Here is a 57671-nt window from a genome sequence, read left to right as displayed (position 1 = left end):
AGATCGTCATCACCAGCGACTTTGAGCGGGGCGGGTCGGTGGCCAGGAAGTGCGCAATCCATTCGTTGCTGTTCAGGATATTCATCGTGCAGTGCAATCCATAAGTCTCGTCAGGCAGGAGTTTACTTTGCTCTGCGTTCGGCGCAGCATTATTTTTCTTATAGCCGGCCAAACAGGCCATCTTGCACCTGTATTGGATACATAAAAATGATTTGAGTCAAAAAAACTGTAGCCAACTGAAAATTTGTATCGTAATATGCGGTCATACCTTGATGAAGGAGACAAGTCATGTACGCACAGATGGTGGAAACCGGCCTGAAGAAGGTCCAGACCAGCGACGACATGAGCGCGGAAGAACGCGAGTTTCAGGCTCGCATTGACGCCGGCGTGAAGATCGAAGCCAAAGACTGGATGCCGGATGCCTATCGCAAGACCCTGATCCGCCAGATTTCCCAGCACGCGCACTCGGAAATCGTTGGACAGTTGCCAGAGGGTAACTGGGTGACCCGGGCCCCGACCCTGAAACGCAAATCGATCCTGCTGGCCAAGATCCAGGATGAAGCCGGCCACGGCTTGTACCTGTACAGCGCCGCTGAAACGCTGGGCGTCTCGCGCGACGAATTGCTGGCCGCGCTGCACAGCGGCAAAGCCAAGTATTCCAGCATCTTCAATTACCCTACGCTCAGTTGGGCGGACATGGGCGCCATCGGCTGGCTGGTCGACGGTTCCGCCATCATCAACCAGATTCCGCTGTGCCGCTGCTCGTACGGCCCGTATTCGCGCGCCATGATCCGCGTCTGCAAGGAAGAGTCGTTCCACGCACGCCAGGGCTACGACATCATGATGGCCCTCAGCAAGGGCACGCCGGAACAGAAAGCCATGGCGCAGGATGCGCTGAACCGCTGGTGGTGGCCTTCCTTGATGATGTTCGGCCCGTCCGATGCGGCCTCCGTCAACAGCGCGCAATCGGCGCAATGGCGCATCAAGCTGTTCTCCAACGATGAACTGCGCCAGCGCATGGTCGACCAGACCGTGCCGCAAGCCGAATACCTGGGCCTGACCATCCCCGACCCGGACCTGAAATGGAACGAAGAGAAGGGCGGCTACGACTTCGGCGAAATCGACTGGGAAGAATTCCACCAGGTCTTGAAAGGCAACGGCCCGTGCAATAAAGAGCGCCTGCGCACCCGCGTCAAAGCCTGGGACGATGGCGAATGGTTCCGCGACGCGCTGGTGGCGTATGCCGACAAACAACAAGCAAAGCAGGCAGCTGCCTGAGGAGAACAAGATGAGCAAAGAATGGCCACTGTGGGAAGTATTCATTCGCAGCCAGCACGGCCTGGCGCATAAGCACGTCGGCAGCCTGCACGCGCCGGACGCCGGCATGGCGATCAACAATGCGCGCGACGTCTACACGCGCCGCAATGAAGGCGTCAGCATCTGGGTGGTGCGCGCCGCCGATATCGTCGCATCGAGCCCGGGCGACAAGGATGCGCTGTTCGAACCGTCGAACAGCAAGGTCTACCGCCACCCGACCTTCTTCCCGATGCCGGAAGAAGTCAAGAACCTGTGAGCCCGGCCATGGATGCAAAGGTAAACTATCTGCTGCGCCAGGGCGACAATGCGCTGGTGCTGAGCCAGCGCCTGTCGGAACTGTGCGGCAAGGGCCCGGCGCTGGAAGAAGACATGGCGCTGACCAACGTGGCGCTGGACTTGCTGGGCCAGACCCGCATGTGGTTCACGTATGCGGGCGAACTGGAAGGCCAGGGCCGCGATGAAGACCGCATCGCCTACCACCGCGACGCGCACGACTTCAAGAATTGCCTGCTGGTGGAACAACCCAACGGCAACTATGCCGACACCATGGTGCGCCAGTTCTTCTTCGATACGTGGCATTATTTCCTGATCGGCGCGCTGGCCGCGTGCCAGGACACCCGTATCGCGGAAATCGCGGAAAAATCGCTGAAGGAAGTCACGTATCACCTGCGCCGCAGCGGCGACCTGGTGGTGCGCCTGGGCGATGGCACCGATGTCAGCCACCGGAAAACCCAGGCCGCCGTCGATGATCTGTGGATGTACACGGGCGAATTCTTCGCATACGACGACGTCGACCAGGCCATGGTGGCGGCAGGCATCGCGCCGCCGGCAGACCAGTTGCGCGCCCAGTGGCTGGCCCACGTGGCGGACATCCTGGCCGAAGCCACGTTGACGATGCCGTCGCCGGACGCATGGATGCAAAAAGGCGGCAAGCAAGGCCGCCACTCGGAACACCTGGGTTACCTGCTGGCGGAGATGCAATTCCTGCAGCGCGCCTATCCCGAATCGCAGTGGTAATGGAGGCCGCCGCCATGCTCAGTACTTCCCGGCTCAGTGCAGCGCAAGTCTGGTCCTGGTTGAACGAAGTGCCGGACCCGGAAATCCCCGTGATTTCCGTGGTCGACCTGGGCATCGTGCGCGGCGTGCAGGTGACCGGCGACAGTGCCTGCACCGTCACCATCACGCCCACGTATTCCGGCTGCCCCGCCATGCAGGTGATTGCCGATGCCGTCACCGAAGCGCTGACCGCGCGCGGCGTGCAGCACGTGCAATTGCACACGCAACTGTCGCCCGCATGGACCACGGACTGGATGAGCGAATCCGGCAAGGCCAAGCTGAAAGGCTATGGCATTGCGCCGCCCGCCCAGCAAGTGATCGACATCAGCGGCCTGCGGCATGGCGGCAAGGGCGGCCTGGCCGCCGGCGTCAAGCGCCATGCCATCGCAGCGCCGACAGTCGTGTGTCCCCATTGCGGCTCCAGCCATACGGAACTTACCAGCCAGTTCGGTTCCACGCCATGCAAGGCGCTGTACAAGTGCCTCGATTGCCGCGAACCTTTTGACTACTTCAAGTGTCACTAAAAAAATATGAGCAAATTCTATCCGCTGTCCGTCGCCGCGGTGAATCATGAAACGCGCGACTGCATCGCCGTCACCTTTGCCGTGCCGCCCGAGTTGCAGCAAAGTTTCCAGTACCAGCAAGGCCAGCACCTGACCCTGCGCACCCATATCAATGGCGAAGATGTGCGCCGTTCGTATTCGATCTGTTCCGCCGTGCAAGATAACCGCCTGCGCGTGGCCATCAAGCGCACCCCGGGCGGCCTGTTCTCGACCTGGGCCAACGAGGCGCTGAAGCCGGGCAGCACGCTGGAAGTCATGCCGCCGATGGGCCACTTCAACGTGCCGCTCGATGCCGCCAACCGCAAGCAATACATGGCATTCGCCGCCGGCAGCGGCATCACGCCGATGCTGTCGATCATCAAGACCACGCTGCTGGCGGAACCGAACAGCCGTTTCACGCTGTTTTACGGCAACCGCGCGTCGTCGTCCGTGATCTTCAAGGGCGAACTGGGCGACCTGAAGGATATTTACACGGACCGCCTGAACATCGTCTACGTGATGAGTCGCGAACAGCAGGATATCGAACTGTTCAACGGCCGCATCACGAAGGAAAAGGCGAAGGAATTCCTGCGCCTGTGGGTCAATGCCGACGACTATGACACGGCGTTCATCTGCGGCCCGGAAGACATGATGCACGGCGTATCGGAAGCGCTGCAGGAAGCCGGCATGCCGAAATCGAACATCAAGATCGAACTGTTCGCGGCCAGCATTCCGAAGCACCAGCACAAGCCGCGCGCCGCCGCCGAACTGGGCTCCGGGCTGACGGAAGTCACCGTGGTCCTGGACGGCAACCACACGACGTTCTCGATGGACAAGGACAAGGAATCCATCCTCGACGCGGGCCTGCGCGCCGGCATCGACATGCGCTATTCGTGCAAGGGCGGTGTCTGCTCCACCTGCCGCTGCAAGGTCCTCGATGGCAAAGTGGACATGGACGTCAATTACGCATTGGAAGATTACGAGATCGCACGGGGCTTCGTGCTGAGCTGCCAGAGCTTCCCCGTGACGGACAAGGTGGTGGTCGATTTCGACCAGGCAGAGTAAGAAAACACTGAGACGAGACAGAGGAGACACCATGACCTACGAAAACATCCTGTTTGACATCAGCAACGGCATCGCCAAACTGACCCTGAACCGTCCCGATAAACTCAACAGCTTCACGCAAGCGATGCACCTGGAGGTGCGCGATGCGCTGGGCCGCGTGAAGGCCGACAAGTCCGCGCGCGTGCTGGTGCTGACGGGCGCGGGCCGCGGTTTCTGCGCCGGCCAGGATTTGTCCGACCGCGCCGTGGAGCCGGGCGCCAAGGGCGTGGACCTGGGCGAATCCGTGGAAAAATTCTATGCGCCGCTGGTCATGGAATTGCGCAACCTGCCGATGCCCGTGATTTGCGCGGTGAACGGCGTGGCCGCCGGCGCCGGCGCCAACCTGGCCCTGGCGTGCGACATCGTCATTGCCGGCAAATCCGCCAGCTTCATCGAAGCGTTCTGCAAACTGGGCCTGATCCCGGACACCGGCGGCACCTGGCACTTGCCGCGCCTGATTGGCCTGGCGCGCGCCACCGGCCTGGCCATGCTGGGCGAAAAGCTGACGGCGGAACGCGCGGAAGAATGGGGCCTGATCTGGAAATCCGTGCCGGACGAAGTGCTGATGACGGAAGCCATGGCGATGGCCACGCATTTCTCCACCGCGCCCACCAAGGGCCTGGCGTTCACCAAGAAAGCGCTGCAAGCCAGCTACGGCAACACCTTGCAGGACCAGCTGCAAATGGAAGCGGGCATGATGCGTGAACTGGGCTATACCCATGATTACCGCGAAGGCGTATCGGCCTTCATGGAAAAACGCACGCCTGAATTCAAGGGGGAATGATCATGGCGACCCTTTCCGCTGGAAGTGTCGTTGCCGTCATCGGCAGCGGCGCCATGGGTTCCGGCATCGCGCAAGTGGCGGCAAGCGCGGGCCATATCGTCAAGCTGTATGACACCCGCCCCGAAGCCGTGGCCAAGGCCATCGCCGACATCGGCGCCGTGTACCGCAAACTGGCCGACAAGCAGAAAATGACGGCGGCCGACGCCGATGCGGCCACCGCGCGCCTGAAAGCGGCGCAGGGATTGAACGACGTGGCCGACGCCGCGCTGGTGGTGGAAGCCATCGTGGAAAACCTCGACGTCAAGCGTTCGCTGTTTGCCGACCTGGAAGGCGTGGTCGCCGATGATTGTATCCTCGCCACCAATACGTCGTCGATTTCCGTGACCGCCATTGCCGCCAAGCTGCGCCGCCCGCAGCGCCTGGTCGGCATGCACTTCTTTAACCCGGTGCCGTTGATGGCGCTGGTGGAAGTCATCAGCGGCCTGGCGACCGATAGCGCCGTGGCGCAAACCGTGTACGACACGGCGGCCCGCTGGGGCAAGAGTCCCGTGCACGCGAAATCCACGCCGGGTTTCATCGTCAACCGCGTGGCCCGTCCCTACTATGCGGAAGGCTTGCGCCTGCTGAACGAGCAGGCCGCCGATCCCGCCACCATCGACGCGGTGTTGCGCGAAGCGGGCGGTTTCCGCATGGGACCGTTCGAGCTGATGGACCTGATCGGCCACGACGTCAATTACTCCGTCACGCAATCGGTGTTCAACGCGTATTACAACGATCCCCGCTTCACGCCGTCCGTGATCCAGCAGGAACTGGTCAATGCCGGTTTCCTGGGCCGCAAGTCCGGCCGGGGTTTCTATGCTTATGGCGAAGGCGCGGTCGCGCCGGCCGTTGCCACCGAAGCGCCGCAGCCGAATCCTGAATATGCCAACTACAGCATGGGACAGGATGCGATGGGCGCGGTGACGTCGACCGCGCTGATGGATGCGCTGCTGGAGCGCTTCCGCGCGCATGGCGTGGAAGTCGGCCTGAAAAAACACCTGGAAGGCAATGCGCACGGCCACGCCCAGGACATCGCGCCCGCCATCCATTGCAACGGCGCCGCCGTCTACCTGACCGACGGCCGCACGGCGACGCAGCGCGCGCGCGACAGCAAGCATCCCGACACCGTGGTGTTCGACCTGGCGCTCGACTATGGCAAGGCGCCCCGCATTGCGCTGGCGTGCTCGGACCAGTGCCGGCCGGCCGCGTTCAACTCCGTGGTGGGCCTGTTCCAGGCCGCCGGTTTCGCCGTGACGAAGCTGGACGACGTGCCCGGCCTGGCCGTGATGCGCACCGTCGCCATGCTGGCCAATGAAGCGGCGGACGCCGTCAACCAGGGCGTGTGCAGCGCGGAAGGCGCCGACACCGCCATGCAGAAGGGTGTCAATTATCCGAAAGGGCCGCTGGCGTGGGCCGATAGCATCGGCATCGGCCACGTGGTGACGGTGCTGCACAACCTGGCCGCGGCCTATGGCGAAGACCGCTACCGCGTGTCGCCGCTGCTGCGCCGCAAACTGGCGGCGGGAGGCAAGTTCCATGCATGACGCCTTATCCCCGGAACGGGCGCAAGCCCTGGCCCAGGCCGCCGGCGCGGCCATGTTCGAGCGCGACAACGCCAGCCAGGCCATGGGCATGGTGCTGGCGGAAATCCGCCCCGGCTATGCGCGCATGACGATGCCGGTGCGCGACGACATGCTCAATGGCCACCAGACGTGCCATGGCGGCTATATCTTCGCGCTGGCCGACAGCGCCTTCGCTTTCTCGTGCAACAGCCATAACCACGTCACCGTGGGCGCGGGCTGCACCATTGAATACCTGGCCCCGGGCCGCCCCGGCGACGTGCTGACGGCCGAAGCGCAGGAACAGGCGCTGGCGGGCAAGAGCGGCATTTATGACGTGCGGGTACAGAACCAGGACGGCAAGTTGATTGCGCTGTTCCGGGGCAAGTCGCATCGCATCAGCGGCGAGGTTGTTGCGCAACCCGTGCCGCAATCAATTCAATAACGGAGACAGCATCATGGTTCAACGTACCCCCGCCCCGAACGACCTGGAGCCGATTGAACGGGCCAGCCGCGATGAATTGCAGGCGCTGCAACTGGAACGCATGAAATGGTCGCTGACGCATGCCTATGAAAACGTGCCGCATTATCGCGCCGCGTTCGACGCGGCCGGCGTCCACCCCAACGATCTGAAAACGCTGGCCGACCTGGCGAAATTCCCGTTCACGGACAAGAAGACCCTGCGCGACAACTATCCGTTCGGCCTGTTCGCCGTGCCGCGTGAAAAAGTCGCCCGCATCCACGCGTCGAGCGGTACCACGGGGAAGGCCACGGTGGTCGGCTATACGCTGAAAGATATCGATACGTGGGCCAATGTGGTGGCCCGCTCGATCCGCGCGGCCGGCGGCCGCGCCGGCGACATGGTGCACATTTCGTACGGCTATGGCCTGTTCACGGGCGGCTTGGGAGCGCACTACGGGGCGGAACGGGCAGGTTGCACGGTGGTGCCGATGTCCGGCGGCCAGACGGAAAAGCAGGTGCAGCTGATCTGCGATTTCAAGCCGGACATCATCATGGTGACGCCGTCGTACATGCTGAACATCATCGAGGAATTCCAGCGCCAGGGTATGGATGCGGCGGAATCGTCGCTGAAAGTCGGCATCTTCGGCGCGGAACCGTGGACCGACGCGATGCGCGTGGAAATCCAGCAGCGCGCCGGCATCGACGCGGTCGACATTTACGGCCTGTCCGAAGTCATGGGTCCCGGCGTGGCCAGCGAGTGCATCGAATCAAAAGACGGCCCGGTGATCTGGGAAGACCATTTCTACCCGGAGATCATCGATCCGGAAACCGGCGAAGTGCTGCCGGACGGTTCCGAGGGCGAACTGGTCTTCACGTCGCTGACGAAGGAAGCGATGCCGGTGATCCGCTACCGCACGCGCGATTTGACGCGCCTGCTGCCTCCCACGTTCCGCTCGATGCGCCGCATCGGCAAGATCACGGGCCGTTCGGACGACATGCTGATCATCCGCGGTGTCAATGTGTTCCCGACCCAGATCGAAGAACTGATTTGCAAGATGCCGCAACTGGCGCCGCAATACCAGTTGATCGTCACCCGCGACGGCCACCTCGACAAGCTGGAAGTGTTGACCGAAGTGCGCCCCGGCGCTTCGCTGTCGTCCAGCGACGTGGCGGCGCTGGCGCGCGAACTGGAGCAGCGCATCAAGACCAACGTCGGCGTCTCGACCCGCGTGACATTGAAAGAACCCAACGGCATCGAACGCACGCTGACCGGCAAGGCCAAACGCGTGATCGACCAGCGCCCGAAAATCGTTTAAAGGAAAAAATATGAATGAAGCCTTCATTTGCGACGCCGTGCGCACCCCGTTTGGCCGCTACGGCGGCGCCCTGGCGTCCGTGCGCGCCGACGACCTGGCCGCCGTGCCGCTTGCCGCGCTGATGGCGCGCAACCCGGGCGTGGACTGGACCCAGGTCGATGATATTTATTACGGCTGCGCCAACGGCGCGGGCGAAGACAACCGTAACGTGGGCCGCATGGCGGCGCTGCTGGCCGGCTTGCCGGTCGAAGTACCGGCCAATACCATCAACCGCCTGTGCGGTTCCAGCCTGGATGCCGTGGGTATCGCCGCGCGCGCCATCAAATCCGGCGAAGCGCAACTGGTGATTGCCGGCGGCGTGGAAAGCATGACGCGCGCGCCGTTCGTCATGGGCAAGGCCGACAGCGCGTATTCCCGCAGCGCGAAAATCGAGGACACCACCATTGGCTGGCGCTTCGTCAATCCGCTGATGAAAGCCAAATACGGCATCGATTCGATGCCGGAAACCGCGGAAAACGTGGCGCAGGAATTCCATATCAGCCGCGCCGACCAGGACGCGTTTGCCGTGCGCAGCCAGCAGCGCTGGGCCGCGGCCCATGCAGCCGGCCACTTCAAGGCGGAAATCGTGCCGGTCACGATCCCGCAAAAGAAAGGCGATCCGAAGGTGGTGGATACCGACGAGCATCCGCGTCCCGACACCACCGTCGAGATGCTGGCAAGGCTGAAAGGCGTGGTCAAGCCCGATGGCACCGTCACGGCGGGGAATGCGTCCGGCGTCAATGACGGCGCGTGCGCGATCCTGCTGGCGTCCGGCGCCGCTGTCGACAAATACGGCCTGAAACCGCGCGCCAAGGTGCTGGGCATGGCCACGGCCGGCCTGGCGCCGCGCATCATGGGCTTTGGCCCGTCGCCCGCGTCGAAGAAAGTGCTGGCGCAACTGGGCCTGACCATCGAACAAATGGATGTCATCGAACTCAATGAGGCATTTGCCGCGCAAGGACTGGCCGTTACCCGCGACCTGGGCCTGGCGGACGATGCGCCGCACGTGAATCCAAACGGCGGCGCCATCGCGATCGGCCACCCGCTGGGCGCGTCCGGCGCGCGCCTGGTGACGGCCGCGCTCAACCAGCTGGAACGCACGGGCGGGCGCTATGCGCTGTGCACCATGTGCATCGGCGTGGGGCAGGGCATTGCACTGGTGATCGAGCGCGTATAAGCATCAAGTACCAGCATCAAGCAGCATTTTTTTGACCAGACCAAAAATTAAGGGAGACACAAAAAATGTTCAAGGCCTTCTTCAAGCAATCCGCTGTTGCCGCCGCACTGTGCGTGGCCGCCGCTGGCGCGTACGCGCAAAACATCAAGATCGGTTCGGTGCTGTCGGTATCCGGCCCGGCCGCGTTCCTGGGCGACCCGGAACTGAAAACCCTGCAAATGGCGGTGGAGAAGGTCAACGCGGATGGCGGCGTGCTGGGCCGCAAGCTCGAACTGGTGCATTACGACGATGGCAGCGACGCCGGCAAGGCCAACGGCTTCACCAAACGCCTGATCGAGTCGGACAAGGTCGACGTGCTGATCGGCGGCACCACGACCGGCGCCACGATGGCGATGGCGCCGCTGGTCGACAAGGCGTCCATGCCGTTCATTTCGCTGGCGGGCGCCGTGGTCATCATCGATCCCGTCAAGAAGTGGGTCTTCAAGACGCCGCACACGGACCGCATGGCGGCGGAAAAAGTCTTCGAAGACATGAAAAAACGCGGCATTACCAAGGTCGCGCTGCTGTCCGAGACCAGCGGCTTCGGCGCGTCCGGCCGCAAGGAAACGCAGGCAGTGGCCGCCAAATACGGCATCACGCTGGTGGCCGACGAAACCTATGGCCCGAAGGACACGGACGTGACCGCGCAACTGACGCGCATCAAAGGCACGGCCGGCGTGCAGGCGCTGTTCGTGTTCGGCCTGGGCCAGGGCCCGGCCGTCGTCACCAAGAATTACGGCCAGTTGGGCATGACGGCCATCCCGCTGTACCAGTCGCACGGCGTGGCGTCGGACGAATACATCAAGCTGTCCGGCAAGGCCGCAGAAGGCGTGCGCCTGCCGACGCCGGCGCTGCTGATCGCCAACGTGCTGCCGGCCGGCGATCCGCAAAAGAATATCGTCACCAATTACGACAAGACGTATAAGGACCGCTACAAGGTCGACCCGTCCACCTTTGGCGGCTATGCGCTCGATGCGCTGAACCTGGCCATCGATGCGATGAAGCGCGCCGGTTCCACCGACCGGGAAAAGGTGCGCAATGCGCTGGAGCAGACCAAGGGATTTGTCGGCACCACGGGCGTGTTCAACATGAGCGCGGGCGACCACATGGGGCTGGACTTGTCCGCGTTCCGCATGGTTGAAGTCAAGAACGGCGACTGGCAATTGCTGAAATAACGGCCAGGAGCGACACCATGTTTGCGCAATTCCTGCAATTCCTGTTTTCAGGAGTGACGGTGGGTTCCGCCTATGCGCTGGCGGCGCTGGGCTTCACCATCATTTACAACACCAGCGGCGTGATCAATTTCGCCCAGGGTGAATTCATCATGCTGGGGGGAATGCTGGCAGCCCTGATGGCGGGCGCCGGCATTCCGCTGCCGCTGGCCATCATCGGCGCCATCCTGATCACGGCCATGGTGGGACTGGTGATGGAAAAGACCGTCATCGAACCTGCACAAAATGCGCAAGTGGTGACCTTGATCATCATCACGATCGGCGCCTCATTGGTGGTGCGGGGACTGGTGCAGATCTGGCTGGGCAAGGGCACGCATGCGCTGGCGCCGTTTTCCGGCGACACGCCGATCACGCTGCTGGGGGCCACCCTGCTGCCGCAAAGCCTGTGGGTACTGGGCGTGACCCTGGCCACGGTCGGTGCATTGGGCTGGTTCTTCGGGCGCACGCTGTTGGGCAAGGCCATGCTGGCCACGTCGCACAACAAGCTGGCCGCGCAACTGGTCGGCATCCCAACCGGGCGCATCCTGCTGCTGTCGTTCGGACTGGCCGCGCTGCTGGGCGCCGTCGGCGGCATCCTGGTGGCGCCGATCACGTACACGTCGTATGACGCCGGCATCATGCTGGGCCTGAAAGGCTTCGTGGCGGCCGTGCTGGGCGGCCTGGGTGGTGGTGCTGGCGCGATTGCCGGCGGCCTGATCCTCGGCGTGGCCGAATCCATGACGGCCGGCTATATCTCGTCCGCCTACAAGGATGCGGTGCCGTTCGTGCTGATCCTGCTGATCCTGTTCTTCAAACCGGCCGGCCTGTTCGGCAAGAAATCCACGGAGCGCGTGTGATGAAGACTTCGACCCGTGGCTTGCTGATCCTGGCGGTGGTGCTGGCCGTGTTGCCGCTGCTGTTGCCGAACTCGTATTACTTTGACGTGGCGATCCGCATTGCGCTGAACGCCGTGGTGGTGGTAGGACTGAACCTGCTGATGGGCTACACCGGCCAGATCAGCCTGGGCCATGCCGGTTTTTTCGGCCTGGGCGCCTATGCGTCGGCGGTGCTGACCGCCAACTACAACTGGCCGCCGTTTGCCGCGCTGGCCGCCGGAGCGGCTGCCACCGGTTTGCTGGCGTTCGTGCTGGCGCGTCCCGTACTGAAGCTGAAAGGCCATACGCTGGCGATGGCCACGCTGGGGCTGGGCATCATCATTTCCATCGCGATCAACAACGAAGGGCAGTGGACCGGCGGGCCGGATGGCATCGCCGTGGGTGCGCTGTCCGCGTTCGGCATCGAAGTGGCGGGTGAAAAGCAATGGTACGCGGTGGCGGCCGTGTTGCTGCTGGCCGTCACGTGGCTGGCGCTGAACCTGATCGATTCTCCGGTGGGGCGCGCATTGCAGGCGATCCACGGTTCCGAAGTGGCGTCGCGCGTGGCAGGCATCGATACCACGCGCTACAAGGTGCGCGTATTCGTACTGTCGGCCGTGGTGGCCAGCATTGCCGGTTCCATCAGCGCGCATTACGTCGGCTTCATCACGCCGAACATGGCCGGGTTTTTCCATTCGATCGAGCTGGTGACGATGGTGGTGGTGGGCGGCATGGCGTCCGTGTTCGGTTCCATCCTGGGCGCCGCGCTGCTGACGTTGCTGCCGCAATTGTTGTCCGCCTTCGAAGGCTGGGAAGTGGTGGTGTTTGGCGCGATCCTGATGGCCACGATGATTTTCCTGCCGCGCGGGCTGGTGCCGAGCGTGGGCCTGATGTTCTCCGCAAGGAAGCGGGGCTGACATGCTGACCATACAAAACCTGTCAAAAAGCTTTGGCGGCGTGCACGCGGTACAGGATGTCAGCTTCACCGTGAAGGAAGGCAGTATCCATGCGGTGATCGGACCGAATGGCGCAGGCAAGACCACGCTGTTCAACCTGGTCACGGGCGTGTACACGCCGACCAGCGGCCAGGTCGTGCTGCGCGGGGAAAACGTGGCCGGCATGTCGCCGGACTTGCTGGCGCGGCGCGGCATGAGCCGCACTTTCCAGAACCTGCAAGTGTGCATGAACATGTCCGCCATCGAGAACGTGATGGTCGGCGCCCATTTGCGGCTGAACCAGAACCTGTTCGCATCGATGCTGCGGCTGCCGTCGGTGCGCAAGGCTGACGCGGCGTGCCGCGATGAAGCGGCGCGGCTGATGGAGTTCGCCGGTGTCGGCAAATATGTCGATGCGCACGCCAGCCAGATGCCATACGGCGCGTTGAAACGGCTGGAAATCGCGCGGGCGCTGGCGGCGCAGCCGAAGGTGCTGTTGCTGGATGAACCGGCGGCCGGCTTGAACCACACGGAAACCGGTGAAATCGAAGCGCTGATCCGCAAGGTGGCGCAATCGGGCGTGACGGTGGTGCTGGTCGAGCACGACATGAAACTGGTGATGAATTTGTCCGACCATATCCTGGTGCTGGACTATGGCAAAAAGCTGGCCGAGGGCACTGCTGCCGAAGTGCGGGCCAATCCGGCCGTGGTGGCGGCCTACCTGGGGGCGGCGGCATGAGGGACACCATGAATAACCAAAGCGAACCGTTGCTGGAAATCCGCGGCCTGACCAGCCACTACGGCCGCATCCAGGCCTTGCACGGCATCGATATCGACGTGCGCCGGGGCCAGCTGGTGGCGCTGGTGGGCGCCAACGGCGCCGGCAAGACCACACTGTTGCGTGCGATTTCCGGTGTGCAGCCGGTCAGCGGCGGCACCATCCGGCTGGCCGGCGCGGACATCACGCGCGCCAGCGCCGACCAGCGCGTGCGTGCCGGCATTTGCCAGGTACCGGAAGGCCGGCAAGTGTTCGGGCCGATGAGCATTGAAGACAACCTGAAGCTGGGCGCCTTTACCCGGCCAAAGGGCGAAACCGCCGAACAGATGGAGCGTATGTATGCACTGTTCCCGGTGCTGAAGGAAAAACGGCTGCTGCCGGCCGGCACCTTGTCCGGCGGCCAGCAGCAAATGCTGGCGATGGCGCGCGCGCTGATGGGCAAGCCTTCCGTGCTGCTGCTGGACGAACCCAGCATGGGCCTGGCGCCGCTGCTGATCGCGGAAATCTTCCGCACGGTGGCCAGCCTGCGCGACCAGGGCATCACGATTTTCCTGGTCGAGCAAAATGCCCATGCGGCGCTGGCGATTGCCGACGTCGGCTACGTGATCGAAACCGGCGCCATCACGCTGTCCGGTCCGGGGCCGGAATTGCTGGACAACGAACAGGTGCAAAGCGCCTATCTGGGCATGTAAGGAAATCACGAGGAAACACTATGGTCAAAGTCTATGAAATCAACGGCATCCGTCCCGTCGTGCATCCGACCGCGTTCGTGCACCCGACCGCGGTGCTGATCGGCGACGTCATTATCGGGCCGCGCTGCTATGTTGGCCCGCTGGCGTCGATCCGCGGCGACTTCGGTCGCCTGATCCTGGAAGAGGGCGCGAACCTGCAGGACGGCTGCGTGATGCACGGCTTTCCCGGCTGCGATACCGTGGTGGAAGTCGACGGCCATATCGGCCACGGCGCCGTGCTGCACGGTTGCCGCATCGGCCGCAATGCGCTGGTGGGCATGAATGCCGTGGTGATGGACAACGCCGTGATCGGCGCGGAAAGCATCGTCGCGGCCATGAGTTTCGTGAAAGCGAACATGGAAGTGCCGCCCCGCTCGATGGTGGTGGGCATGCCTGCGCGCGTGATGCGCGAAGTCACGGACCAGGAAATCCAATGGAAAACCTCGGGCACGGCGCAATACCACGAACTGGCGGTGCGCTCGCTGAACACCATGCGCGAAGTCGATGCGCTGACCGAAGTGGAACCGGACCGCAAGCGGATGGAGTGGGAAACTTCGCTGCCGCTGCATCAACACAAGAATGAAGCCAAATAACCGACTGGAGAGAACACCATGCCTCAAACTCTGCAAAGCCTGATCGCCGGCCGCTGGCACGGCAAGGAAGCGGCAACGCCGCTGTATAACGCGTTGAACAATAGCGTGATCTACCACACGCACGCGGAAACCATCGATTTCTCCGAAGCCGTCACGTACGCGCGCAAGACCGGCGTGCCGGCCCTGATGAAGCTGGACTTCCAGCAGCGCGCGCAGCGCCTGAAAGCGCTGGCGATGTATCTGATGGAGCGCAAGGAAGAGCTGTATACGATTTCGCACCTGACCGGCGCCACCCGCGCGGACAGCTGGGTCGACGTGGAAGGCGGCATTGGCACCCTGTTCGCCTATGCGTCGATGGGCAGCCGCGAACTGCCATCGTCGAACGTGCTGCATGAAGGGCCGGCCATGGCGCTGGGCAAGCGCGGCGGCTTTGCCGGCACCCACATCCTGGTACCGCGCGGCGGCCTGGCCGTGCACATCAACGCGTTCAACTTCCCGATCTGGGGCTTGCTGGAAAAATTCGCGCCGACGTTCCTGGCCGCGATGCCGTGCATCGGCAAACCCGCCACCGCGACCAGCTACCTGACCGAAGCCGTGGTGCGCATGATCCATGAATCCGGCCTGCTGCCTGACGGCTCCTTGCAGCTGGTGATCGGCAGCACGGGCGACTTGCTGGACCGCCTGACGGGCGCCGACGTGGTGACGTTCACCGGTTCGGCCGATACCGCCGCCAAGCTGCGCGCCAACCGCAACCTGATCGCCAATTCGGTCCCGTTCGCGGCCGAAGCCGATTCGCTGAACTGCGCGATCCTGGCGCCGGACGTGACGCCGGACGATGCGGAGTTCGACTTGTTCGTCAAGGAAGTCGCCCGTGAAATGACGGGCAAGGCCGGCCAGAAATGTACGGCCATCCGCCGCATCATCGTGCCGCGCGACCGTGTCGACGCGGTGGCGGAGCGCCTGCGCGAACGCCTGGCGAAAGTCACGGTGGGCGACCCGTCCGTCGAAGGCGTGCGCATGGGCGCGCTGGCGTCGAAAGACCAGCAAAAAGACGTGGCCGAGCGCGTGGCGATGCTGGCGCAGGGCAACGAGATCGTGTTTGGCGAGCGGGATGGTTTCAAGCCGGTCGGCGAAGGCGTGGGCGAAGGCGCGTTCTTCTCGCCAACCCTGCTGTTGTGCCGCAATGCGTCCGTCAACGACGCGGTGCACGACGTGGAAGCGTTCGGCCCGGTGTCGACCATGATGACCTATGACGGCATCGATGAAGCGCTGGAACTGGCCGCGCGCGGCAAGGGTTCGCTGGTGTCGACGCTGGTGACCAAGGATCCGAAGACCGCCGCCTACGCGGTGCCGGTGGCGGCCGCCACCCATGGCCGCGTGCACATTCTCGACAAGGAATCGTCGGTCGATTCGACCGGACACGGTTCGCCGCTGCCGCAACTGAAGCACGGCGGTCCCGGCCGCGCCGGCGGCGGTGAGGAACTGGGCGGTATCCGCGCGGTGCGCCACTTCCTGCAGCGTTCCGCCGTGCAGGGTTCGCCGACCATGCTGGCCGCCGTCACCGGTGAATACGTGCGCGGCGCGGCCGTCAATGAAAGCGATATCCACCCGTTCCGCAAGTACTTCGAGGATTTGCAGATGGGCGACTCGCTGCTGACGCACCGCCGCACCGTGAGCGAAGCCGATATCGTCAACTTTGGCGGCATTTCGGGCGACTACTTCTACATGCACTTCGACGAGATCGCCGCGAAAGACACGCAGTTCGGCAAGCGCATCGCGCACGGCTACTTCGTGCTGTCGGCGGCGGCGGGCCTGTTCGTCTCGCCGGCGCCGGGCCCGGTGCTGGCCAACTATGGCCTGGACAACCTGCGCTTCATCACGCCGGTGGCGATCGGCGACACCATCCGCGCGCGCCTGACCTGCAAGCGCAAGGTCGACCGCAACCGCACCGACGACCAGGGCCGCGGCCAGGGCGTCGTGGCGTGGGATGTGCAGGTGACCAATCAGAACGATGAGCTGGTGGCGTCGTATGACATTTTGACCTTGGTGATGAAGAAGCAGTAAGCCCGCCGTCGCGCGCTTCCGGATACAGGCGTCCACGTGGCGCCTGTTTTTCTTCCGATGGAAATGCAACGGGCGTGAATATTGGTGAGTTTTCAACTGCATGTTAGCGGTTACGATGGCGGACATTATTTTTTGCCCAATCACTCCATGCGTTTTTCCATCTTTGCCGCAGCCCTGATGCTGGCCGGTTGCGCCGCCGTCCAGCATGTTCCCGTCGCGATGACGCCCGCCACCGGTTCCACCGCGCTGGTTCCGAAGTCGCTTGCCAGCGAAGTCGTGGTGCCGCTGGCGACGGGGTTCGAGCGCAAACTGCCGGCCGGCAGTTTCTGGACCATGGCTGGCGCCATTCCGCAGGGAACGGTCTACCGCCGCCACAAGGATGTTTTCACGCTGGAGGGGGCGCACGTGCACGAAGCTTACCTGGTGGTCGAGCAAGGCCGCCTGGTGGGTTTCTATCTCCCGGCTGAACGGGGCTTTTCGCCGCAACAGCCATCCCTTCCCATCACACTACAGGAATAAAAAATGAAATTGATGAAATTTGCCGCCATCGGCCTGGCCCTGGCATTGACGGGTTGCGCCGCCACCGGCCCGAAATTCGCTGAAGCGGAATCCGCCGTCCCGGCGCTGAAAGCCGACCAGGGTCGCGTGTATTTCTACCGTAACTCGAGCATGCTGGGCGCCGCGCTGAAACCGGCGATCCAGTTGGACGGCATCGAAGTGGGCAACTCGCACCAGGGCGGCTACTTCTACGTGGATACCTATGCCGGCAGCCACGTGGCGCAAACCAGTACCGAAGCGACCAACAAAGTCAGCTTCGTGCTGGATAAAGGCGAAACCAAATACGTGCGCACGTCGGTGTCGATGGGCCTGATGGTTGGCCACGTGGTGCCGGAACTGGTGGGTGCGGACCAGGCGCGCAAGGACCTGTCCGAATTGAGCTACACGGGCACTAAAGCCGCTAAATAAGCAGCTGGAAAGCATGCAGGCGGGCCGCACAGGCCCGCCCCGGCGCATTACTGCGCCAATCCGAACGGATCGTCGATGCTGTGCGCCGGTTTGGTGAACCAGCGCGGACCGTCTTCCGCCATGTAAAAGTGGTCTTCGTGGCGTACGCCGAATTCGCCCGGCACCACGATCATCGGTTCGTTCGAGAAGCACATCCCCACGTCCAGCGGCGTGTTGTCGCCGCCAACCAGGTATGGCCACTCGTGGATATCGAGGCCGATGCCGTGCCCCGTGCGGTGCGGCAGGCCGGGCAGCTTGTAGCCCGGACCGAAGCCGTCTTCTTCCAGCGAGCGGCGCGCCGCCTGGTCCACGGTTTCGCATGGCGCGCCCAGTTGCGCCGCCGCGAAGGCTGCCGCCTGCGCTTTCTTTTCGCTGTCCCACACACTGCGCTGGCGCGCATTCGGCTCGCCGTACACATAGGTGCGCGTAATGTCGGAAATATAGTTGTGCACCTTGCAGCCGGTGTCGATCAACACCGTGTCGCCCTGTTTCAGCGTCTGCACGTAGCTGACGCCGTGCGGATACGACGTCGCTTCGCCAAACAGCACGATGACGAAATACGAACCCGGTGCGCCGACCTTGCGGTGCGCGCTGGCGATGAATTGCTCGACTTCGGTGGTGGTGATCCCTTCGCGCAGCATCGACGCGGTGGCCACGTGCACGGCCAGGGTCATGTCCTTGGCGCGCTGCATCAGTGCGATTTCCGCTTTCGACTTGCGCATGCGGCAGTGCGCCGTCACGGGACGGGCGTTTTCCAGCGCATAGCCTTCGGCCAGCGGCTTGATGCCGTCATAAATGAAGAACGCGGCGCTTTCGCAAATGCCGATGCGGGGCGGCTGGGTTGCGTCGGGCTTGATGCCCATGCGCTGCAACGTATCGATGAACAGGCGGTACGGGCTTTCATGTTCGTGCCAGCCATTGACCTTGCCTTCGACCAGCATGAAGTCCAGCAAGGTGCTTTCTTCAAATGCGGGGGCAATGTATTCGATCTCGCCCTGTGCAGGCAGGATCGCGCCCACCATGCGTTCACTCGGGTGCCAGCGCGTGCCGGTAAAGTAAAGCAGGTTGGCGCCCGCGTTGATGTAAATGGCGGCGATGCCATTCGCCTGCATGTAGCTTTGCGCGCGCGCGATGCGCTGCAAATGTTCGTCCTTGCCGATGGGGATGGCGCCTGCCGTCATGTCGGACAGCGTCGCCAGGGCTTGTTCCGCGGTTTTGCCGCCTACGCCGATGGTCATTGTGATAACTCCTGGTCATTTCCGGTGGCGGCGATGATAGCAGCTTTAGCGGTGGGGAAAACGCCTTGTGCCGCGATCGTATCGCGCCATGAGGAAAGCCGCACAGCGGGCGCCGTCCGTTCAGCCGCCCGTCATCTGGTTGCGCGGCATACCGGGTGGCGGCGCCGCCTGCGGTCCCGTGTACAGGTCGGACGGATAGGTGAACACCCAGTCCGCATACCGCCCCTTGCCATTGAAGCCACGGTCGTCGTCGAGGAAGTTGCCTTGCTTGATGGGCGCCTGTTCGGACAGCGAATGAATGCCGACGATGCGTCCCTGCTGCCGTACCAGTCCCCATTCCGCCTTGCCCGTCATCGGGTCCGTATACAGCCGCCGCAAATGGCGCTTGGCGCCGGGAAAGCGGGGGTCTTGCAGCAATTCGTCCAGGGTCAACGGATATTGCGCCATGCCGCCCGCGCCCTTCGCTTGCAGGTAGCGTCCCAGCGCCTGGCGGAATTCGTGGCCGATGAACAGCAGTTGCGCCTCCTTGTCGCGCCGCGCCGACGTCGCATACAGTTCGCCGCCGATCGCCAGCGCGCTGCCCATCAGCGCCACCAGCATCAGGGTCCAGATGTAGGCAAACCCGCCGGCGGTGCGGGAAATACGGTGTTGTCGCATCACAGCTGGTTGTAGGGAACGCCGTCGCGCGTCTTGCCCTGCGCACCACTGCGCACGTCCGCAATGCCGGCCATGCCCGCCGCCTGCGGGCTGACGGCTTGCCACGTCTTGTCGGAATCGGTCATCGGATCGAGCGGCACGGCGCGGAAGTACTGGTAGGTGACGAGGTCGGCCAGGGCGCCCGGATACTCGCCCTTGTCGGCGTAATACTTGTCGATGCCGATGCGCAGCACGCGCAGGTTTTCCTTCAGCGCCGCTTCCTTCGACTTGTCGACGGAGCCGAAGTAGCGGGGCAGGGCGACGGTCAGCAACAAGGAAATGATGGCCAGCACCACCAGCAGTTCGATCAGCGTGAAGCCGCGCTTTTTTGTCATCATGCCCGTCACCATGTCTTTAAAGGGATGCCGTTCAGGCCTGTCAAGTCCGAGCGGCTGGCCACGTCGAAGACGTCGGCGCCTTCCGTCGGATTGTCCGGCGCCGACGCATAGGCGCGCTTGGCCCAGGTGTCCGCCGCGCTGGCGATCGAGGGCGGCGCGAACGGATCGCGGGGAATGCGTCGCAGGAAATACATGGACCGCTTTTGCGGGTGGCGCTGGTCCGGCACGCCTTCGGCCAGTTCTTCCAGTGTTTTCGGGAAGCCGGAATCGCCCAGGCTCAGTTTGACGCTGCCATTGTCGGACGCCCGCTTGTACGCATCGATGGCTTCGCGGATTTCCTGCAGCGCCAGGCGCAATTCGCGCTCCTTGTCGCGCTGGATCGCCACCTGCGCCATCGGCACGGCCACCGTGGCCAGCACGCCCATGATGGCCAGCGTGACGATCAGTTCGATGAAGGTGAAGCCGCGCTGGCGGCGCAAACGGCCCATCACTGCACCTTCTTCGGTCCCGGACCGGCATTGGCAGGCTTGTCGGCAGGCTGGGATTGCGGCGATTGTGGCGACGGCGCGCCGGCATCGTCGGCGCCGGACATCGGCGTGCGCACGAATGGCGGCGGTTCCGTCGTCGGCTGCGTTACGCCCAGGTCGGGCCCCGCCACCGCGGCGCGCACGCCAATCGAACTTTCCGTTCCGGACAGGAATTCCGCTTCATGCAAATCCGGCCGCCGCACGGAACGCAGCAGGCGCGGCGTGATCGACAGCACGATCTCGCTGCGCGAACTGTCATCCTTTTGCGTGCCGAACAGCCGGTTCAGGATGGGCAAGTCGCCCACGCCGGGCACCTTGCTGCCCACCTTGCGGTCTTCATCGTTGATCAGGCCCGCCAGCACCTGGGTTTCGCCGTCGCGCAGGCGCAGCACGGTCGACGCGCTGCGGGTGCCGATCTGGTATGCCTGCGTACCGGATTTGCTGGTGACTTCCTTCACCACGTTCGACACTTCCAGGTTGATCTTGATGGCCACTTCATCGTCCAGGTGCACATTGGGTTCCACGTCGAGTTTCAGGCCCACGTCGACGTAATTGACGCTGTCCGAACTGACGCCATTGTTGGTGGTGACCGTGATGACCGGCACCCGGTCGCCGATCAGGATCTTGGCCTTGTCCTTGTTGCGCACGCGGATGCGGGGATTGGCCAGCAGGTTGTTGTCCGTGTCGGTCGCGCCGGCATTGATGGTGGTGGCGCCCAGGCCCAGGTTGATATTGTGGCTGTTGATGCGTTTGAGGTCCGACACTTTCAGCGGGTTGGAGCCGACGCTGGTGGCGTTGGCGCCCGCCAGGCTCAAGGTCGCCTGTTCCGGCCAGTGGATGCCCAGTTCCTGCAGGCGCGAGCGCTTGACCTCCAGCACTTCCACTTCCAGCATGACTTCCGGGTCGGCCAGGTCCTGTACGGCGATGATGCGCTCCGCCATGCGCACCATGTCCGGCGTATCGCGCATGATGATGATGCCCAGGCGCTCGTCGGTGACGATGTCGCGGGCTTTCAGCAGGGTTTTCAGCGTGAACGCCACCTGCTTGGCTTCCGCATTGGCCAGGAAGAAGGTGCGGACCATCAATTGCTGGTAATCCTTCACCTTTTGCGGGTTGTTGGGGAAGATCGTGATCGAGCGTTCGCCCGTCACGGCCTGTTCCAGTCCCGTGGACGACAGCAGCATGGCGATGGCTTCCTCGATGCTGGCGTCGCGCACGGAAATCGTCGCGCGCAGGTTGGGATCGACTTCGCGGTCGAACGCGAAATTCAGGCCGGACACCTTGCCGATGAAGTCGAACACGGAACGGACCGGCGCATCGCGGAATTGCAGCGTGACGGGCTTTCGGAACGCGGCCGACAGCCGGCCCGTGCCTTTCTGCGCCTGCGCATCGGCAATGCGCGCTTTCAGGCGCAGCGCCTCGCGCTGGCCGGGTCTTTCCTGCAGCACGGGACGCAGCAAATCCAGGGCGGCCGCCGTATCGCCGCGCTGGAACTGGCTTTCCGCATCCAGCACGATGGCGCGGTGGCGGCGTTCCTGCGCCAGCGCCGCCAGCCCTTGCTGCGCCACCATGCTGTGCGGATCGATCGTCAGCGCCTGGCGGTACAGCACTTCGGCTTCGGCGTCGTTGCCCTGCTGGCGCTGCGCTTCGGCGCGGCTGGTGTAGCCGTTGACCAGCGCCGCCTTGCGGTTCAGCAGCGCGATGCGGTATTGCGCATTGTGCGGATCTTCGCGCAGCGCCTGTTCCAGCTTGGCCATGCCCTGTTCAACCTGGCCCGCGTCGAGCAGCGCATTGCCTTCCCTGAAACTGGGGTTACCCGCGCACGCGGCCAGCAGCATCGCGGCTGCCGTTGCGGTGGCGACGCTACCCAGGCGGGACAGCAGATGTTGTGGTTGATTCAATTGGCTTCCCCTGTTGCGTTGGTGAGTGCAAGCGTGACGGTTTGGTTGCGCGGCAGGTGCGTGAACGACAACGCGCCATCGTGCGCCGCATCGAGGCGGTAGGCGCTGGCAATGGTGTCGCCGACCCTGGCGACGATGTCCTGGCCATCGGCTTGCAGCAAATACGTGGTTTGTCCGCCGTCGCGGTAACTGCCAAGGAATACGAAGGGGAGTGCGGCGGCGTTGACGGCCTGCGCGACAGTCGCCTGCTCCGGCTGCACCGCGCGCGCCGCCACCAGTTTCAGCGGGGCGGGCTGCATCTCGGCGCTGCCGGCAAACAGGTTGCCCACATCTTCATCTTCGATGCGCCGCTGGATTTGCAATTCGGCGGGAATGGCAGGCGACATGGCGACCGGGGCGGCAGGCACAGGCGCGGCGGTTTCCACGGAAGCGGCCGGGCGCGGCGTGGCGGCGGCTGGCGGCACCACGTCGTCATCCGGTGCAAACCATGCCAGCGCCACGGTGGCGGCGCCGGCGGCAATGATCCATTTCTTCATGACCGGCTCCTGACCAGCAGCACGAACTGGATGCGCGCTTCCACGTCGGCAGCATCGGACCGTTCGCGCTTGAACGCCACGCTCTCCAGCGTCAGCGCCGGCAGCGCCTGCAGCGCTTCCAGCATGAATGCCTGCACGGCGGCGTAATCGGCCTTGACGGGCAGGTTGATCTGGTAGCGCATGAAGTTCGCGCGCGGCTCCGCCTGCGGCTTGTATTCCGCCTTGGCCAGCGGCACGTGGTGCTTGTCCGCGATGTCCACCAGCGTTTGCAATTGTTGGGGAAGCGCGGCGTGGGCAGGCAAGTGATCGTAAAACGCGGCCAGGCCATTGGCGGCGGTGGGCGGCGCTGCTATGGGAACGGCCGCCGCGCGCGTGGCCATGGCAAGGCGCCCCTGCATGGCGGGCAATTGTTGCCGCAGCGCTTGCGCATGCCACAGCATGGCCAGCGCACAGGCCAGTGCTGCGCCGCCGATGGCGGCGGGTGCGCCCAGGCGGCGCAGCGCGCGCCGGACTTCCCACCTGGCGCGTGGCGTGATCGACGTTACTGCCGCCATTGCGCCTCCAGCTGGAAACGGTAAGGACGGGGCTGGTCGCTGGCGGCCTGCTCATGCTTGATGAGGTAGACGGAGCGGAACAGCGGCTGCTGGCTGAGGAAAGCCAGGTAATTCAGCATGTCGCGCGCGGTTTCCGCTTCGGCGGCGATTTTCAGGCTGCCGGCCGGCCCCTGTGGCGCGGCCCTGGCCGTGTCACCGCCATCCTGCGCCGGCTGGCCATTCAAGTCCACTCCCAGCAGCGCCACATGGATATCGGGCGGCGCCTGCAGTGTTTTCAGCAGGCGCGGTACCGGCAAATTCAACTGGCGCACGGCTTCCGCCACCACTTTGACTTGCTGTTCCTGTTCGCGCTGCACGGCCGGTGGCAACGGCACGGGCGCCGCGCGGCGCGGCTGCGCGGCTGCGATGCGCGCTTGCAGCGCCTGCACGTCGCCATAGGCGCGCAGCCAATGGGCGCCGGCCGGCAGCAGGGCCAGGATGCCCAGCGCGGCCAGCATCAGCCGCCAGCCGCCTTGCGGCGCCGCGGCGGGCGTGAATGACAGGCGGGTTTCCCGCATCAGGCGCATAAGGCCTCCTGCATGCTTGCGGGAACCAGCGCCGCTGCGGGACCGAACGGCGTATCGACCAACTTGAACAGCGGCGGCAGTGCCGGTTGCGGGGAGGGCTGGCAGGTCAGGTCGATCACGGCGGCAGTGGTGATACCGTCGAGCTCCGGCATGCGCAGCGCCCAGCGTTGCCAGGCGCGCTCCAGTTCGACCTGCCACGCCGGCCCGCACGGTTGCGAGCACAGGGCGGCGATGCGGCCGTTCGTCACGGTGGCCATCGTCAGCTTTCCCTGTTCCACGATGGCGAAGGCCGGCATGCCCGTTTGCATGCGGCTGGCCGTGCCCATGACGGGTTCGATGATCGTGCCTTGCTTGCCCACGGCCATGCGCAGCGCCTGCAGCAATTCGGCATCGATGCCGCATGCGGCGCGCGGCTGGCCATAGGGCGCATCATCGTTGGCGATATTCCAGCCCCGCGCAGCGTCCCCGTACACGGCCGACAATTGCATTTGCAGGAAACGCGTCGCCGCTGGTTCCGCCAGCAACGCGTCGCTCCAGGGCACCATGACGAACTGGCACCAGCGGCCGGACAGGGTGACGGACAGCGGCGCCTGGTCGGTAATGGCCGTCATGATCGCGTTGGCGGCGTCGTTGGCCTCCAGCATGTCGGCGGGACGCTCCAGCAGCGCGCGCAGCATTGCCGCCGGCGCTTCCCAATGCCCTGCGGGATTGGCGACAGGCAGCACCGCCACGCCGGCGATTCGGTCGCCTTCGACGGCGGCCGCCACCACCTGCTGCGGCGCCAGGTAGATGCGCACGCTGCGCCGCATCAACAGGGGCAGCTGGGGACGCAGCGTCGCGGTGATTCGTTCAGTGAGTGACACGGTTCAGCTCCGTCAAGGTGGATTCGCCGTTGCGCACCAGTTCCAGCGCGGCTTCGCGCGCCAGCCGGAAACCCATGCGGGCGGCTTCTTCTTTCATGCGGCTGACCGGGGCGCGCGTGCAAATCATTTCACGCAGCGCATCGTTCAGGATCAGGACTTCGGCAATGGCCTTGCGGCCCTTGTAACCGGCGCCACGGCAATGGCCGCAACCCTTGCCGGCGCGGAACCGCCAGCCCCGCACCTGCTCCGCCGTCAGGCCGCTGTCGGCCAGTTCCTGCGCATCGGCTTCCACGTCCACCGCGCAATGTTCGCAATTGACGCGCATCAGGCGCTGCGCCACGATGCCGTTCAAGGCGGCGGCAAAGCTGTAGGCGTCGACACCCATGTGCAGGAAGCGGCCCACCACGTCGAACACGTTGTTCGCGTGCACCGTGGTGAACACCAGGTGGCCCGTCAGCGATGCCTGCACGGCGATTTGCGCGGTTTCATCATCGCGGATTTCACCGATCAATATCTTGTCCGGGTCATGCCGCAGGATCGAACGCAGGCCCCGTGCAAACGTCAGCCCTTTCTTTTCATTGACGGGGATTTGCAGCACGCGGGGCAGCCGGTATTCGACCGGGTCTTCGATGGTGATGACCTTGTCGCGGCCCGTGTTAATTTCCGTCAGCGCCGCATACAGGGTGGTGGTCTTGCCGGAACCGGTGGGCCCCGTCACCAGCAGCATGCCGTGCGGGCGGGCTGCCAGCCGGCGCACCTGGTCGATCGCATCGGTATTCAGGCCCAGGCTTTCCAGTGTCAGCGCATTGGCGGCCGCTGTCAGCGCGCGGCGGTCCAGCAGGCGCAGCACGGCGTCTTCGCCGAAGATGTTCGGCATGATGGACACGCGGAAGTCGATTTCGCTGCCCTTGATGCGCACCTTGAAACGGCCATCCTGCGGCACGCGGCGCTCCGCGATATCGAGGTCGGCCAGCACCTTGATGCGGGAGACCACCTGTTCGGCCATCTGCAAGCCCTGCACCTGGCCGGCCTGCACCAGCACCCCATCCACGCGGTACTTGATGACCAGGCTGTTGACGTCGCATTCGAGATGGATGTCGCTGGCCTGGAATTTCAGCGCATCGTAAATCGTCGAGTTGACCAGTTTGACCACGGGGCTGGTGTCGCCGCTGATACCGATCAGCGAGATATCGACGATGGCCTGGTCCAGGTCCGCCGCTTCACCGTCGTCCGCATCCGGGTCCTGCATCATGTCGCGCATCGCCTGTTGCGCGCTTTCCTGTTGCGACAGGTAGGCGGCCAGGTCGTCCGCATGCGCCAGCGCCACGGTGAACGTGACGCCGGTGGCGTATTGCGCCCATTGCGGCACGTCGTCGGCGAACGGATCGGCCAGCACCAGGACAGGCACGTCGCCCGCTTCCGGCTGCGTCATCAGGACGCAGCCGCGCTGCGCGCAGTCCGTGTACGGCAGCAGGCTGTACACCGGCTGCGCGGCCTGCAGCATGGCCATGGTCCATGCGGGATAGTGGAACAAGGCGGCCAGTTGCCGCGTGAAGTCGTCCGGCGCCAGGCCGGCCATCTCTTCCAGCACGGCCAGTTGCGGCCGGCCCTGCGCCAGCGCGGCGGCGGTGGCCTGGCGTAGCAGGGCAGTGGTCAGCGAGGAGGTCAAAGCGGGCAGGGGGGCGCGTGCATTCATCAGCTCAAACTCCCGGCAAGTTCAAAGATCGGCATATACATCAGGACCACCACGCCGCCAATCACCACGCCGATCACCGTCATCAGCATGGGTTCCAGCAGGCGCGACGCCCAGTCCACCCAGCGCGCGAATTCCTCGTCATGGAAGCGCGCCGAGCGTTCCAGCATGTCGGACAGGCGTCCCGTGTTTTCCCCCACTTTCAGCAGCGATTGCGCGACCGGCGTGGCCAGTCCCTGCTGGTCCAGCGCGGTGGAAAACGGCAAGCCTTCGCCGACCGCGCGGCGCACGTCGGCAAGCTGGCGCTGTTGCGCCGGCATCAGCATGCCGCTGACCATGGCCAGCGCCTTCGACAACGGTATGCCGGCGTGCAGCAGCAGCGACAGCGCTCGGTAAAAACGCGCCAGCCGGAATTCGGCGGCTTTCGCGGCCAGCACGGGCAGGCGTAGCACGGCCAGGATCAGTTGCGCGCGGATGGCGGCATTGGCGGCACAGGCCACCGCGCCGCCGACAAGGGCGCAGAGCACGCCGGCGCACAGCCATGGATGGGCGGCCAGCGAACGGCCGAAGCCCAGCAGCATTTGCGACATCCACGGGATATCGCGGCCGGAACTTTCATAGACGGCGGAAAATTTCGGGACCACGTAGCCCAGCAAGAACAAGGTCACCAGGGTGCCGACCGCCAGCAGCATCACGGGATAGATCGCGGCGGAAACCAGCTTTTTGCGGATGGCGTCGAATTGCAGCTGGTATGCCACATAGCGCGCCAGCGCTTCCGGCAAGTTGCCGGAACGCTCCGCCGCATGCACGGTGGAGACGTAGAGTTCGGGGAAGATGGCGGGGAAGGCCGCCAGTGTTTCGGAAAAGCTCTGGCCCTGCGACAGCGCGCGGCGGATCTCGCCCAGCGTGGCTTTCGCGCCCGCCTTGGCTTCCTTGCTGTGCAGCGTGGCCAGCGCTTCCGACAGGTTCAGTCCCGCTTCCAGCAGCGCCAGTAATTCCTGTGAAAATTGCAGCAACGGGAACGGTTGCGCGCGGGCGCGCAGCAAGCCGCCGGAAGGCGTTGCGCCGTCGGCGGTAGCGGAAGGTTGACCCGCGATGGCCAGCACACGCCAGCCCTGGCGCAGCGCTGCGCGGATGGCGTCGGCTTCGGTGGCGGCATCGATGGTGATGGTGCGGCGCGCCTGTGCGCCGGCGCCGCCCTGGACTTCGAGCTGGAACTGCAGGGACATCAAACGTTCACATTCGTATTCTGTATTGCACCAACGGGTGTGGCGGACCGGCAAGGATGAGAAACCTGCCGGCCCGCCACGTACATCAAGCGTTCAACTTGCGTTGATTACTTGGTGATCACACTGACTTTGTCGACCACGAACGAAGTCTGTGCCGACGAGTCTTCCGTCATCGAGAACGACAGCGTCACGGTCTGGCCTTTGTATGGCAGCAGGTTGAACGTGCGCATCTGGTAGCCGGTCGCCTTGTTCAGGTTCGAATAGGTGGCCAGCGTGCCCAGCGTGGTGCCGCTGCTGTTCTTCACCGTCACGGTCAGCTTGTCGTAAGCCGTCGTGGTGGTGGTTTCAGCGGTGTCGATGTGCAGCGCGAACGACAGGTCTGCCGCGGTCGCGGTGGAAGGAATCACCACTGGCTGCGTCAGGGTTTCCGTCGCGGTGGTGCCATTGCCGCCCAGCCATGCGAACTTGGTGCCTTCGTAGGCGGTCTGGCCGCTGAAGGAACCGATCACGCCGGTGGTGCCGCTCCAGCCGGTGGCGCCCGACTCGAAGCCGCCGTTGGAAACGCGCTCGGTGCCGGTCACGGTGCTGACGGTCAGGGTTGCGCTGCTCGACGTTGCGCTCTTCTGTGGCGACGATGCGTCTTTCACCACGGCGTAGAAGGTTGCGCCGTTGTCGGCCGTTTGCGCGGTCAGCGAGTACGTTGCGGAGGTTGCGCCGGTGATGGCCGAACCGTTACGGTACCATTGGTACGTATAAGGCGCGGTGCCGCCGGAAATGCTGCCCACGGTGAACGATGCGGTGCCGCCTGGCGCGACGGTGACGGACGATGGCTGGCCGCCGATGACGACGCCGCCACCCACTTCATCCACGTCGGCGCCGACGTTGATCGCAGCGTAAGCGCGCTGCACGGCGATCGATTCTTTCGAACCCACGCCATACAGTTCATTGGCCGCTTCGATCATCTTGGTACGCGCGGTGGCGTAGTTGGTCGATGCGGTGAACTTGGTCGTCGCGGCCTTGAACCAGATGCGGTATGCCTTGTCGTTACCGATGCCGGTCATGGCCAGCGGCTGCTTGGTCAGGTATTGGCTGTAGTAATCGCTGCTCGAGGTCGAGTTGGAACCTTGCGACAGGAAGTAGAACGCGCGGTTGTTCGGACCCGAGCTGTAGTGCACGTTGATCGAACCCAGCGTCGAGCTCCAGGCATCCTTGGATGCGCCGTCTTTCGATGGCTTGTACATCCAGCGCAGCGGCTGGCCGTTCTTGGCGATTTCCTTGCCCATCATCCAGTCGTTACCGGCCGGGATCACGGTGCCGGTGCCGCCGTTGCGGGCATAGGCTTCCACCATTTCACCGTTGATGTCGGCGAACGATTCGTTCAGGCCGCCCGACTCGCCCGAGTAGGTCAGGTTGGACGTTGCGTCGACCACGCCGTGGCCCATTTCGTGGCCGATGACGTCGATCGAACCCAGGCTGTAGAACGACGAGCCATCGCCGATGTACATGCACTTGCAGTTTGGATCGAAGAAGGCGTTGTCGTAGTTGTTGTCGACGTGCACAGCGATGTAGGTCGCGGTGTTCTGGCCGTCCAGCGATTGCCAGCCGATCACGTTTTTCATCGTGTCGTAGGTGTTCATCAGGCCCCACAGTGCATTGACTGCGGCGGTCTGGCCGTTGGCGTTGGTGGTGCTGCCGCCGGAGATATATTGCTGGCCGTCGCCCCACACGTTGGTGCTGTTGGTGTAGATGCTGCCTGCCTGCGGATTCGATTCCGGCGAGTGGTTGGCGTTGGTGATCGCCATGCCGCCGAAGGTGCCGCCTACGCCGCGGGATGCATCCAGCATCTTGTAGGTGCTGCCGGACAGCGTGGTGTTGATTGGCACCTGGCCGTTGTACTGGCTGTTGCCGGTGCCGACCACGGTTTGCAGGGCTTGCCATTTGTTGATGATGGCGCCGGTCTTGGCGTTGACGACGGTGTCCTGGTACACCAGCTTGTTACCGTCGTGCATACGGGTCTTGACCATGTAGGCCAACTGGTAGCTGTCCACCACTTCTTCCAGGTCCACCGCGTTCAGCTGGGACTCGGCCTTGTTGACGGCGGAAGGCACGCGCACCGACTTCATGACTGGATAGATCAGCAGTTCGGCGCTTGGCTGCCAGCGGTGCACGCCGCTTGGCGATGCCGATTTCACGGCAATCGCGATGGCCTGGTCGGCGCTCAGCGATGGCGTCACGTCAGGCGCGCCGGCGCGGGCCGATTTGTTGGCGGCCAGGCCTTGCGAACCATTGGTATTCAGGCCGGCGCGGCGGTCCGATACGGACTCGCTGACGATGTCGCCGGCGGCATTGGTCACCACCACGGATTCGGAGCCGAACACGCGCAGGCCCTGGAAGGTGTGGTTAACGCGGGAAATCTTGGTGTTGTCGGCGCCAGGGTGCTGGGCGGCGACGGCAAAGCCGTGTGCCGAGCCCAACGCTGCAGCAGCCGGAGCAGCAGCCAGTTTGCTGACCAGCGAGGCTTTCTCTTGTGGAGTGGCCTGGGCGGTCGGAGCGGCCATCATCTGGCCTGCGGTTGCATGGCTGGTGAACATCATCGGCAGGGCAGCGATGGATGCGGCAAGCAAAGTCTTACGTAAATTCATCTCTTCTCCATAGGTTTTAAAAGGAATGCACTGGGTGTCACCTGGCCGCATGGTTGCGTGGCCAGCCTGGCGTCGGACACAGCCGGAACGGATAGTCCGGTGTGGGGTTTGAAAGGTAAAACGCCTGGGAGCTGCGACACTATTCCTGTCGATACGGGCAAGTCAAAAAACTTGCTAAATGAGTCGTGCACCGAATTTTTGTTAAAAATGGGACAAAGATGCTAAGTATTTGCAAGCAAATATAGTCTTTTCGCTTAACGCGTCTTGGACAAAGTTGGCGCACGATAGCGCCAGGAAGGCGGGATTTTGTATGAAAAAAGCAACGAACTAGAAGTTATGCTCTAAATTCGTGGAGAACACGACAGATTGCAAACTAATTCGCTGTGTCGTGGTTGCAATCTCAATATATTGCGTTCTACACTAGGCGCGGACTCAGGCATAAACGCTTGACAACACACAACTAAAGCGGCGGGCAACGACCTGCCGCATACCGGGAAACCGGATCGGGAATTACAGGGACAGAATATGACGAAGATCAGCACCACGTTGGCCCGTGCTTTGCGCACGAGCCTGCCCAGCCCTTCATAGGGTATCGCCGCCGCCACCCACTAGCAGTTTCACGCCGTCACGCCGCTATCCGGCCAGCCGGCGACGTCGCGCATTTGCCGCCATATACGGTGCAAGTGTGCAGGGACAGCTTTTAACTGTGCTTACTATGCTCTCGATATCTACCAAAGTTGAGCGGCTGGTCATGGAGTCGCCTTTCCTTACTGAAGGATTAGGGCGTGGCCTGATCAACCTCTCCGAGCTGGCAAGGCAGCTGCAACCGCAGCTGGAAACGGATCTGTGGAAACCGGTGGGCCAGGCCGCCGTCGTCATGGCGCTGCGCCGTGTCGCGGAGCGCCTGCCGCAGCATGAAACCGGGCCGCTGGCGGAATTGCAGCTGGCGCGCAAATCGGGCGAACTGACCACGCGCACCGACCTGACGATGACGACGTACAGGTATTCCGAGAATACCTACGAATGCCATCGCCAGTTGCTGGAAATGGTGGCGCCGCAGCAGGGGGCGTTCATCACCGTCACACGCGGCATCAATGAAGTGATGGTCATTTGCAGCCGGCCGCTGATGAACGTGGTCAACCAGGTCTTCGTGCACGAGCGCGAACTGGCGCGGCTGGAAAACCTCAATGCCGTGACCTTGCACCTGAATCCCGACACGCTGGACATGCCCGGCATTTACCACGGCATCCTGAAAAAGCTGGCGTGGGAAAAAATCAACCTCGTCAACATGATCTGCACGCACACGGAATTGACGGTGCTGCTGGAGCAGCGCCATACGGGGGCGGCGATTTCCGTGCTGTCGCGGCTGGTGGCGCATTGAAGGCGGTGGCTGTGCCGCGCCAGGGCTTGCCGCGGCTGGTGTACCGCAAGCCGATGCTGGGGCGCGATTACTGGGTGCATGACGCGATCCTGCCGGATCCCGACGCGGTCTCGCGGCGCTGCTTCGCCCACGACGAATGGGAACTGGGCGCGCCCCGCAAACCCATGCCATGGCCCGGCATGCGCAGCCCCGGCGCGCTGACGCCGGAGGAGCTGGCCGGCGTCGAGGCGTGGGTCAAGAAAGTCACGGGCGCCAAGCGCCTGTGGCAGCAGGTGGCGCCGGAAGGACACATGTTGAACCACAACTATGTGCAACTGGTGGGCGGTGCGGAATCGGGGCCCCGTCCCCATACGGATTCGCGCAAGCTGTGCCGCTATGCCGCCGTGATTTACCTGTCGCCCGATCCGCTGGTCTCCGCCGGCACGTCGTTTTACCGGCTGCGCTATCCGGACGGCACCTTGGGCGGCAATATCTGCAGCCCGCCCCATGCGAACTTGCGCGAAGCGCTGGGCGTGACCGGCTTGCCGCAGGAAGCGTGGCATGAAGAAGTCATGGTGGAAAACCGCTACAACCGCATGCTGCTGTACCGCGCCAATCTCGTGCACTCGGCCAGCGGCTATTTCGGCACCGGCCATGACGACAAGCGCATGACGGCCGTGTTTTTCTGGATGGCGGATGCTTAATTAATTAGGGGCCTGGCCCTTTTAGCACTATCGTTCACAACGCGAACGATAGTGCTAAAAGGGTCAGGCCCCAATGAAACAGAAGGGTGGTTTCCGCAGTGCGGAAGCCACCCCGCCTCATCATGCCAGTTGGGAACGTACGCGGGCGATCGCGGCGCGGACCTGGTTTGGCGCGGTGCCGCCCACGTGGTCGCGGGCTGCCACGGAACCTTCCAGGGTCAGCACGGCAAACACATCCTGCTCGATCAGCGGCGAGAATTCGCGCAACTGGTCCAGCGACATTTCCGCCAGGTCGATCTTCAAGCCGTCGCAGGCGCGTACCGCGTGCGCCACGGCTTCGTGCGCGTCGCGGAATGGCAAGCCTTTCTTGACCAGGTAATCGGCCAGGTCGGTCGCCGTGGCGTAGCCTTGCAGCGCGGCCGAACGCATGGCTTCCGGTTTCACCGTGATGCCGCCCGCCATGTCGGCGAAGATGCGCAGCGTGTCGACCAGCGTGTCCACCGTGTCGAACAGCGGCTCCTTGTCTTCCTGGTTGTCCTTGTTGTAAGCCAGCGGCTGGCCTTTCATCAGGGTCAGCAGGCCCATCAGGTGGCCATACACGCGGCCGGTTTTGCCGCGCGCCAGTTCCGGCACGTCCGGGTTTTTCTTTTGCGGCATGATCGACGAACCGGTGCAGAAGCGGTCTGCGATGTCGATGAAGCCCACGCGCGGGCTCATCCAGATGATCAATTCTTCCGACATGCGCGAAATGTGCGTCATCACCAGCGATGCGGCAGCCGTGAATTCAATCGCAAAGTCGCGGTCCGACACGGCGTCCAGCGAGTTGTGGCAGACGTCGTCAAAGCCCAGCGTTTGCGCCACGCGCACGCGGTCGATCGGGAACGTGGTGCCGGCCAGCGCGGCGGAGCCCAGCGGCAAGCGGTTGACGCGCTTGCGGCAGTCCGCAAAACGCTCGGCGTCGCGGCCGAACATTTCCACGTAGGCGAGCATGTGGTGGCCGAACGTGATTGGCTGCGCCACCTGCATGTGGGTAAAGCCGGGCAGGATGGTGTCCGCGTGCTGTTCCGCCAGGTCGGTCAGCGCGCCGCGCAACTGCTTCAGCAGGCCGGTGACGTCGTCGATGGCGGCGCGCACGTACAGGCGGATGTCGGTGGCCACCTGGTCGTTGCGGGAACGGCCCGTGTGCAGGCGCTTGCCGGCGTCGCCGACCAGCTCGGTCAGGCGCTTTTCAATGTTCAGGTGCACGTCTTCCAGGTCTAGCAGCCATTCGAACTTGCCGGACTCGATTTCCGAGCTGATCTGCGCCATGCCGCGCTGGATGTCGGCCAGGTCGGTGGCGCTGATGATGCCTTGCGCGGCCAGCATGTCGGCGTGCGCCAGCGAACCCTGGATGTCGGCCTTGGCCATGCGGTTGTCAAAAAAGACAGAGGCGGTATAGCGTTTGACGAGGTCGGAAACAGGTTCGGAGAAGCGTGCCGACCAGGCTTCGCTCTTTTTGGAAAATTGATCAGTCATGGTAAATAATGAGGTGGGCGTGCGGGAGAATTGACCGATTATAGCCAAGGTTGCGCCAGTCAGTCTGGCTCCGGGTTTTTTAGGCGTATCCATTTTCAGCGATAAGTTGTTAATATCGCCATATTTATAGCCAATTTGCCGCTGGTGCGGCGCTATTGAGACAGGAGGGGACATGCCGGTACTGGAGGTGAGCACGGACAAAACGCGGCTCGACGTGGCGCTGATACACCGCTTCCTCAGCGGCCAGTCGACCTGGGCGCAGGGCTTGCCGCTGTCCGTGCTGGGAAAAGCCATCGCCAATTCCCTGTGCTTCGGCGGTTACGCGGACGGTGCGCAGGTGGCGTTTGCCCGCGTGGTGACGGATGGCGCCACGTTTGCCAACCTGGTCGATGTCTTCGTGCTGCCGGAATGCCGCCGCCTGGGCTACAGCAAGCAATTGATGACGGCCATCATGGCGCACCCGGAGTTGCAGGGGCTGCGGCGCTTCACGCTGGCGACGGGCGATGCGCATGGCTTGTACCGCCAATACGGTTTCGGCTCGCCGCAGCGGCCGCAGACGCTGATGGAGCGGTATTTTCCGGATATTTACAAGACGGAAGCGTAAGCCCCGGGACTTAAAGCCCGGTGGCGCAGCCTCTGCGTAGGGCGGTTTCCGCGGAGCGGAAGCCGCCATGTTTGCGCCGCGTTGACGCACGCATGGCGGCTTGATGAAACCAATCCGCCCTACATAATCACTGCCAGTTCATCAGGCAGGGCGGCACCAGCAACAGCAGCGCCAGCACCGCATAAATCAGTTGCAGCGGCACCATCCATTTGGCCCACGTGATCCACGGAATCCGGGCCAGCGCGAGCACACCCACGGTAATGCCGGACGTGGGAATCATCGGCGTGGTGAATTCGCCAAACTGGTACGCCAGGATGGCGGTCTGGCGCGTCACGCCCACCAGGTCGGACAGCGGCGCCATGATCGGCATCGTCAGCGCCGCCTGTCCCGTGCCGGAGTGGATGAAGAAGTTGATGACGGTCTGGATCGCGAACATTTTATGCGCCGCGAACACCGGGCTGGAAGACTGCACCAGCGGCATCAGGCCGTGCAGCATGGTGTCGATGATTTGCGCATCGCGCGCCAGAATCACCGTGCCGCGCGCCAGTGCGATCACCAGCGCCGTGCCCACCAGGTCTTTCGCGCCGTGCATGAAGGCGCCCATGAATTCATCGGAATCCAGGCGGCCCACCACGCCCACCACGATGGTCATGGCCAGGAACAGGGCGGCGATCTGCTCGATATACCAGTCGAATTTCACGACGCCCACCACCATGCCCAGCAGCGAACCGGCAAAGATGAACAGCACCAGCTTGTGCTTGAAGGTCATGCCGGTGAAGGTGCTGAAGTCGACCGGGTTTTCCGTGCGCTTGACGAGGTCCATTTCATAGGTCGGCGACAGTTGCGGGTTGCGCTTGATGCGCGCCGCGTACCACATCATGAAGGCAATCGTCACCGCCGTCATGATGACCCACACGATCAGCCGGTAGCCCATGCCGGAAAACAGCGGCACACCGGCGATGCCCTGCGCCACGCCGACATTGAAGGGATTCAAAAACGCGGCGCCGAAGCCGATCTGGGTGCCGAGGAAGGGCAGTGACACGCCGGTGACCGTGTCATAGCCCAGCGCCAGCGCCAGCGGCACGAAAATCAGGATGAACGGAATCGCTTCCTCGTTCATGCCGAAGGTGGCGCCGCCCAGCGAAAACAGCGTCAGGAACACGGGAATCAGCGCCACGCGCACGAAGCGCGAATGGTCGTGCGCCTTGGCGATCGACTTGATCATGGCGTCGATGGCGTCGGTCTTTTGCAGCACGGCGAACGCGCCGCCCGTGATCAGCACGAAGCCGATGATCAGCGCCGCTTCGACAAACCCCTTGATGGGCGCCATCAGCAGCGCGACGAGACCCTGCGGCTTGCTGGCCACGTAGTGGAAGGTGGCGGGATCGATCAGCTGCTTGCCGTTGACCAGGTGCGTATCGTATTTGCCGCCCGGGACCAGCCACGTGGACAGGGCGATCATCGCCAGGATGGCGAAGATCAGGACATACGTATTGGGAAGCCGGAGTTTCATGCGGTCCTTGTTATTGAGAGAGCAGCTCGCCGGAGCGGAACGCGGACGCTCCCGCTACCTTGCCGATATTCATGCCGCGCAGCACGTGGCGGTGCGCACTGCGCGCGAAGAACACGCCGTCGACCGTGCAGCGGATGGTCGACGTGGCGCCGCTGACGGGATCGATGACGTCGGCCAGCGCATCGCCCGCCTTGACCTTGTCGCCCAGCTTGCGGGTGTAGACCAGCACGCCGGGGTGGGGCGCCAGCAGCGGTTCCACGCCTTCCAGCGGCGTGGCGGCGCACAGCGCCGGCGGCAGTTCGCCCACTTCAAAGTCGATCACGCCATTGATCGCGAGGAAGCGCAGCAGGCTGTCCGCATCCTTTTCCGCCAGGCCGTACTCGACTTCCATCTCGCCCCGCAATTCCACCGTGGTGGAAACGCAGGCCGGCGGAATCGGCACGCTCGGGAAGTGCGCCTGCAAATCCCACCACAGGCGGCTGCAGGCTTCGTCGAACGGTTCGCCGCCCGCCGCCAGCGCCAGCAGCACAGCATGGGCGCCCATCAGGCGCGACAGCGGTTCGATCGCATCGGCCAGCGGCGTACCCGCGTAGATGTGCAGCACGGCTTCGTTATCGCAGTGCAGGTCCAGCACGATATCGGCGTCGATCGCCATTTCCAGCAGGGTTTTCTTCAGCGTGTCGGCATCCGTCTTCGGCTGCTGCGCCTGCACCAGCGCTAGCGCCTGGCGGCGGATTTCCGCCACATTGGCTTGCGCATCCTGTCCCAGCTTGCCTTCCAGCGACGATTTCAGTTCGTCGGCCACGTGCTTGTACGAGCGGTTGAAGTTGATGCCGGTGGTGATATCGAAGCGGCCGAACGGCGCGCCCTGGATCGCCTGCGACAGGCCGATCGGATTGGCGGCCGGCACCAGGATGATTTCGCCGTGCACCTTGCCGGCCGCATCGAGCCGGTCGAGTTCACGGCGCAGGAATTGCGCCACCAGCATGCCCGGCACTTCGTCGGCATGCAGCGCGGCTTGAATATAGATTTTTTTGCCGGCGCCGGGTGTGCCGTAGTGGTAGCTGGTCAGCTGGAACGAAGTGCTGCTTTGTGGCGCGGACAGCGCGTGCTTTTTCACTTGCATGGTCGGACCTGTATAGATATTTGGGCTCGGGGCACCCATTATGCCGTCCCGGCGGCGCCCGTGGCGAGACGTTTTGGACGTCCAGGCAGGTGCTGGAGAAGGCTGCTTTGCTGTATATTTGGAAACTGTACGGGCAGAATGCATGCATTTTGCCATCATCCACAGCGAATGGACTGCAACATGGGCGCATTGAGGGAATTATTGGGTAACTTGAAGTCGGTTTTGACGTCGATAGCGGGGCGCTCTATGGGAGGCTTGGCACTGATCTGGCTGACGATGGCCGCAGCGCAGGCGGCGGATCCGCCGGAACCGAAAGGTTCGCTGGTCATCATCGGCGGCGGCCTGCGTGGCGATAACGCGGACATCTGGCAACGCATCGTGCAACTGGCCGGCGGCAAGGGCGCGCGCATTGCCGTGTTCCCGTCGGCGGCCGGCGCACCGGAACGCACGGGCCAGTCCATCATGGGCTACCTGAAACGTTATGGCGCCGATCCTTTCCTGGTGCCGATTGCCGTGAAACTGGCCAACAGCGATTACCGCAAGGCGGCCGACGACATGACCTTGGCGGACCGTGTGCGGCGCGCCGGCGGCGTGTATTTCGCGGGCGGCGACCAGGGCCGCATCACGCAGGCGCTGGTGCGCCCGGACGGCACGCGCACGGCGGCGCTGGATGCGATCTGGGACATTTACCGCCGGGGCGGCGTAATTGCCGGCACCAGCGCGGGCGCCGCCATCATGAGCAGCACCATGTTCTATGACGCGCGCCGCGTGCTGTCGACCTTGCAGGAAGGCGTGGCGGACGGCAAGGATATCGCGCCGGGACTGGGCTTCATCGGCGACGATATTTTCGTCGACCAGCACTTGCTGATCCGCGGCCGCTTTGCCCGCATGATTCCCGTCATGCTGAAAAAGGGTTACCAGTTGGGGCTGGGCATCGATGAAAACTCTGCGATGGTGGTCAACAGCAAGCGAGAAGTGGAAATCATTGGTTACAAGGGCGCGCTGCTGCTGGACTTGTCGCGCGCCACGATGGAATCGGATGCCAGCGCGTTCAACGTCAGCAATGTGTTGATCAGCTACCTGGACCGGGGTGACCGGTTCAACATCGCCACCAAGACGTTTACGCCGGCGCCGGACAAGGCGGACGGCCGCCTCGATAACGCGCGGCCCGCGCGGCGCGGCCCCGTGTACAGCAACGATATCCTCGGCAACAGCGCGGTCAGCGACTTGATGGAGCGGCTGATCGACAGCGACCAGCAGGATGCGATCGGCATTGCCAGCGGCGACCCGCGCGGCACCACGCCGGAAGTGGGCTTTGAATTCCGCTTCTCGAAGACGGCGGAAAGCGAAGGCTATCTGTCGTCCGTGGTCGATGCCTACTCGATCCTGAACCTGCGGCTCGATATCCGTCCCATAGAAGTGCAACGTCCGCTGTATAAATACAAGAATTAATTCGGCGGGGGCGGAATTAGAATGTTGGCCACTTCAGTCACATTAGCCACATTCACCAACAGGATTCCGCCCCATGACTCTCTTCGCCAAGGCAGCACTGGCAACCTGCGCGCTTGCCGCTTCCGCTGCTTCCGCAACACCTCCCGCCACCATCCGCCTCGATTACCTGCATAGCGGGAATGCGCTGGCCGAGCAGTATGCGATTGACCGCGTGGTAATCGAGCCGCTGCCGTGGGCCGGCAACCTGTCGCGCAATATCGATGACACGGACCGTGGCGTCAACAAGGTCGAAGTGGTGGATGCGAAGACGGGCGACGTGCTGTACACGCGGGGCTTTTCCACCATCTTTGGCGAATGGCGCACCACGGACGAAGCGCAAAAGGTCACGCGCGGCTTCCAGGAATCCGTGCGTTTCCCGAAACCGGACCGCCCGGTGCGCGTACGCATCCTGAAGCGCGATGAGCGCAACCAGTTTTCCATCGTGTGGAGCGTGGACGTCGATCCGGACGCGCAGGACGTGGTGCGCAAGCAGGATCCGGCGCCGGCCAAGCCGATCGCCATCCGCGTCTACGGCGCGCCCGGCGATAAAGTCGACTTGCTGATCCTGGGCGACGGCTACACCAAGGCGGACATGCCGAAATTCGAGCAGAGCGCGCGCAAGCTGGCCGATTACCTGTTCTCCGTGTCGCCGTTCAAGGAGCGGGCGAAAGACTTCAACGTGTGGGGCATCGCTGTGCCGACCCAGGAATCCGGCGTCTCGCGCCCGTCGACTGGCCAGCACCACGCGTCCGCGCTGGGTACCCGCTATGACATCTTTGGCAGCGAGCGCTACGTGCTGACCCTGGACAACCGCGCCTTGCGCGAAATCGCCCAGCACGCGCCGTACGAATTCATTGAAATCCTCGTCAACAATGACACCTACGGCGGTGGCGGCATTTACGGCCAGTTCAGCACGGCCGCCGCCAACAGCGACTGGGCCAACTACCTGTTCGTGCACGAATTCGGCCACCACTTCGCGGGACTGGCGGATGAGTACTACACGTCGCCGGTGGCCTACGCGTCCGGTGGCGCGAACCGCCCGGAACCGTGGGAACCGAATGCCACGGCGATGAAGGATCCCTCCCGGCTGAAATGGAAGCACCTGGTCACGCAGGGCACGGCGCTGCCGACGCCATGGCCGAAGGCCGTATATGAAGAGCATTCGCGCGCGTACCAGAAGACACGCGCCGCGCTGCGCAAGGACAACCGTCCGGAAGCGGAAATGAGCGCGCTGTTCAGGGAAGACCTGGCCTACACCACCAAGCTGTTTTCCACCGCGCCGAACAAGGACGCCGTCGGTGCGTTCGAAGGGGCGAACTATGAAGCGACGGGCTATTACCGCCCGGCGCAGCAATGCCTGATGTTCGACCGCAGCGAGAAATTCTGCGCCGTGTGCAAGGAGGCGGTGAACCAGACCATTGATTTGTATTCGCGGCCGGCGAAATAAGGCGCTATGCCGTGCTGAAGTTGTCCCGGGTGGCGATTAGCACGGCGCCACAACTGGTTTTGTCGCCATCGAATGCCAACCGTTTTCCGTTGACGGTATGGCGCGGCGAACCGCTGATGATCTTGCAACCGTTGTGGCCGGGGATGGGGCAGGTGCAGGTGTCGCCTTCGCAGGCGACCGGGATGCCATTGATTGTGAAGTGGTTAAGGCTGCATTGGATGACTTTGCCGCCGTGAGTGGTGTCGTCGCCTAAGCGGATCACGTTGCGCATGATTGGGGCCTAATGAGAGTGTGGCGATTATTTGTTGGCGCGTTTGCGTTCGGCCTCCATTAGTGCTTCCACTGATGGAGCGTTGTAGTTGTCCGGATCGATGGCTGGCTGCACATCATGAACGAACGGGTCACCCTGCATTCTGCGTACTTCATCTGGTGCGGGGCTGATAAAGACGATGCTGGCTTCGTCGGGATCGCGCAAATTGATGGCTGCGCTGACACCGCCTTCTTTGTAACTGCCCATGACACCCAATGCCATTTGCATAAAGAAGGTCGCTGCACCTGTATTCCCAAGGCGCCGGTCGGTGTTGATGAATTGCGCGGTCTTGCTGATGTCGATGGCTGGACCGCCTTCGTGTTCATATTGATGCAGCATGCTGGTGAGCATGATCAGTTGGTCCTTGTTGTTATTGGTGCCTGCGATGATGCGGGACGGTCCTTTGGCGCGCTCGGCATCCGATAATGTTTGTATGGCTTGATGCCAGCCTGCCATTAGCGTGTGCCTGCGCTGTTCACGACGCATGATGGATTTGCCGTCTTTGTCTCGGAAGGAGACGAAGATAGGGCGGTGAAGATAGCCGAGAGTGGGCAAGCGGTCGAAGGCACTTAGCTGATCGTAAGTCCAGGGAATTGGGAACCAGGGAGTAGGTTTCCATGTTTTCGGGGGCTTGTTCCGGTAGGCCAGTGTCTTGTTAAGGAATTCATCATGACCTTCTGGATGTGCTTCCCGAGTTTTTGCAAAGGCGGCGGCGGCTGGAATCCATTCCGTGATAGTGGGAGGACGTGCAATGGATGTTCCATCGCCGTATTTCGATTTGGTCGGAATGGATGCCATCAAGGCGTAATACATCTGCCGAAATTCCCACTGTAGGAAATTATCGTCAAGGTCAATCCAATCGTAGGGACGTAGCGGCTCGACTCGTTCTCGACGGGCCAGAGCAAAGACTGCTGCCGCATCGGGCATCGCAGGAACGTAGTAGCCGTTTTTTACCAGGCTTGGAGTGCCAGGCGGCAGAGACTGGTCCCGATACGAATAGCTTTCATCTGCGGCCACCACGACGAATGGCACATCTGGATGCTCGTCAAAAAAACTAAATACTTGCTCTAACAGGCGGTCCGGCCGTTCGGCGAGCTTCCATGCACCGTTGACCCATAGATGAAATGACAGTCCCGTGCCTTGCGTACTTCCCGCGAGACCCATCACTGGATCTGTTGGCGGTGTAAAAGAGGGCGCGCTGGCATAGAACGATGGTAGGCCCCAATACATCGGGGTTTTTTTTGCTGCATTTTCAAAAGCGTCCAGCAACCGACCACCACTGATGCCTATCTTATCGGTGTCCCTCCATGCATACTTCTTGGGATCAGTTTCGCGAATGCTGGTGTATGGGCTTCCTTTTTGAAGCGCTTCCCATACTTTTCCCTGCCGGTGCTTGTCCAGTGTTATGCCAAGGCTGATCACTTCTAGTACATATTCTCGCTGCTCTTTCTCATTATTGGCGATGAACTTCTGCTGCCGCATCAGCTCTGCTTGCAAAATCTTATGGCGTTCCTGCGCCTGCTTTTCTTTTCCTCTGGCGTGTGCAGCAACGACTAAGAACCCGATAACTAATACTGCACCCATGTAGAGGCCTAATTGAACCCAGCGGGTGATTTCCATTTTCAACTCCGGAGAAGTTAATGTGGTTTTGGCGAGCAAAAACAGTCCCAAAGCAGCTAATACTATAAGAAGGATCAGCATGGCTTCTGGAGCGTGGCCTCTGAAAATAAACAATTTGATTATTGTTGATATGTTAGTTTCATTCATGGTCTAACCTTGTTTTTAGGCGATACCCGACTACCGGTGACGGATTCCGCGATAACAATGTCCCATAAAGGACTTCCATCTGGTAAAGGCAAATTCGGGAGGATTCCAGAACTGTAATACTTGGAGTTTCCTTCAATAAGTTTTTTGCGCCATGGCGATTCAACTTCCCAATATGCGGAGTGTTTATTAAGAAATTTTTCCCATGAAAGTATTCCTGGGCGCTCCCTCTCGTTGGTAAGTGGTTTTTTCAAGCGCCAATCTGCCACGTCGCAAAGGTATGCATAAAACATCGGATCAGTAGATGCCTTGCCCTGTCCGACTGCAATGTCGTAAGCCGTGACTTGCTGATGGTTTTCCTTGTTGCCAATGATGGAGCCATGAAACGATTTGGCGCTCACTTCATGCTGCCAGCGCTTCCTCGCTTCGTTTGGGCTTTCCTGTACCTGTATCTTGAGTTTTCCCTCTTTATAGGTGGATGAAAGGACCATGCGTTGGTCATCGCCTTTCAGATTTCTCTGCTTGTTGTAGAGCTCGGATAGTTTTCTTCTTTCTTCAGGATGCATGATCCTTGCAGTGGTGGAGGTGCCACTTCCCATTTCGGCACTGCCCCGGATTGACTGGTCGGGATGGTCTTCCCACCATGTCAGGAGTCCGCTACTGCTTGTCACTGCAATTGCTGCATCGATGGGATCAACTTCCTCACACGGGCCACGGTTTGGCGGAGTGATTTCGTTTGCATTGCTTAATACTGCGGCCACTGGTTTGCGCAAAGCTTCGCCTGTTATTGTGCGGATGCCGTTTCGTTGATCTTCAGGTTTGTCATGTGGATCAATCGGCCAGGTGGCTATAGGCAAGTTGGCACGTAGTTTGCGTCCGGAACTATCTACATGAGCATGATCGTCTTCGCCCTTGATACGCAACGCATAGTCATAAGGGGACTCGGCTCCGACCAAGACAATGGCTGGCGTATGAGCGTTGGAGTTCGTCCGCAATTTATTGGTAAATACGCGTTGAAAAAATCCCTTGCCTAGCTCTTTTAGCGGATTGCGAGTGACCTCCTTGGCTACGAGCGTTTTCTCGGATTGCCCATCCGTCGTGGGAGTAAGAACCCACTGGGTACCTGTTATGTAGTCTGGAACGCCTTGCCAGCCTATGCCTTGCATATTATCCAGAGCCACAGTCATGTCCTGCGGACAAAAGTACAGGTAGACTTTTCCCCGGTTATCGCGATCGTTGCTGACTTGCCATTTAGAGCCAACGATGCCATCGTGTTTTTTGTGATCGTTCAGTGTGTTGAATTCCGGTTCAGCTGGAGTCGGCTTGCGCTCGGCGATGCGACGCACAATATTGGACAGCGTCTGTAGACGTGCATGCAGGCATTGCATTCCAGTGAGATTCGCATAATGTGGTTCCATCACCGCATCGGACCCGCCAATCAGGTGGCTGCTGCCTTTTGACACAAACGAGAAAGTATCTACCAAACTATAAGGGGGATGAGTCAGGATAAGCGTATCCGCTGGGCGCAGGTCTTTCTCGGCCAGCATTGCCTGTGCAAGTAAAGTTACCAGGCAGCCCTGGCTATGCGCGATGACTGTAACTGTTTCTCCATCATCGTAATCCCGTATCATTGAAATCAGCGCTGCGAGCCTTGATGCAGCCAGCACCATGTAAAGCCTTCCTGGGCAATTCAGCAAAGGTCGGACCGCGTCGCCACCCACATCTATCATTACAGTGCCAAACCCCTTGTTCCACATATCAGGCAAATTGCTGGTGGCGTTGGCAAAGGGACCGCCACCTTTGGACTTATCCTTGTCGAGCCGGTTGCCGTAACGGTCAACATACTGCCCACGCTTAATGCGAGTCTGTTCATCCAGCTCACGATAACCCCAATAAAACGGAATAACCGGACTATCCGTGTTTTCATCGACACTGCGCTTGAAAAACACTGCATCCGGATCCGGTTCCAATTTTTCTTTATCGGCCGCCACGGGCATCCGATAACTGCCCGCCTTGAACGTGCGATGCAGGCGCTCTTCCAGCCCTTTGCACAATCCCTGCTCGACAGCGTCGTAGCCTGTACCGACATCATTGACACCATGGATGACAATCACATTGCCCGGCAGGCGGCGGCGCACGTCGACCGGCTTGTTGGCCGTGCGCTTGGTCTTCAATACGGAGGTGGTTTTTCCCTTCGCGCGTTTGGGTTGCGGATACAGTCCCATGTCACTCTCCCTTGGTCGATGCCGTGATGTTCACCAGTTGCATGGCATCGCGCAGGATTTCCTCTGCTTTGCCATCGCCGTCTGTCAGGGCCTGCATTTCGCTGCCATCGTCAAACGACAAATCGAGCTGCTGGTTGGGGGCGGCATCGTCTTCTGCTTCAGAATCGCCATCCGCAAAGGTCCCACCCCGGTAACGAGTGATAAATTGCTCGCTGGCCTGTGCCTGACCGAAGGCAGGAAAGGCCGCCTCCATGGTTTCCGGATCATTGAAGACAAAGCGCGGCGCGTTAAACTTGAGTGGTTTGCTGCTGCCCAGCGTAATGCCATCTCCCAGCCGAATGAACGATCCGTCTTCGCATACCAGTTCGATAGCTGGCGCCATGGCCACGAGCTTGCCCTCGGTTGCTGTCAAACGGAGCGACTTGGCCGCATTGATATCCATGTCGTCGTGCTGGCTTTGCATCAGCAGCGTGCCGAAGTGTGCGATGGCTTTGATTCCGCCATGGTGCGAAAACAATGAAATACCTTTGCCCGCATTGAGGTTGAAGCGCTGGCCGGAGGCCAGCTGCAAATGCTGTTGAGCTACCGTGTCGATATTGGCGGCAGCGTAGCTGACGATGGATTTTGACGTCGCAAAGCTGATGCCCGCGGGTGCCGAGACACCAATTACAGGTGTACCGCCGCCTTCGCCCTTGGGTGACGTATTGCTTCCGTTTTCCCACCGCTTGAATGCCGACTTCAATTCATCCTGGGATTGCACATCGAGCGGCAGCGCGTGATGCTGGGCGGCGTGTTCGCCGAGAGAACGGAACAGTTCGAGGCAATCCTCCATCAGGGCCAGATATTCCGCGCGATCGAGTTGCTTGTCATTGCGTGACAGGTTCTGCCACGTGGACAGCAACATGCCTTTGCAAGCGCGCAGCGCCATGTGTTCATCAGTGCGCAGTTCCGCTCCCTCGCCACGCGGGACGCCGGCGCCTTTGGCGCGAGACTGCACCAGCCATCCCAGATTCAGTTCGCTGGCGCCATGTTCGCAGCCCAGTTGCGTGCTGATTTGCCCGGCGGTGTCATCGAAGCGCAACTGGTTGGCTCGCTTGCCGCGTATCTCGCGGCTCTTTAATCCAGACAGATAGCGGTTGTCCGGCAATCCAGCGGAACCCAGGCAGGGTGGGAGGGCGTCGGCGTTGTACAGTTGTGCAATGATGATGGGTTTGTCTGGATCACCGCCCAGAAATGCCAGCAGCACTTCGGTGCCGACGCGCGGCAAATTCAGCAAGCCCAGATTGTTCCCCCTGCTGCCGATATTGCCGGCCCAACTGCTGGCAACGCGAACCCACGCCGTGACAGCGCGGTCATCCCGCGTCAGCGTGCCGGTGAAGCGGACTTTGACCCGTCCCAGTTCATCGCAAGACACTTCTTCTCCGGGAGGTCCTGCCACGACGGCTGTTTGCATATGAGGATGGGGAAGGTCAGTGCGTGGATCGTAGGCAGGGACAAAGCGGATGCCGCGGCGGATGCAGGTCAGTCGCGTCAAGAAGCGCAATTCGCCGGATGTATATCCCGGGACGGACGCCGGCAGGCCTGGCGCTTCGATGTTCCACCGGCTCATGGCAAACAAACGATCCACCCGTGCATCGAGTCCCTTTGGCAGGTTGTTGCTGGCCATGATGTACTGGGTAATGACGACGAACTGGCGCTCATTGTCTGGGTGCCGGTCCAATTCAGGGTGACCCTCGAGGCTGAGGTACTCGCCGGGGCCGGTATCGCGCAAGCCACCCTCCGCATAAAAGCATTTGGATTCGAAGTCCTGGCGAGCCTGGCGTAATAACGTCAATGACCGGAAGTCGTCCGCATTACCGCCGGTATGAGGCGCCTCCACCAGATAGTGTTCCAGCCCGGCCGCGTATCGGTTGCCTGCCGTACCCTGATCAATGGCAGTCGATGTACTGGCATTCAGAAAGCCGGGGTGCGAAGGACTGCGATAGTCCCAGCTAAAGCGGCTGGCGCATCCTGACCGGAGGGTCCGTATTCCGCCCCATGCAGTGATGGTGTCGTATTCTTCGGTGGCGCTGTCCCGGTGAAAGCGCACATGCCGGATCGGGCCATGCAGCAGCAAATCAGTGTCGTGCAGTAGCACCATGGTGTGACAAGGCGCGGCATACGGCCGCGAGCGTTCTTCTTCCGGGCCGATAGCCGGTCTGCCTGCACGGAAATACCATGAGATTCCGCGTCGCTTCAGCAGACGGCGGATGAATGCCGCAGTGCTTTCATTGTGCTGGATGATTTGTGAACGTTTCGGAAATTCTTGCAAGGCCAACGCCATGCCGACTTCCATGTCAAAGGCTGCCGCAATTCCCGGGATTCGATGGCGCACTTCGCTCAATAAAGTCAGGACGACTTCCAGTTCGGTGGCGTTGGTAAACACACGCGTATCTGCCCCGAGATCGAGCAATGCCAGACCATCACGCATGACCAACTGATAAGTCGCCAGTCCGCCATCGCTTTCCCCCTGGCTGGCCTCGGCAACAATGCCGCAAATACTGCGTAAATTTCCCTCATCGGTAACGATTTGCAGCTCCACTGGTATGCCAATGAAGGTCTTCAGCGGAATACTCACGTCCAGGGCGACGCAATAAATGCGGATGTCGATTCCGTCACACATTGCCGAACTGCCGCTGACTCGATGCGGTAGCAGTACGTCGTCCTGTATCCCATCCGGAAGGCCCAGCCGCATACGCAATGGACGGTTCTTCGTGTTTAACGTCTCTTCAAGAAGTGCGGTATATGCCAACCCGTCCATTAAGACCTCCGCTGTCGTTGCAGGGATGTCCATTATTTGACAAGGTGTGTGCAGAGAAATTGCTGCTACTCAATGTCGGTGAATTTTCCAGTTACGTTCGCTTACGTTTGATAAATATTGATCGTGCGGCAGCGTACAGATGGTATTTCGCCCCGGACCTATTCTGTCCCTGTGACAAGTTCAGACACCAACACAGAGACAGAAAGGTCATCATGATGAACAAGCTGATAGCTACCCTGATCGCGGGCCTGTTTGCCACCGCCTCCATGGCGCAAACCACCACCGCACCAGCCCCGACGCCGGAAGTCGCGAAAGCGCAAGCCAAAGCGGGTGAAAAGATTGCCAAGGCGGAAGCCAAGGAAGTGAAGAAAGCCGCCGACGCGGACCAGGATGTGGCCAAGGAACAGGCCAAGGCCAACGAGAAAATCGCCAAGGCCCATGCGAAAGCCGACAAGGAACATGCCAAGGCTGCGGATAAAGTCGCCAAGGCCGATCCGGAAGACCGCATGAAGGCGGAAGCGAAGGCCGACAAGAAAATCGCCGCCGCCGACGCGAAAATGGATAAAGCCATCGCCAAGGCCGACGCCAAGGTAGCGAAGGAGAAAGCCGAAGCCAACGAGGAAAAAGCCATTGCAGCCGCCAACACGGCGGAAGCGAAGGCCAAGGCCAACGCCGACATCAAGACGGCCGCCGCCAAGCATTAATCCAGCAGCGTACTCGCCGTGCGGGGCCGGAAATACCGCACTGGCAGGCCGGCGTAACAGCGCGCCGCCTGCATCTCGAACGCCGTGCGGGGCCGGGAATACCGCAGCAACATGATTCACTACGGGCGCCATCACTGGCGCCCGTTTTTATGCCGCACCGGCAAGCAACACCCACCATCGATTCCTTGCATGGCGGAACCAACAGTGGCAGCATAGACTGATCGTTCACCGAACCAGGGGAAGCCATGGCGCGTCTGGCTATTGCGCGTGTTGCTATGGGTGTCGCGGTCCTGTTGGCCCAGGCTGCGCCGGACGCGGTCGGACAAACCACCAATTTGGTGATTTACGGCAAGATCAACGTCAATCTGGAGCAAGTCAGGCTGACCCGTCCGGTCCAGTCGCTGACCCGCCTGTCCAGCAATTCCTCGTCGCTGGGTTTCCGCGCCAACGAAGACCTGGGCAGTGGCTGGGGCGCCTTCATGCAGGTCGAAGGCGCAATCGGCATGGACACGGGCGCGGGCGACATCAATGGCAAGGATACTTTTGTCGGCCTGCTGCACCGCGACCTGGGCAGCATCGCTTTCGGGCGCGAATCCACCGTCATCAAGAAAATGAATGCGTATACGGACCGCTTCGAAGGCAGCGGTATCGCCGACGATTCGGGCATCGCGCTGCTGCAAGGCGAAGGCAATCCGCTCGGCTTCAACCGCCGCTCCGGCAATGAAGTGCGCTACGAGAGTCCGGAACTGGGCGGTTTCCTGCTGACCCTGGCGCGCGCCGCTGAAACCGAGGAAGGACCGGGCCGCTCATCGATCCGCGCCGCCTGGTTGCAGTACCGCAGCGGCCCGTGGAAAGCAGCCGTCGCCTATGAAGGCCACCATGGCTTGCGCATCGGCTTTAACGACAGCATCCTGCGCCTGGCCGGCAACTATGCGGCATCGTGGGGCGACGTCAGCCTGGGCTGGAACCGCCTGGCGTACGGCGTGGCCGGGGGCGACTTGCGGCGGCACTACGTCACGTGCACGGGCGCCTACAAAGTGGCGGGCGGCAGCATTGCCTGGCGCTATGGCAAAGCAGGCGACATCGGCGGCAGCGCCCCGGCGGGGACGGTGCTGGCCAGTGTGGCGGGCAACCTGAGCAAGGGCGCCGGCACGGGGGCGACCCACATCACCGTGGGCTATAACCATGTGCTGTCGCCGCGCAGCTACCTGTATGTGTACGAGACCCGGGTGCGCAATGACGCGCGCGCCAATTTCAACTTTGGCACCAATGCTTACGGCAGCGCCAATCCCGGTGCGACCGTGCGCGGCTCAGCGCTGGGCATCGTGCACCGGTTCTGAGCCATGAAACTACTGGCCCGCTTGCGCCCCGATTCGCTGCGCTTGCGCCTGATCCTGGCCAGCGTGGCGGTGGAAATATTGCTGCTGTCTTTACTGATCGCCAATTCCCTGCGGCTGATCGACAACGCGGCGGCCGCCAGTATCGCGGCGGCCCTGGGTCAGGCCGTGCCCATGCTCAACGCGGCTGCCGTGCCGTATCTGATGGAACGCGATTATTCCGGCTTGCATGATTTTCTCGCGGCGACCGTGCGCGAAGACGGGCGCGAACTGGCGTATGTGGTGGTGCGCGACGCGGACGGGCACGAAGCGGCGCGGGTCGGCCTGCCGCAACACGCGGCGTTGCCGCCGGTGTCGGCCAGCATCGGCGACGGCATTGCCAGCGGTGTCTACACGGTGGAGCGGGCGATCGCGGTGGGCGGCATCCGCATGGGCAGCCTGCGCCTGGGCCTGTCCACGGCGATTGCCGGCGATACCCGCGCCGCGCTGCTGCGCCAGGGCTTTTTGATTGCGGCGCTCGAAGTCGTGGCCAGCATGGTGATCCTGAGCGTGGTGGCCGTGTGGCTGACGCGCCACCTGGCCCAGGCCGCGGCGGCCAGCCGCGCCATTGGCGATGGCGACTATACGCGGCGGTTGCCGGAAGAGGGCGGTCGCGAAGTGGCGGAGCTGGCGCGGGCCGTCAACCGCATGGGAGAGGAGGTGGAGCACCGCATCCATGCGTTGTCCGACCTGAATGCGGAGCTGGAACACCGGGTGGACGAGCGCACGGCGGCGCTGACCCAGATTGTGCAGGAACAGCAGATCCTGCTGGACAATGTGATTATCGGCATCCTGTTCCTGCGTGACCGCGTCATCATGCGCTGCAATCGCGGCTGGGCCGAGTTGATGGGCTATACGCCGGAAGAATTGCAGGGCCAGCCCACCCGCATCTATTACCCCAGCGATGAAGCGCATCGCCGGCAAGGCGAGCAAGTCTATCCCGACATCGTGGCCGGCCGCACGGCGTTTGGCGAAAACCAGTTCGTACGGCGCGATGGCGGCCTGGTCTGGTGCAGCTTCCAGGGCCGCGCCATCGATCCGGCCCACCTCGACAAAGGCAGTATCTGGGTTTTCCAGGACATCACGGCGCGCAAGCTGGCTGAACAGGCGCTGGCCCAGCGCAACCAGGCGCTGCAACACTCGCTGGTGCAGTTGCAGGATACCCAGGCGCAGCTGATGCAGGCGGAAAAGCTGGCGGCGCTGGGCCAAATGGTGGCGGGCATCGCGCACGAATTGAATACGCCGATCGGCAATGTGCTGACGATGGCGTCGTCCTTCAGCCATATGGTCGACACGATGGCGGACGCCCATGCGCAGCGCAAGCTCACGGCCAGCATGCTGCAGCGCTTCGTGGACGACAGCCGCAGCGCCAGCGATGTGGTGGCCCGCAACGCCATCCGCGCCGGCGAATTGATTGCCAAATTCAAGCTGGTCGCGACCGACCAGAGCCACGACAACCGCTGCAGCTTCGACTTGCGCGCCCACGTGGACGATATCCTGGCCGGACTGGGGCCGACGCTGCGGGCCGCCAGGGTTGCCGTGACGGTGGAAGGCGAGGGACCGCTGATGATGGACAGCTTCCCGGCCTTGCTGGCGCAGGTGCTCATCGGCCTGGTGGGCAATGCCATCGACCACGCGTTCGACAGCAGCGAGGGGCGGGCGATCCACATCCGCCTGCGGGCTTTGCCGCCGTTCCAGGTCGAAGTCGTGTTTGCGGACAATGGGCGCGGCATCGCGCCGGATGTGCTGCCCCACGTGTTCGAACCTTTTTATACGACGCGGCGCGGCGCCGGTCACACGGGACTGGGCTTGCACATCCTCTACAACGTGGTGACCGTGGCGCTGGAAGGCAATATCAGCGTCGAAGTGGCGAACGGCACCCGCTTCACGCTGACCTTGGCGCGCGAGCTGGCGGCACAGCCACGGACGCGCAGCCCGGCATGAGGGCGCGTTTCAATCCTTCTTTTCCTGCTTCTCCAGCCTGTCCAGCAAGCGCTTGGCGGCGCGGACCGCGTCGAATTCCCCGTCGCGGCCTTCCGCGAAACCGCGCACCGACGCCTGGGCCAGCAGCTTTTTGCCTTCGGGGCTGTTGCCGATCTTCATGATGGCGGCCGCCAGTTGTTTGCGGTCGGCTTCGGGCATGTCCGGCCTGGCGATCCAGGCGCCGTGCGGAATCGGGGCCGACTTCCACAGCACTTTGATGTCCTTGAGCTGGACGCCGTATTTTTCATTGAGCTGGTTGTCCGCGATCGCTCCCGCGTCGGACTGGCGCGAATAGACAGCAATGGCGGAATTGGGCTGCTTTTTCACGAAGTCGATTTTCCCCAGGTCCTTGGCATCGACACCGGCCTGCTGCATGGCCAGCAGCGGCAGCAGGTAGCCTGACGTCGATTTCGGGTCCGTGAACGCAAAGCGCTTGCCGCGCAGGCCGGCCAGGTTGTGGATGCCGGAATCCGTGCGGGTGATGATGAGGGCATGGTACGAGTCGCCGTCGTCTTCCACGTAGCGCACGACCAGCTGGGCGCCGAACGATTCGTTGGCGCTGACATAACCGAATGCCCCGGTGCCGGCGATATCGACCTTGCCTTCCCTGAGCAGCTTGAGCGTGTCGTCATAGTCGCGTCCCGCCACCAGCTTGACGGGCACGCCCAGCTCCTTTTCCAGTGCGCGGGCGAAGGCGCCAAAGTTGTTCAACAGTTCCAGCGCGGACAAATTGGGATTGGCGCAAATGGTCAGTTGCTTCAGTTCGGCCGCTGCCATCAGCGGCAGGGCCAGCAGCGCCAGGGCAAGCCAGCGAATGGGTTTCATGAGGCCAGCTCCACGCGGTTGCGTCCCGATTCCTTGGCGCGGTACAGCGCCGCATCGGCCGCCGACAGCATGGCGGCGATATCGTTTTCAATGCGCGGCGCGCAGCAGGCGCCGATACTGACGGTGTTGCGCAACTGGCGCCCATCATCCAGGGTTACCGTGTGCGCGGCAAAGGCGTCGCAGATGCGCTGCGCGATCACCTGCGCATCGGGCGCGGAACAGCCCGGCAGCAGCACGGCGAATTCTTCGCCTCCCAGCCGCCCCAGCAAGTCGCCGCTGCGCAGGCAGGTTTGCGCCACGGCGGCAAACGTGGTCAGCACCTGGTCGCCGCCGTCATGGCCATAGGTATCGTTGACCTTCTTGAAGTAATCGATATCCATCATCAGCACGGCCACCGGACGACGCAGCAATTGCGGTGACGCCAGCAATTCTTCGGCCTGCGTGAGAAAGCCGCTGCGGTTCAGCACATGGGTCAAAAAATCGTGGGACGCCGCGTGCTGCAAGCGTTCCAGCAATTCATTGCGCGCGACCATGACGCTGGCGACCGTCAGCGGCGCCAGCGCGGTCAGGCTCAGGCCCACGCGCAGCGACATCACGGCCAGCGGCGATTCCACGCTGGCGCCGATTTGCAGCAAGCCGGTGGCAATCGACAGCAAGGTCCACATGCAAAAGAACAGGGTGATGCCGGCCGTGGCGAACAGGCTGTACGTCAGCGCGCACCACAGCATGGCGGGCACCGCGTACAGGATGGCGCCCGGGCCGCCCCAGTGCACGCCGAGGCCCAGGCTGACGGCAAACGCCAGCAGCGGCGCAAAGTGGTCCAGGCGCCAGTGTTTCCAGCTCGGCCAGTCCGCGCGGCGGCGATGGTCCTTGAGCCAGCGCCGTACGTCGGGCATCGTCAGCAGCACGGGCAGGATGCCCATGTAGCTGACCAGTTCCGTGCAAAACCAGAACGCGAAGCCATACGCATGGCTGCCGCCGAACAGCACCGGATGCACGAAGATGCCGGACGTGCCCGCGGCGGTGGAGGCGCCCAGCACGCCCAGCACGAAACGGGGCATGGCGCGCGGATGGCGCAGCGTGCGGTATGACTCCGGCATGCGGGAAAAGATCAGGTAGCCCGCGATTACGCCGGGCAAATTGGTGCTGATCAGCAGGACGCCCTTGAACACGGAATGGGCCATGACCAGGTCCGACACCAGGTAGCCGGCAAAGGCGGAAATCCAGTCCAGCCAGTTGGGCGGGCGGCCCCGGCGGATCAGGATGCCGAGCAGCACGGCATTGGTGGGCCAGTATGCCGCCAGGTCGCCGGGCGGCGACGTCAGGATGCCGAAGATCGAGCAAAGATAGACCGCCGCGCCAACCAGCAGCGCGTCCCGGAACTTGTCGCCGGATGTCGGCTGCGCATCGCGCGCAGCCAGGGTATCGGTCATAAAGGGTCTCCAGCCTGTCCAGGCATTGTCCCGCCCTTGATAGAGCAAGTCAATCGAAGGAGGGCAGGCTGTAGCGGGAAGGAGAAGCGGGACCCGTCCGCCGCGCAGGCTGCCGCAGGCGGACGGGAAGCGGCGTTACATTGGCGCCAGCGAGGACGGCTTGATGCGCTGCACCAGCTCTTTACCCTTGCGGGCGCGTTTGCCGAAGTGCGGCGCCAGCAGGTTGCCGGACAATTCCAGCGCACGGGGCTTGGCCGCCATGGTGCCATGGACGATCACGCCTTTCTGCGTGATGGCCTGGGCCGACACCAGCTGTTCCTTCGGCTCCAGTTCCATCATGATCACGCCACGGCCGCCGTTGGCCAGCACTTTCATTTCCGCCAGGCCGAACACCAGCAGGCGGCCATTGGCCGACAGCGCCGCCACGGCGCTGGCGTCCTTGCCGATGATCGATGGTGGCAGCGGCAAGTCGCCTTCATCCAGGGTCATGAAGGCCTTGCCGCCTTTCTGGCGGCTGATCATGTCGGCGGCTTTCGCGATGAAGCCGAAGCCGGCGGTCGACGCCAGCATCAGTTGCGTATCGGGCGTGCCGGCAAAGTAATGCTTGATGCGCGTGCCGCCGGACAGGTCGACCAGCGTGGTGATTGGCACGCCGTCGCCACGCGCGTTCGGCAGTGCGGACACCGGCACCGAATACACCTTGCCGTTGTCGCCAAAGCCCAGCAGCGTGTCGACCGAGCGACACTCGAAGGCGTCATGCAGCGCGTCGCCCACCTTGAACGTGAACTGGGTCTTGTCGTGGCCGATGCCGGTACGGGCGCGTACCCAGCCTTTTTCGGAAATGATGACGGTGACCGGTTCGTCCACCACCTTCTGTTCCGCGGTGGCTTTTTGCGCTTCCTCGATCAGTGTGCGCCGCGCGTCGCCGAAGGTTTTCGCATCGCCTTCGATTTCGCGGATCACCAGGCGCTTCATCGACGACGGGTTTTCCAGCAAGTCGAGCAGCGTCTGGCGTTCCTTGCGCAATTCCGCCAGTTCCTGCTGGATCTTGATCGCTTCCAGGCGCGCCAGTTGGCGCAGGCGGATTTCCAGGATGTCTTCCGCCTGGATCGCCGACAGGTTGAAGCGTTCGATCAGCGCGGCTTTCGGTTCGTCCGAATTGCGGATGATGGCGATCACTTCATCGATGTTCAGCAGGATGGTTTCCCGGCCTTCCATGATGTGGATGCGGTCTTCGACCTTCTTCAGCCTGTGCTGTGTACGGCGCGTGACGGTCTCGAAGCGGAAGCCGATCCATTCGGACAGGATTTCCGTCAAGCCCTTCTGGCGCGGGCGGCCATCGCCGCCGATCATCACCAGGTTGATCGATGCCGACGATTCCAGCGACGTGTGCGCCAGCAGCAGCATCATGAATTCATCTTTGTCCTGGTTCTTCGACTTCGGCTCGAACACCAGGCGCACCGGCGCGGCGCGGCCCGATTCGTCGCGGATGGTGTCGAGCGCGCCGAGGATCAGCTGCTTGGACGCCAGCTGTTCCGGCGTCAGCGCTTTCTTGCCCAGCTTGACTTTCGGATTGGTCAGCTCTTCGATTTCTTCCAGCACCTTTTGCGATGACGTGCCCGGCGGCAGTTCATGCACCACGGCTTGCCACTGACCGCGCGCCAGTTCTTCGATCTTCCAGCGCGCGCGCACTTTCATCGAGCCGCGGCCCGTTGCATACATGTCGTGGATTTGCGCGGCAGGGGTGATGATCTGGCCGCCGCCCGGGAAGTCCGGGCCCGGGATCATTTCCATCAGTTCCGCATGGGTGATCTTCGGATTGCGGATCATCGCCACCGCCGCCTGCGCCACTTCCGTCAGGTTATGCGACGGGATTTCCGTCGCCAGGCCCACGGCGATACCGGAGGCGCCGTTCAGCAGCACCATCGGCAGGCGTGCCGGCAGCAGGGTTGGCTCTTCGTACGAACCATCGTAGTTCGGCCCGAAGTCCACCGTGCCCTGGTCGATTTCATCGAGCAGCAGGCGGGAAATCGGCGTCAAACGGGCTTCCGTGTACCGCATCGCGGCGGCGCCGTCGCCATCGCGGGAACCGAAGTTGCCCTGGCCATCGATCAGCGGGTAGCGCAGCGAAAAGTCCTGCGCCATGCGCACCAGCGCGTCGTATACCGACTGGTCACCGTGCGGGTGCAGCTTACCCAGCACGTCACCCACCACGGCGGCGGATTTGCGGGGTTTCGCGGTCGGGCCCAGGCCCAGTTCATTCATCGTGTACAGGATGCGGCGCTGCACCGGCTTCTGGCCGTCGCAGACGTCCGGCAGCGCGCGGCCTTTCACCACGGAGATCGCGTAATCCAGGTAAGCGCGTTCGGCAAAGGTGGACAGGGTCAGCGTTTCGCCGCCGTCACCGCCGTCGCCGCCGAAGTCGTCGCCGCCACGGCCATCGTCGCCGTTGCCGCCATTGCCGTTATTGCCGCCGGCGGCATCGGCTGCCGGTGCGGCATTGTCGGCATTTGCAGTATCCGCCGGATCAGCCATATCAGCCGCGGCTTCTTCAAAGAGGTTTGCTTGTTGAGTCATGATTGCGGTATTCGTTAAATATCGGCTTCCACTTCATTGCCATGTTCTTCGATCCATGCGCGGCGGGCGGCGGCTTCGCCTTTCCCCATCAGCATGTTGAAGCGGGCGGACGAAGCGCTGTGGTCGAAGTCGCCCAGCGCCACCGGCAGCAGGCGGCGCGTGTCCGGGTTCATCGTGGTTTCCCACAATTGTTCCGCGTTCATCTCGCCCAGGCCCTTGAAGCGGGAAATCGACCAGCTGCCATCTTTCAGGCCATCCTTGCGCAACTTGTCTTCGATGGCGATCAATTCGCCGTCGTCCAGCGCGTACAGCTTCTGGATCGGCTTCTTGCCGCGCGCCGGCGCATCGACGCGGAACAAAGGCGGACGCGCCACGCAGATGTGGCCTTTCTGGATCAGCGCCGGGAAGTGGCGGAAGAACAGCGTCAGCAACAACACCTGGATGTGCGAGCCGTCCACGTCCGCATCGGAGAGGATGCAGATTTTGCCGTAGCGCAGGCCGGACAAGTCGGGGTTATCGCCGTAATGGTGCGGGTCGACGCCGATCGCCACCGCGATGTCGTGGATTTCATTGTTGGCGAACAGGCGGTCCTTGTCGGTTTCCCACGAATTCAGCACCTTGCCGCGCAGCGGCAGGATGGCCTGGAATTCCTTGTCGCGGCCCATCTTGGCCGAACCGCCCGCCGAGTCGCCCTCGACCAGGAACAGTTCGGTGCGCGTCACGTCGGTGGATTCGCAATCGGTCAGCTTGCCCGGCAACACGGCCACGCCGGACGATTTTTTCTTTTCGACTTTTTGCAGCGAACGCAGGCGCGACTGGGCCTGCTTGATGACCAGTTCCGCCAGCTTTTTGCCGTAATCGATGTGCTGGTTCAGCCACAGTTCCAGCGGCGGCTTGGCAAACGTCGACACCAGGCGCACGGCGTCGCGCGAATTCAGGCGTTCCTTGATCTGGCCCTGGAACTGGGGATCGAGCACCTTGGCCGACAGCACGAACGACGTGCGTGCAAACACGTCTTCCGGCAGCAGCTTGACCCCTTTCGGCAGCAGCGAGTGCAGTTCCACGAAGTTTTTCACGGCGCCGAACAAGCCGTCGCGCAAGCCCGATTCGTGCGTGCCGCCATTCGGCGTCGGGATCAGGTTCACGTACGATTCGCGCACCACGGCGCCTTCCTCGGTCCACGCCACCACCCACGCGGCGCCTTCGCCTTCGGCAAAGCCTTCCGCATCGGGACCGGCGAATTGCGCGCCTTCGAACATCGGGATCAGCGTTTCACCGCCGTTGGCGGTTTGCGCCAGCGCTTCGACCAGGTAGCCGCGCAAGCCGTCGTCATATTTCCACGTTTGCGAGTCGCCCGTTTTCGCGTTGGCCAGCGTGACGGTCACGCCCGGCAACAGCACGGCCTTGGAGCGCAAGAGGCGTTGCAGCTCGACTTGCGAAATCAGCGAGGAATCGAAGTATTTCGGATCCGGCCACGCGGTGACGCGGGTGCCGGATTTCTTGCC

At 62.5% G+C, this 57671-nt stretch carries 51 protein-coding genes (2 of these 51 cut by a window edge); 27 read left to right on the top strand and 24 right to left on the bottom strand.

From position 1 onward, the window contains the following. Positions 1-85 carry the beginning of a phenylacetic acid degradation operon negative regulatory protein PaaX gene (paaX, locus tag GJ700_RS23360; protein ID WP_154378416.1) on the bottom strand. The gene continues 845 nt to the left of window position 1, outside the view, so only the first 85 of its 930 coding nucleotides appear in the window; it begins with the start codon at positions 83-85; its stop codon lies off the left edge, out of view. Positions 86-288: 203 nt separating this feature from the next. Here paaX and paaA point away from each other — a divergent pair, with 203 nt between their 5' ends. The 19 genes from paaA (at position 289) to GJ700_RS23265 (ending at position 17587) form a co-directional block, all read left to right on the top strand. Then, positions 289-1278, top strand: a complete 990-nt coding sequence (paaA, locus tag GJ700_RS23355; RefSeq protein WP_154378414.1) for a 1,2-phenylacetyl-CoA epoxidase subunit PaaA — start codon at positions 289-291, stop codon at positions 1276-1278. A 10-nt stretch (positions 1279-1288) separates the two neighbouring features. Further along, positions 1289-1573 (top strand): 1,2-phenylacetyl-CoA epoxidase subunit PaaB, encoded by a 285-nt coding sequence (paaB, locus tag GJ700_RS23350; RefSeq protein ID WP_154378412.1) that lies wholly within the window; start codon positions 1289-1291, stop codon positions 1571-1573. A gap of 8 nt (positions 1574-1581) precedes the next feature. Then, positions 1582-2334 carry a 1,2-phenylacetyl-CoA epoxidase subunit PaaC gene (gene paaC / locus GJ700_RS23345; RefSeq protein ID WP_154378410.1) on the top strand — a complete coding sequence of 251 codons (753 nt, stop codon included), beginning with the start codon at positions 1582-1584 and terminating at the stop codon, positions 2332-2334. A gap of 14 nt (positions 2335-2348) precedes the next feature. Continuing rightward, entirely contained in the window at positions 2349-2897 is a 549-nt protein-coding gene (gene paaD, locus GJ700_RS23340) for a 1,2-phenylacetyl-CoA epoxidase subunit PaaD (RefSeq protein ID WP_308700711.1), read from the top strand. A gap of 6 nt (positions 2898-2903) precedes the next feature. Next, positions 2904-3980 (top strand): 1,2-phenylacetyl-CoA epoxidase subunit PaaE, encoded by a 1077-nt coding sequence (gene paaE, locus GJ700_RS23335; RefSeq protein ID WP_154378406.1) that lies wholly within the window; start codon positions 2904-2906, stop codon positions 3978-3980. 31 nt (positions 3981-4011) lie between these two features. Continuing rightward, on the top strand, positions 4012-4803 hold the full coding sequence (gene paaG / locus GJ700_RS23330; RefSeq protein WP_154378405.1) for a 2-(1,2-epoxy-1,2-dihydrophenyl)acetyl-CoA isomerase PaaG: 792 nt from the start codon (positions 4012-4014) through the stop codon (positions 4801-4803). Between the two features lie 2 nt (positions 4804-4805). Continuing rightward, the gene (gene paaH / locus GJ700_RS23325; protein ID WP_154378404.1) at positions 4806-6386 is read left to right on the top strand and encodes a 3-hydroxyacyl-CoA dehydrogenase PaaH; all 1581 of its coding nucleotides are present in this window, start codon (positions 4806-4808) and stop codon (positions 6384-6386) included. Then, positions 6379-6846 carry a hydroxyphenylacetyl-CoA thioesterase PaaI gene (gene paaI / locus GJ700_RS23320; protein WP_154378403.1) on the top strand — a complete coding sequence of 156 codons (468 nt, stop codon included), beginning with the start codon at positions 6379-6381 and terminating at the stop codon, positions 6844-6846. The genes paaH and paaI overlap by 8 nt, the downstream gene beginning before the upstream one ends. A 13-nt stretch (positions 6847-6859) precedes the next feature. Beyond that, positions 6860-8179, top strand: coding sequence for a phenylacetate--CoA ligase PaaK (gene paaK, locus GJ700_RS23315; protein ID WP_154378402.1), 1320 nt, complete (start codon positions 6860-6862; stop codon positions 8177-8179). Between the two features lie 10 nt (positions 8180-8189). After that, positions 8190-9395: a 3-oxoadipyl-CoA thiolase gene (pcaF, locus tag GJ700_RS23310; protein WP_154378401.1), complete on the top strand. Its 1206-nt coding sequence runs from the start codon at positions 8190-8192 to the stop codon at positions 9393-9395. A 65-nt stretch (positions 9396-9460) separates the two neighbouring features. Next, entirely contained in the window at positions 9461-10609 is a 1149-nt protein-coding gene (locus GJ700_RS23305) for an ABC transporter substrate-binding protein (protein ID WP_154378400.1), read from the top strand. Between the two features lie 17 nt (positions 10610-10626). Then, entirely contained in the window at positions 10627-11502 is an 876-nt protein-coding gene (locus GJ700_RS23300) for a branched-chain amino acid ABC transporter permease (RefSeq protein ID WP_154378399.1), read from the top strand. Then, positions 11502-12437: a branched-chain amino acid ABC transporter permease gene (locus GJ700_RS23295; protein ID WP_154378398.1), complete on the top strand. Its 936-nt coding sequence runs from the start codon at positions 11502-11504 to the stop codon at positions 12435-12437. The genes GJ700_RS23300 and GJ700_RS23295 overlap by 1 nt, the downstream gene beginning before the upstream one ends. Before the next feature lies 1 nt (position 12438). Beyond that, complete coding sequence (locus GJ700_RS23290; RefSeq protein ID WP_154378397.1) at positions 12439-13194, top strand: ABC transporter ATP-binding protein; 756 nt, start codon at positions 12439-12441, stop codon at positions 13192-13194. 8 nt (positions 13195-13202) lie between these two features. Beyond that, positions 13203-13925 carry an ABC transporter ATP-binding protein gene (locus GJ700_RS23285; protein ID WP_154378396.1) on the top strand — a complete coding sequence of 241 codons (723 nt, stop codon included), beginning with the start codon at positions 13203-13205 and terminating at the stop codon, positions 13923-13925. 20 nt (positions 13926-13945) lie between these two features. Then, positions 13946-14557: a phenylacetic acid degradation protein PaaY gene (paaY, locus tag GJ700_RS23280; protein WP_154378395.1), complete on the top strand. Its 612-nt coding sequence runs from the start codon at positions 13946-13948 to the stop codon at positions 14555-14557. Between the two features lie 18 nt (positions 14558-14575). Further along, a complete protein-coding gene (paaZ, locus tag GJ700_RS23275; RefSeq protein ID WP_154378394.1) occupies positions 14576-16621 on the top strand; it encodes a phenylacetic acid degradation bifunctional protein PaaZ in 2046 nt (681 codons plus the stop codon). A 147-nt stretch (positions 16622-16768) separates the two neighbouring features. Next, entirely contained in the window at positions 16769-17140 is a 372-nt protein-coding gene (locus GJ700_RS23270) for a hypothetical protein (protein ID WP_154378392.1), read from the top strand. A 3-nt stretch (positions 17141-17143) separates the two neighbouring features. After that, complete coding sequence (locus tag GJ700_RS23265; RefSeq protein WP_154378381.1) at positions 17144-17587, top strand: DUF2846 domain-containing protein; 444 nt, start codon at positions 17144-17146, stop codon at positions 17585-17587. A 47-nt stretch (positions 17588-17634) separates the two neighbouring features. Here GJ700_RS23265 and GJ700_RS23260 read toward each other — a convergent pair whose 3' ends face one another. From GJ700_RS23260 to GJ700_RS23205, 12 genes are all read right to left on the bottom strand, one after another. Next, on the bottom strand, positions 17635-18864 hold the full coding sequence (locus GJ700_RS23260) for a M24 family metallopeptidase (protein ID WP_154378367.1): 1230 nt from the start codon (positions 18862-18864) through the stop codon (positions 17635-17637). 120 nt (positions 18865-18984) lie between these two features. Next, complete coding sequence (locus GJ700_RS23255) at positions 18985-19521, bottom strand: type II secretion system protein (protein WP_154378365.1); 537 nt, start codon at positions 19519-19521, stop codon at positions 18985-18987. After that, complete coding sequence (locus GJ700_RS23250; RefSeq protein ID WP_154378470.1) at positions 19521-19895, bottom strand: type II secretion system protein; 375 nt, start codon at positions 19893-19895, stop codon at positions 19521-19523. Before GJ700_RS23250 ends, GJ700_RS23255 begins: the two co-directional genes overlap by 1 nt. An 8-nt stretch (positions 19896-19903) precedes the next feature. Next, the gene (locus tag GJ700_RS23245; protein ID WP_154378363.1) at positions 19904-20386 is read right to left on the bottom strand and encodes a type II secretion system protein; all 483 of its coding nucleotides are present in this window, start codon (positions 20384-20386) and stop codon (positions 19904-19906) included. Continuing rightward, the gene (locus GJ700_RS23240) at positions 20386-22326 is read right to left on the bottom strand and encodes a secretin GspD/PilQ domain-containing protein (RefSeq protein ID WP_229507195.1); all 1941 of its coding nucleotides are present in this window, start codon (positions 22324-22326) and stop codon (positions 20386-20388) included. The genes GJ700_RS23245 and GJ700_RS23240 overlap by 1 nt, the downstream gene beginning before the upstream one ends. Then, a complete protein-coding gene (locus GJ700_RS23235; protein WP_154378361.1) occupies positions 22323-22862 on the bottom strand; it encodes a hypothetical protein in 540 nt (179 codons plus the stop codon). Before GJ700_RS23235 ends, GJ700_RS23240 begins: the two co-directional genes overlap by 4 nt. Further along, a complete protein-coding gene (locus GJ700_RS23230) occupies positions 22859-23416 on the bottom strand; it encodes a hypothetical protein (RefSeq protein ID WP_154378359.1) in 558 nt (185 codons plus the stop codon). The genes GJ700_RS23235 and GJ700_RS23230 overlap by 4 nt, the downstream gene beginning before the upstream one ends. After that, a complete protein-coding gene (locus GJ700_RS23225; protein WP_229507194.1) occupies positions 23404-23982 on the bottom strand; it encodes a PilN domain-containing protein in 579 nt (192 codons plus the stop codon). Before GJ700_RS23225 ends, GJ700_RS23230 begins: the two co-directional genes overlap by 13 nt. After that, positions 23973-24845 (bottom strand): hypothetical protein, encoded by an 873-nt coding sequence (locus GJ700_RS23220; protein ID WP_154378357.1) that lies wholly within the window; start codon positions 24843-24845, stop codon positions 23973-23975. Before GJ700_RS23220 ends, GJ700_RS23225 begins: the two co-directional genes overlap by 10 nt. Next, entirely contained in the window at positions 24832-26541 is a 1710-nt protein-coding gene (locus GJ700_RS23215) for a GspE/PulE family protein (RefSeq protein WP_154378355.1), read from the bottom strand. Before GJ700_RS23215 ends, GJ700_RS23220 begins: the two co-directional genes overlap by 14 nt. Further along, on the bottom strand, positions 26541-27767 hold the full coding sequence (locus GJ700_RS23210) for a type II secretion system F family protein (RefSeq protein ID WP_229507193.1): 1227 nt from the start codon (positions 27765-27767) through the stop codon (positions 26541-26543). The genes GJ700_RS23215 and GJ700_RS23210 overlap by 1 nt, the downstream gene beginning before the upstream one ends. Positions 27768-27874: 107 nt before the next feature. Then, positions 27875-30409, bottom strand: a complete 2535-nt coding sequence (locus GJ700_RS23205) for a M4 family metallopeptidase (RefSeq protein WP_154378353.1) — start codon at positions 30407-30409, stop codon at positions 27875-27877. Positions 30410-31160: 751 nt separating this feature from the next. Between GJ700_RS23205 and GJ700_RS23200 the strand changes: the two genes are divergently transcribed. After that, positions 31161-31790, top strand: a complete 630-nt coding sequence (locus GJ700_RS23200) for an ACT domain-containing protein (protein ID WP_229507192.1) — start codon at positions 31161-31163, stop codon at positions 31788-31790. Between the two features lie 5 nt (positions 31791-31795). Further along, positions 31796-32473, top strand: a complete 678-nt coding sequence (locus GJ700_RS23195) for a DUF6445 family protein (RefSeq protein WP_371868088.1) — start codon at positions 31796-31798, stop codon at positions 32471-32473. Between the two features lie 120 nt (positions 32474-32593). Here GJ700_RS23195 and argH read toward each other — a convergent pair whose 3' ends face one another. After that, positions 32594-33988, bottom strand: coding sequence for an argininosuccinate lyase (gene argH, locus GJ700_RS23190; RefSeq protein WP_154378349.1), 1395 nt, complete (start codon positions 33986-33988; stop codon positions 32594-32596). 172 nt (positions 33989-34160) lie between these two features. Between argH and GJ700_RS23185 the strand changes: the two genes are divergently transcribed. Beyond that, a complete protein-coding gene (locus GJ700_RS23185) occupies positions 34161-34592 on the top strand; it encodes a GNAT family N-acetyltransferase (protein WP_154378347.1) in 432 nt (143 codons plus the stop codon). Positions 34593-34719: 127 nt separating this feature from the next. On the opposite strand, the gene GJ700_RS23180 is transcribed toward GJ700_RS23185, so the two are convergent. Then, complete coding sequence (locus tag GJ700_RS23180; protein ID WP_154378345.1) at positions 34720-36105, bottom strand: YfcC family protein; 1386 nt, start codon at positions 36103-36105, stop codon at positions 34720-34722. 10 nt (positions 36106-36115) lie between these two features. Then, positions 36116-37231, bottom strand: a complete 1116-nt coding sequence (locus GJ700_RS23175) for a succinylglutamate desuccinylase/aspartoacylase family protein (RefSeq protein WP_154378343.1) — start codon at positions 37229-37231, stop codon at positions 36116-36118. A gap of 246 nt (positions 37232-37477) precedes the next feature. Between GJ700_RS23175 and GJ700_RS23170 the strand changes: the two genes are divergently transcribed. Next, positions 37478-38683, top strand: a complete 1206-nt coding sequence (locus tag GJ700_RS23170; protein ID WP_154378341.1) for a cyanophycinase — start codon at positions 37478-37480, stop codon at positions 38681-38683. Between the two features lie 73 nt (positions 38684-38756). After that, the gene (locus GJ700_RS23165; RefSeq protein WP_154378339.1) at positions 38757-40169 is read left to right on the top strand and encodes an IgA Peptidase M64; all 1413 of its coding nucleotides are present in this window, start codon (positions 38757-38759) and stop codon (positions 40167-40169) included. A gap of 4 nt (positions 40170-40173) precedes the next feature. Here GJ700_RS23165 and GJ700_RS23160 read toward each other — a convergent pair whose 3' ends face one another. From GJ700_RS23160 to GJ700_RS23145, 4 genes are read right to left on the bottom strand one after another with little or no spacing between them, the layout of a single operon-like run. Further along, on the bottom strand, positions 40174-40440 hold the full coding sequence (locus GJ700_RS23160; protein WP_154378337.1) for a PAAR domain-containing protein: 267 nt from the start codon (positions 40438-40440) through the stop codon (positions 40174-40176). 27 nt (positions 40441-40467) lie between these two features. Next, the gene (locus tag GJ700_RS23155) at positions 40468-42246 is read right to left on the bottom strand and encodes a type VI lipase adapter Tla3 domain-containing protein (RefSeq protein WP_154378335.1); all 1779 of its coding nucleotides are present in this window, start codon (positions 42244-42246) and stop codon (positions 40468-40470) included. Further along, positions 42243-44468, bottom strand: a complete 2226-nt coding sequence (locus GJ700_RS23150; RefSeq protein ID WP_154378333.1) for a T6SS effector phospholipase Tle3 domain-containing protein — start codon at positions 44466-44468, stop codon at positions 42243-42245. The genes GJ700_RS23155 and GJ700_RS23150 overlap by 4 nt, the downstream gene beginning before the upstream one ends. A gap of 1 nt (position 44469) precedes the next feature. Then, positions 44470-47268, bottom strand: a complete 2799-nt coding sequence (locus GJ700_RS23145; RefSeq protein ID WP_195763985.1) for a type VI secretion system Vgr family protein — start codon at positions 47266-47268, stop codon at positions 44470-44472. A 212-nt stretch (positions 47269-47480) separates the two neighbouring features. Here GJ700_RS23145 and GJ700_RS23140 point away from each other — a divergent pair, with 212 nt between their 5' ends. The 3 genes from GJ700_RS23140 (at position 47481) to GJ700_RS23130 (ending at position 51292) form a co-directional block, all read left to right on the top strand. Continuing rightward, positions 47481-47972 carry a hypothetical protein gene (locus tag GJ700_RS23140; protein WP_308700709.1) on the top strand — a complete coding sequence of 164 codons (492 nt, stop codon included), beginning with the start codon at positions 47481-47483 and terminating at the stop codon, positions 47970-47972. Positions 47973-48217: 245 nt separating this feature from the next. Continuing rightward, positions 48218-49312: a porin gene (locus GJ700_RS23135; RefSeq protein WP_154378329.1), complete on the top strand. Its 1095-nt coding sequence runs from the start codon at positions 48218-48220 to the stop codon at positions 49310-49312. 3 nt (positions 49313-49315) lie between these two features. Then, positions 49316-51292, top strand: a complete 1977-nt coding sequence (locus tag GJ700_RS23130) for a sensor histidine kinase (RefSeq protein WP_154378327.1) — start codon at positions 49316-49318, stop codon at positions 51290-51292. A 9-nt stretch (positions 51293-51301) separates the two neighbouring features. Here the strand turns inward: GJ700_RS23130 and GJ700_RS23125 are convergent, their stop codons facing one another. The 4 genes from GJ700_RS23125 to GJ700_RS23110 all read right to left on the bottom strand — a co-directional run. Further along, positions 51302-52156, bottom strand: a complete 855-nt coding sequence (locus GJ700_RS23125; RefSeq protein ID WP_154378325.1) for a phosphate/phosphite/phosphonate ABC transporter substrate-binding protein — start codon at positions 52154-52156, stop codon at positions 51302-51304. Then, complete coding sequence (locus tag GJ700_RS23120) at positions 52153-53589, bottom strand: GGDEF domain-containing protein (protein WP_154378323.1); 1437 nt, start codon at positions 53587-53589, stop codon at positions 52153-52155. Before GJ700_RS23120 ends, GJ700_RS23125 begins: the two co-directional genes overlap by 4 nt. 135 nt (positions 53590-53724) lie before the next feature. Then, positions 53725-56124, bottom strand: coding sequence for a DNA topoisomerase IV subunit A (gene parC, locus GJ700_RS23115; protein ID WP_154378321.1), 2400 nt, complete (start codon positions 56122-56124; stop codon positions 53725-53727). A gap of 56 nt (positions 56125-56180) precedes the next feature. Further along, positions 56181-57671: the 3' portion of a DNA topoisomerase IV subunit B gene (locus GJ700_RS23110; protein WP_154378319.1), read on the bottom strand. It continues 510 nt past the right edge of the window; only the last 1491 of its 2001 coding nucleotides appear in the window; the start codon falls outside the window, past its right edge; it ends in the stop codon at positions 56181-56183.

The organism is Pseudoduganella rivuli (assembly GCF_009674485.1).
GTDB classification, from domain to species: Bacteria; Pseudomonadota; Gammaproteobacteria; order Burkholderiales; family Burkholderiaceae_D; genus Rugamonas; species Rugamonas rivuli_B.
This window is presented reverse-complemented; position numbering and strand designations above follow the sequence as displayed.

What these genes read in the sequence shown, in the direction of transcription:
- paaI (WP_154378403.1), top strand. Translation starts at nt 6,379, where the DNA reads ATGCATGACGCCTTATCCCCGGAACGGGCGCAAGCCCTGGCCCAGGCC.
- GJ700_RS23300 (WP_154378399.1), top strand. Translation starts at nt 10,627, where the DNA reads ATGTTTGCGCAATTCCTGCAATTCCTGTTTTCAGGAGTGACGGTGGGT.
- GJ700_RS23135 (WP_154378329.1), top strand. Translation starts at nt 48,218, where the DNA reads ATGGCGCGTCTGGCTATTGCGCGTGTTGCTATGGGTGTCGCGGTCCTG.
- GJ700_RS23305 (WP_154378400.1), top strand. Translation starts at nt 9,461, where the DNA reads ATGTTCAAGGCCTTCTTCAAGCAATCCGCTGTTGCCGCCGCACTGTGC.
- GJ700_RS23285 (WP_154378396.1), top strand. Translation starts at nt 13,203, where the DNA reads ATGAATAACCAAAGCGAACCGTTGCTGGAAATCCGCGGCCTGACCAGC.
- GJ700_RS23145 (WP_195763985.1), bottom strand. Translation starts at nt 47,268, where the DNA reads ATGGACGGGTTGGCATATACCGCACTTCTTGAAGAGACGTTAAACACG.
- GJ700_RS23165 (WP_154378339.1), top strand. Translation starts at nt 38,757, where the DNA reads ATGACTCTCTTCGCCAAGGCAGCACTGGCAACCTGCGCGCTTGCCGCT.
- GJ700_RS23225 (WP_229507194.1), bottom strand. Translation starts at nt 23,982, where the DNA reads ATGCGCCTGATGCGGGAAACCCGCCTGTCATTCACGCCCGCCGCGGCG.
- GJ700_RS23170 (WP_154378341.1), top strand. Translation starts at nt 37,478, where the DNA reads ATGGGAGGCTTGGCACTGATCTGGCTGACGATGGCCGCAGCGCAGGCG.
- paaK (WP_154378402.1), top strand. Translation starts at nt 6,860, where the DNA reads ATGGTTCAACGTACCCCCGCCCCGAACGACCTGGAGCCGATTGAACGG.
- GJ700_RS23175 (WP_154378343.1), bottom strand. Translation starts at nt 37,231, where the DNA reads ATGCAAGTGAAAAAGCACGCGCTGTCCGCGCCACAAAGCAGCACTTCG.
- GJ700_RS23230 (WP_154378359.1), bottom strand. Translation starts at nt 23,416, where the DNA reads ATGGCGGCAGTAACGTCGATCACGCCACGCGCCAGGTGGGAAGTCCGG.
- GJ700_RS23185 (WP_154378347.1), top strand. Translation starts at nt 34,161, where the DNA reads ATGCCGGTACTGGAGGTGAGCACGGACAAAACGCGGCTCGACGTGGCG.
- GJ700_RS23260 (WP_154378367.1), bottom strand. Translation starts at nt 18,864, where the DNA reads ATGACCATCGGCGTAGGCGGCAAAACCGCGGAACAAGCCCTGGCGACG.
- GJ700_RS23295 (WP_154378398.1), top strand. Translation starts at nt 11,502, where the DNA reads ATGAAGACTTCGACCCGTGGCTTGCTGATCCTGGCGGTGGTGCTGGCC.
- GJ700_RS23205 (WP_154378353.1), bottom strand. Translation starts at nt 30,409, where the DNA reads ATGAATTTACGTAAGACTTTGCTTGCCGCATCCATCGCTGCCCTGCCG.
- GJ700_RS23270 (WP_154378392.1), top strand. Translation starts at nt 16,769, where the DNA reads ATGCGTTTTTCCATCTTTGCCGCAGCCCTGATGCTGGCCGGTTGCGCC.
- GJ700_RS23255 (WP_154378365.1), bottom strand. Translation starts at nt 19,521, where the DNA reads ATGCGACAACACCGTATTTCCCGCACCGCCGGCGGGTTTGCCTACATC.
- GJ700_RS23215 (WP_154378355.1), bottom strand. Translation starts at nt 26,541, where the DNA reads ATGAATGCACGCGCCCCCCTGCCCGCTTTGACCTCCTCGCTGACCACT.
- GJ700_RS23120 (WP_154378323.1), bottom strand. Translation starts at nt 53,589, where the DNA reads ATGACCGATACCCTGGCTGCGCGCGATGCGCAGCCGACATCCGGCGAC.
- paaZ (WP_154378394.1), top strand. Translation starts at nt 14,576, where the DNA reads ATGCCTCAAACTCTGCAAAGCCTGATCGCCGGCCGCTGGCACGGCAAG.
- GJ700_RS23245 (WP_154378363.1), bottom strand. Translation starts at nt 20,386, where the DNA reads ATGGGCCGTTTGCGCCGCCAGCGCGGCTTCACCTTCATCGAACTGATC.
- GJ700_RS23150 (WP_154378333.1), bottom strand. Translation starts at nt 44,468, where the DNA reads ATGGGACTGTATCCGCAACCCAAACGCGCGAAGGGAAAAACCACCTCC.
- GJ700_RS23160 (WP_154378337.1), bottom strand. Translation starts at nt 40,440, where the DNA reads ATGCGCAACGTGATCCGCTTAGGCGACGACACCACTCACGGCGGCAAA.
- GJ700_RS23125 (WP_154378325.1), bottom strand. Translation starts at nt 52,156, where the DNA reads ATGAAACCCATTCGCTGGCTTGCCCTGGCGCTGCTGGCCCTGCCGCTG.
- argH (WP_154378349.1), bottom strand. Translation starts at nt 33,988, where the DNA reads ATGACTGATCAATTTTCCAAAAAGAGCGAAGCCTGGTCGGCACGCTTC.
- paaA (WP_154378414.1), top strand. Translation starts at nt 289, where the DNA reads ATGTACGCACAGATGGTGGAAACCGGCCTGAAGAAGGTCCAGACCAGC.
- GJ700_RS23180 (WP_154378345.1), bottom strand. Translation starts at nt 36,105, where the DNA reads ATGAAACTCCGGCTTCCCAATACGTATGTCCTGATCTTCGCCATCCTG.
- paaC (WP_154378410.1), top strand. Translation starts at nt 1,582, where the DNA reads ATGGATGCAAAGGTAAACTATCTGCTGCGCCAGGGCGACAATGCGCTG.
- GJ700_RS23210 (WP_229507193.1), bottom strand. Translation starts at nt 27,767, where the DNA reads ATGTCCCTGCAGTTCCAGCTCGAAGTCCAGGGCGGCGCCGGCGCACAG.
- GJ700_RS23235 (WP_154378361.1), bottom strand. Translation starts at nt 22,862, where the DNA reads ATGAAGAAATGGATCATTGCCGCCGGCGCCGCCACCGTGGCGCTGGCA.
- paaH (WP_154378404.1), top strand. Translation starts at nt 4,806, where the DNA reads ATGGCGACCCTTTCCGCTGGAAGTGTCGTTGCCGTCATCGGCAGCGGC.
- GJ700_RS23250 (WP_154378470.1), bottom strand. Translation starts at nt 19,895, where the DNA reads ATGACAAAAAAGCGCGGCTTCACGCTGATCGAACTGCTGGTGGTGCTG.
- parC (WP_154378321.1), bottom strand. Translation starts at nt 56,124, where the DNA reads ATGGCTGATCCGGCGGATACTGCAAATGCCGACAATGCCGCACCGGCA.
- paaE (WP_154378406.1), top strand. Translation starts at nt 2,904, where the DNA reads ATGAGCAAATTCTATCCGCTGTCCGTCGCCGCGGTGAATCATGAAACG.
- paaB (WP_154378412.1), top strand. Translation starts at nt 1,289, where the DNA reads ATGAGCAAAGAATGGCCACTGTGGGAAGTATTCATTCGCAGCCAGCAC.
- paaG (WP_154378405.1), top strand. Translation starts at nt 4,012, where the DNA reads ATGACCTACGAAAACATCCTGTTTGACATCAGCAACGGCATCGCCAAA.
- GJ700_RS23155 (WP_154378335.1), bottom strand. Translation starts at nt 42,246, where the DNA reads ATGAATGAAACTAACATATCAACAATAATCAAATTGTTTATTTTCAGA.
- GJ700_RS23130 (WP_154378327.1), top strand. Translation starts at nt 49,316, where the DNA reads ATGAAACTACTGGCCCGCTTGCGCCCCGATTCGCTGCGCTTGCGCCTG.
- paaY (WP_154378395.1), top strand. Translation starts at nt 13,946, where the DNA reads ATGGTCAAAGTCTATGAAATCAACGGCATCCGTCCCGTCGTGCATCCG.
- GJ700_RS23140 (WP_308700709.1), top strand. Translation starts at nt 47,481, where the DNA reads ATGATGAACAAGCTGATAGCTACCCTGATCGCGGGCCTGTTTGCCACC.
- paaD (WP_308700711.1), top strand. Translation starts at nt 2,349, where the DNA reads ATGCTCAGTACTTCCCGGCTCAGTGCAGCGCAAGTCTGGTCCTGGTTG.
- GJ700_RS23265 (WP_154378381.1), top strand. Translation starts at nt 17,144, where the DNA reads ATGAAATTGATGAAATTTGCCGCCATCGGCCTGGCCCTGGCATTGACG.
- GJ700_RS23200 (WP_229507192.1), top strand. Translation starts at nt 31,161, where the DNA reads ATGGAGTCGCCTTTCCTTACTGAAGGATTAGGGCGTGGCCTGATCAAC.
- GJ700_RS23290 (WP_154378397.1), top strand. Translation starts at nt 12,439, where the DNA reads ATGCTGACCATACAAAACCTGTCAAAAAGCTTTGGCGGCGTGCACGCG.
- pcaF (WP_154378401.1), top strand. Translation starts at nt 8,190, where the DNA reads ATGAATGAAGCCTTCATTTGCGACGCCGTGCGCACCCCGTTTGGCCGC.